The sequence below is a fragment of the Mesorhizobium carmichaelinearum genome (genome assembly GCF_900199455.1).
Taxonomy (GTDB): Bacteria; Pseudomonadota; Alphaproteobacteria; order Rhizobiales; family Rhizobiaceae; genus Mesorhizobium; species Mesorhizobium carmichaelinearum.
The window spans coordinates 1-56,619 of record NZ_FZQR01000006.1 but is presented as its reverse complement, the minus strand read 5'-3'; the positions used below and the strand labels follow the sequence as shown (position 1 = coordinate 56,619).

Below are 56,619 nucleotides of genomic sequence, written 5' to 3'. Positions count from 1 at the left end.
CCAGTTCGACGCGCTTGCCAAAGCCAACAAGGCGCTGTTCGGCATCTCGTCGCTGCGTCCGAATTCGACGATCCACACCAGCGGCTTCTTCGAATCCGTTTCGCTGCAGCAGTATCTTTCCAAGAACGCGGTGGGGGTCGTTGCCGGCCGTTTCATCGACGGCCAGGGCAATCCGGTGGCCGGCCCGCTCGACGACCGCACGATCGGCATATCGCTGGACATGCTGAAGGCCATTGGCCTGCGCATCGCGGTGGCCGGCGGCTTCGACAAGGTGCCGGCGATCCTGGCCAGCCTGCGCGGCGGCTACGTCAACGTGCTGATCACCGACGCCGCCACCGGCCGCGGCATCCTCAATGCCGACGGCGTCACCGAGCTCGACCAGAAGCTGTCGCAGCGCCCGCGGGTCGACAACACGATAGCACTGCCCAGCAATTACCGGACCCATATCAAGAAATTCCTCAACGACCCCGACGATGTCGTCGAGGAAATGCTCGACGGCGTGGTCAAGGCCCATGCCGCCTATACCAAGCCGATCAAGGGCTCCAATCGCGCCCTGGTCGCCCGCACCGGGCCGAGGCCCGGCAAGGTCGGGCTGGTGATCGGCGGCGGCTCGGGACACGAGCCCTGTTTTCTGAGCTATGTCGGCAAGGGCCTCGCCGATGCCGTGGCTGTGGGCAACATCTTTTCCTCGCCGCCTCCCGGGCCGATCCTATTATGCACCCAGGCGGCGTCCGGCGGCGCGGGCGTGCTTTTCGTCTACGGCAATTATGCCGGCGACGTGATGAACTTCGACATGGCGGCCGAGATGGCGGCGGATAAGGGCATCGAGGTCCGCACCGTGGTGACGACGGACGATATCGCCTCGTCTCCGCTGGAGGACAGGGATGGCCGCCGCGGCGTCGCCGGCAATTTCTTCATGTTCAAGATCGCCGGGGCCGCCTGCGATCGCGGCCTGTCGCTCGATGCTTGCGAGGCGGTAACACGCAAGGCCAATGCGCGGACCTTCACCATGGGCGTCGCGCTCGAACCCTGCTCGATGCCGCAGACCCGTCGCCACAATTTCGAGATCGGCCCCGACGACATCGAGATCGGCATGGGCATCCATGGAGAACCCGGTGTCATCCGCGAAAAGATGATGACCGCCGATGCGATCACCGACCGGGTGATGGACCGCATCTTCGCTGAAATGAAGCCGGTGGCGGGTGACCGCGTGGCTGTGCTGATCAATTCGTTCGGCGCGACACCCTTGATGGAACTCTACATCCTGTTTCGACGCGTCGAGCAACGGCTGAGCGCGAAGGGTGTCCAGATCGAGGCGAACTGGGTGGGCCACTATTGCACCTCGCTCGACATGGTCGGCGCATCCATAACGATCCTGCACCTCGACAATGAATTGTCGGAGCTTTTGCGCCATCCTTGCGATACGGCCGTGCTGCGGATCGGTTGAGGACAATAAGAGATGCGTCTTACGGACGAAGGCCGCATCCTGCTTGAACTGGGAGGACCATGATGTCGGACAATGCCGCACGACGCCTGAGCAGGATGTTCTACCGCATATCGATCGCGATCGAGGCGGGAAAGGACCGGCTGTCCGATCTGGACGGCGCCATTGGCGACGCCGACCACGGCATCACCATGTCGCTCGGCTTCATGGCCGTGAACGCCTATCTGGCAAAGCTCAATCTCGACGACACGCCTCCCTCGGAGATCTTCACGGCCGCCGCCTCGGCGTTCCTCGATGCCGTCGGCGCCTCGACCGGACCGCTCTATGCGACCGCATTCCGAAGGGCTGCGCAGGCGCTCAAACAGGATGAATGCCTTTCGCTCGCTGAACAGACGGCGATCATCAAGGCGATGACGGCGGGCATCATGGAGCGAGGCAAGGGGCAGCGCGGCGACAAGACCATGCTGGACGTGTGGATCCCCGCCACCGAAGCAGCGCTCAACGCACAGGCCTGCAATGCCGGTGGCCCGGATATGTGGAACAGCATCCTCGAAGCCGCGGAAGCGGGCGCGAACGCGACGCGGTCCATGGTGGCGGCGCGCGGGCGCGCGGCGCGGCTCGGCGAGCGGTCGCTCGGACACATGGACCCGGGCGCCGCCTCGGCCGTCATCATCCTGCGCGCGATGAAGGACACCTTCACCGAAAGCGAGCCTGGCGGACACTGAAAATCGAGGCGTGATCCCGCTCAGGGCTCGATTGGCGCCAAAATGGCCGGCGTCTTGCCGGCACCGCTTACCTTGCCAACGAAGAACCGAGCGTTTACAGGCGTTGTCAGTGGAAGCGTTCCTGCTGGCCGGCGGGAATTGCGAAGCGGGGCAACAATGACACGTGATTGCGACGCCTATGCGGTTGCGAGCAGGGATATCGTCTTCGAATCCTTCGATGGCGAAGCCGTGGTGCTCAACCTTGCCAACGGCAAATATTTCGGCTTCTCCGATTCCGGCAGCACGGTGTGGCAGGCGCTCTCGTCCGGGGTCGATGCCCGGGCCCTGATCGGGCTGAACGCCGGCGGTTCGACACTCGGCGCGGCTGAACTGGAACACTTCATATCGCAATTGCTCGAACTGGGGTTGCTGGTGCCTTCGGAAACAGCGGCGCAACCGCTGCCGGGCGAGTTGCCTGCCGAGCTTGCCGCCACGAGCGAGCCGCTCCATGTGAGCATTCACGACGACCTCGCCGATTTGATCATCGTGGATCCCATTCACGAGGTCGAGGAACCCCTCGGCTGGCCAGCAGTCAAGCAGGCATCCTGACGAGCTGGGTGCGTCTGGGACAGGGGCGCAGGATGCCGCGCGTCACGCTCGAAACCTTGCCGGATTACGCCCGGTATCTCATCACCGCCGCTGAAGAAGCCGCCACACATTATCCGGCCGCGCGGACGGTCCGCCTGCCCCGACTGGAGCTGATCGCGCATGCCGCTCCCGGAGTGCTTGCCGAGGCGCTCGGCCACGCCTTCGTGGAGGCCGAGGCGGACCTGGCGGAGCCATCGACATGCCGCATCTTCACCGTTCATCCCGGCATTGGCGGCATCCCTGAGCCGGCGCAGTGGGGCGACGCACATTTCACCGAATACGGCTTTGCCGAACGGCTCGCCGGGGCCGGGCTGCGTGGCCACTATTTTCACGATCTGGATTTCTGGCAGGTCTACGATCCGGAGCGCCGCATTGGCGTCCAGCTGATGACCTCGCCCGATGCTTTTCCGCCCTGGGAGCCGACAGCACCGCTGCGTGCCTTCCTGCACTGGGAATATGCGGCGCGCGGTATGCGGCTGACCCATGCCGGCACGCTCGGGGCCAATGGCAAGGGTGTGCTGCTCGCCGGCGCGGGCGGTGCCGGCAAGTCCGGCACCGTCGCCGCCGGCCTGCTCAACGGACTCGACAGCGTCGGCGATGACTATGTGCTGATCGATCTCGCCGGCGGCGTGACCGCGCGGCCGCTGTTTTCAACACTGAAGCAGGACCCGCAAGGTTTCGCACGGCTGGGCTTGAAGCAGCGACTGGGGATCGAGAGCCCATTGAACTGGCAGGGCAAGCACACGTTTCACATTGCCGACATAGCGCCCCGGCCGGTGCCCGCAGCGCTGGACATCGTTGCGCTGGTGGTGCCACATATCGGCGGTGGCGAGATGAGTTCGATTGTGCCAGTGTCGCGTCGAGACGCCATGATCGCACTGGCACCGTCGGGCATCATGCAGATGCCGGGGGAACGCGAAAGCGGCTTCCGCTTCTTCGGCGATCTTACCCGCCAGCTGCCAAGCTACCGTCTGTCCCTGGGAACGCATCCCGAGGAGATCGCCGGCACCCTTGCGGATTTTCTGACACGAGTTGTTTCGTGAAATTGAGCGTGATCATGCCTGTCTACAACCGCGAACGCTATGTCGTTCCGGCCTTGCGCTCATTGGTGCGCCAGCGCGATGCCGCCGATCTCGACATCATCGTCATCGACGACGGCTCGACCGACGGCTCGGCGGAGGCCGTGCGTTCGATGATGGTCGAGAACTCCTGCATCCGCCTGTTCCGGCAAGAGAATATGGGTGTCGCCAGGACACGCAATGCCGGGCTGAGGCAATTGCCTGCGGACGCCGAGTTCGTTTCGTTCCTGGATTCCGACGACATCTCGCTGGCCGGGCGCTTCAAGACCGATCTTGCGCGTTTCGGCGCGAGCTCCGGCTTGGAGTTAACCTATTCGCTGATGACGCTGGCCGACCGGATTGACGACGAGAGGCTGGAGCCTGCGGTCGACAGCCGCACCATGACGATGCGGGGCATTTCGCTGAGCACCGCCCTGTTCCGCAGGAGCCTTGTCGAGCGGACGGGGCAATTCGACGAGGAGTTCGAACAGGCCGAGGACACCGACTATCTGCTGCGGGTCTTCGAAACGGGTCCGAACTACGAATTGCTGGACACCGTCGCGATCTACTATCGGCGCCACGCCGGGAATGTCACCAAGGAACATGACAGCCGGGTCCGCAATCATCTGCGTGCAATCCACAAGTCGATGCGACGACGCAAGGCCGATCCGTCGCTGCGCGAGGTTCAGGGTATTTTCGAGCTGAAGAGCCCATCTGCTGATTGGTGGATGATGTGATGCCGTACGTCATCGGATCGAGGCCAGGCCTGGGGCTGATATGAGGCTGAGCGTGATCATGCCGGTCCATAACCGCGAGACCTTTGTGGGCCCGGCGCTACGTTCGCTGCTCAGGCAGCGTAACGCCGCCGATCTCGACATCATCGTCATCGATGACGGCTCGACCGACGGATCGGCCGAAATGGTGCGCTCGCTGATGGCGGAGAACGCCTGCATCCGCCTGTTTCAACAACCCAATATGGGTGTGACCCGGACGCGCAACACCGGGCTGGGATTGCTCAAGCCGGAGACCGACCTTGTCTCCTTTCTCGATTCGGACGACATTTCGCCGGTCGGACGCTTTTCGGCCGATATCGAACTCTTCCGCAACGATCCGAATCTGGATCTCACCTATTCAAGGATGATGCTGGTCGACAAGATCGACGACGAGAGCCTGGAGCCTGCCGCCGACAGCCGCAGTATCACGGTTCGCGGCATCCATTTGTCGGCGGCGATCTTCACGCGCCGGCTTGTCGAGCGCATCGGTGTGTTCGACGAAGCCTTCCATCAGGCGGAGGACACCGACTACCTGCTGCGCACCTTCGAAAGCGGACCAAGATATGTCACGCCGGAGACCGTGGCCCTCTACTACAGACGCCATCCCGGCAACATGACCCGACAGACCGATGTCCAGTCCCGTGAATTCATGCGTGCAATCTACAAGTCGATGACCCGCCGCAAGGCAGATCCGACCTTGCGGCGGATCGAAGGCATCTTCGAACTCAAGGATCTCGCTGACTGGCAGTTCATGTGATGAGCGGATACGGCGTCGTCATTCCGGCCTTCAACGCCAACGGCACGATTGGCGAGACGCTGCGATCGGTCGCCACCCAGACGGTCCGGCCTGACCTGGTGGTGATCGTCGATGATGGTTCGACCGACGATCTGGCTTCAGCGATCGGCGGAACAGACCTGCCGGTGCACTTGTTGCGCCAAGCAAATGCCGGACCTGGCAGCGCCACGACCAGGGGCATCGCGGCGCTGTCGACGCCGCTCATCGCGACGCTCGACGCGGACGACCTCTGGCTGCCGGACAAGATCGAGAGACAGCTGGCGCATCTCGAGAGAAGTCCCGCAACATCGGGCGTCTTCTGTCACTGGCGGAATTTCCGCAACGACCAGCCCGACGCGCCGGAAGCCGCTTCCATGCCTGGCTGGTCGCGGACCACCATGATGATCCGCCGCGAGGTCGCCGAGATGGTTGGACCGATCGTCGATCCGCCGGGCGGCCGTGGCGAAATGATCGACTGGATCGCCCGGGCGCGCGAGGCCGGACTTGCCCTCGACATGCTGGACGAGGCGCTGGCGCTGCGCCGCATCCGGCCGGGCAGCCTGTCCTATGGACGCGATGCGGCCCGCGACCGCGGCTATCTCGAAGTGGCACGGCTCGCCATGCTGCGGCGAGCTCGCAACAAAGCCGGCCCGGGCTGATGGCTGATATCCGCCGTATCGAGCGTCGCTTCCCGGACTATGGCTGGTCCTGGCCGACGGGCGGGCTCGACCAGCTGCTCAAGGCCGCACTTCTTCCCGACGAGGATGCCGCAGCCGCTTGCGCCGGCCGCTGGCTGGACGAGAACGATATCGATCACGTCTCGTTTCGCGAGCACCGGCTGCTGGCCGCGATCTCCGACAGGTTCGGCAGGAAGCTCGCCCGCCATTCCGCTTATCCGCGCCTTGTCGGCCTGCAGAAGATGCTGTGGACCAAATCGCGCATGGCGATGCGCGAAGCCGAACCGGCACTGAAGGCGATGACCGATGCCGGATGCCAGGTGATGCTGATCAAGGGCGCCAGCCGCATTGCCTTGAACGCCTCGGCACAGCGCGGCCGGGTGGCGCACGACATCGACATATTGGTGCGGCCGCAGGACATGCAGACGGCCTTCGACGTGCTGCGCGACCGTGGCTGGCAGATCGCCACGGGGGTCAGCCCGCAATATCTGCGGACAAGGCTGGCGTCGCTGCGCTCGATGAACTTCTTCAAGGGCAATCTTGGCGATATCGACCTGCACCAGCTCGCCTATGACGGCTCGCAGCGCAGCGAGGAAGACGACCTGGCCATCTGGCGACGGGATGACAGCGCCGAGTTCAGCGGCGTCGGCGTGCTGGTGCCGTCGCCGGCCGACCGCATCGCGCTTGCCATCGCGCATGGGGGGCTCGACGCCCACACACACAGCGACTGGCTGGTCGATTGCGCGGTGGCCATGCGCGGCGGCGATGTCGACTGGGATGTGTTCCTCGATGTTGTCGCCAGGCGCGGCCTTGCCGTGGCCGCGGCGGTGGCGCTCTCCTACCTGGCGCTTGAAACAGGTGTGGCGGTGCCGAACAGGGTGCTGGCGCGCGTGCTTGACATGGCCGACCGCAGCGGCCTTTCGCGCTGGTCGGCGGTGCTGCAGGCCAAGCCCCGGACCGATTTCGGCAGGCTGGTCTGGCTGTCGCGCGGCCTTGCCAAGCAGTTGCGGCTGCGGCGCAAGAGCGGCCGGCTGCGGCAGGAGCCGCCAGCCAAGGCCTGGCGCGGCAGGCCAGCCCGTAACGAGCCGTCGCAAACGCTGCCGCCATCGGTGTTCTCACAGGCCATACCGTGCCCGCGAACGGCAGGCGAGATGATGCTGGACATCACGGTCAGGATCCGTGTTCCACCGGTCCGCCGCCGCATCGAGATGGAGATCAACGCCGATGACGACCATATTGCGCGCCTGCGCGCCATGGCCATCAGCCGGTCCGGCGGGGAACGGGTGCTGCATTTCCGCGGCAAGGTGACGCTTGACGGTGAAAGGCACGCCTTGACGCTGGAGGCGCGACCCTCCCGGCAATTCCGTCAATGGGACGATGATGCGACAGTGGCTGCCTATGGCGCATTGCCCTTCCATCTGATCTCGGCGATTTTTTCGCCGCTGCGCTGAGACGGAAGCACCCACCAAGCATCGCTCGGCCTGTTGCAACAGTCTTGCACGGACAACCAAGTTCTCGACGCGATGCTGACGAATATCGCAGACTGTAACGCCGCGATTAACTGCACTTTAGGCAATCCCGGCTAGCTTGCGACGTCAGGCAGGCGCAGCTGTGCACCCGCCCGTGATTTCGTCGTACTGCGTAAAAATGATCTTTGCTGGGGCGGTCCGATGAGCATGGGAAGTGTCCGAAACATCAGTACCGCGACCGGCTTTGCGTCTTCGATTGGAAGCTTGTCGCCGGTCTGGCTTGTCGCGGCCGTGGTGGTGTTCTCTTTTTTCATGCCGTGGACGGCCGGCGACAATACCGACGTCAGCTGGCTCATCGTCATCTGCGAAAAGGTCCTTGATGGCCAGAAGCTCTATGTCGACATTCTGGAAACCAATCCGCCCTTCTCCGTGGCCCTCTATATTGGGCCGGTATGGCTGTCCCACAGGCTCGGCATCTCGCCGGAATCGGCAATCGAGTGCTTCATCTATCTGGTCTTCTTCGTTTCGATTGCGCTGTCGGCGGTGGTCATCGAACGCGGCCGAATCTTTGTCGATCTGAAGACGCAATGGATCTATCCCGCGCTGGCGGTTTTGCTTCTCATCATGCCTGGGAATGTTTTCGGCCAGCGCGAACATATCGGTACGATGTTGTTCATGCCGATGCTGTTCCTGATGATGTGGCGGATTGAAAACCGTGCCCATGCGCCGGTTCCTCTTGGCCTTGCCGTAGCGGTTGGCCTGGCTGGAAGCGTGCTGCTTCTGGTCAAACCGCACTGGGCAACCGGTATCGTATTGCCGTACCTCTTTATCGCTTGGCGCAGACGCTCGCTGATGGCGTGCCTGACGGCTGAAAACGTCGTCATCTTCACAGTTTGCGCTGCCTATCTCGTCAGTGTGTATCTATGGTTCCCCGAGTTTCTCGGCGCCTTCCTGCAAGTGCTGATGCGCTACTATGTCAGCCTGCGGGCCAACATAAATATCGTCGCCGCATTGCCGACTTTTGCGATTTTTGTCGTCTTCGCGGTTTTCCAGATGCGTAAATCTGTCTGGCGGGACGACGTCGCGCTGGCGATGGTGAGTGCCGGCGGCCTCTTTGTCTCCATGGTGTATCTTGGAAAATACTGGCCCAATCACCAGTATCCCTTCCAGACGACGCTGGTGTTCGCGATGCTGCTGGCAGTGGCATCACGATGGCAAATGGCGTTTGGCCTGACAAACGCGGAGGCCGCCTCCGAGGTCGACAGCGTCAAGCTCCACGCCGCAGCCGCGCTGGCCGTGGTCGCTGCGCTTTCGGTGACGCACCACCAGTTCTATCAATTGCCCGAGAAAAGCCTGGTCGATGCCATTAAGAGCCGTTACGCCTCGCCATCGATCGTCCAGGTCAGCTCCGATCTTTCCGTCGGCAACCCACTGACAAGGATGAGCAATGGTCGCTGGCTGTCGGCCTATGCCCATGATTGGGTCGGCACCTATGCACTTTGGGGCCTGATGCGGGGTACGTATCAAGGCGAAGACGAGCGCATCGCACGGCAGGACCTTGATAATTATACGCGCTACGTCAATTCCCTCATCCGCGACAACAAGCCCGATATCATCCTGATGGATCGGATGAACAAGAAAAAGTCAGCGTGGTCGCTCACCGCGGACTTTCCGCCAATCTGGATCGTGTGGATGCGTCAGAATGCGGATTTCCAAACCCTGATGGAAGGCTATGAGGAAATCGCGAGCGGGGACTACATCGAAGTCTATGCCCGGCGCTCGGATGCCCATTAGAGCAGTTCACCGTTTTACGGAAACGGCGATCTGCTTTAACTCTTTGTTTTGACGCAATTCCTAAGGGAAAGCGCTATGCGCTTTTCCCGGGAAAACCGTTTCACACTTTTCCTGGAATTGCCCTAGCTCGCTCACTCAGCTTTTCGTCACCCGCCGCAGCGTCAGATTGATCCTGCCGCCGTTCTTCAGCAACGCCGAGGTCGAGGGATAGATGCGGTCGACGCCGTGAAAGGCGAGACGGCTCTCGCCGCCGAGCACGACGACGTCGCCGCTCTTCAGCCGGAACGACTTGGTGGCGCCCTCGCGCGTCGTCTGACCGACCCTGAACAGGCAATCGTCGCCCAGTGAGACAGAGACGACGGGCGCCAAGAAATCGGCCTCGTCGCGATCCTGGTGCAGGCCCATCTTGGCGTCGGCCGTGTAGAAATTGATCAGGCAGGCCTGCGGCGGATTCGGATAGGCCGAGACCTGCCGCCAGAGATCGAGCAGGCTCTCCGGGATCGGTGGCCATGGTTCTCCGGTCAGCGGATGCGTCGGCTGGTAGCGATAGCCTCGCTCCTTGTCGGTGACCCAGCCGAGCGGGCCGCAATTGGTCATGCGCACGCTCATCTCCTTGCCGGTGCGCGGCATGGCCGGGACGAACAGCGGAGCCTGCTGGACGATACCCCTCACCGCCTCGACCAAAGCCTCCTGCACGGTGCGGGAGAGATAGGCCGGCATGTGGCGGACGCCCTTGGGCAGAACAAGCATGGAATAGCGCACCTTGAGAGGGTTCGGCCCGCAGGATGCCACCATCGAAGGAAAACGGCGACCCGAAAGCCGTCGGCGGTCTGATGGCGGCTGTCGACAGGGGGATGAGTGGTGAATTCGCTGCCCACCTTCGCGAAAGGCGGTTGACGGACAAATATGAATTCCATAGTCAAGTTTTTGAACTTGAGTATTTTAGACAACAATTTGGATGCCGGCGCGAGGGAGAGGTCTCCGGCAGCGAATGGCAAAGAGCGAGGCATGTCGACGTGACGTTTCATGAGGGGTCTAACATGGTCAGGGGTGGCAGGATCTGGTGCCGGGGATTGCTCGCCACGACGTGCCTGGCGGCGCTGCTTTGTGCTCATCAGTCGCTTGCGCAGCAAGCCGCAGCCCAGTCACAAGATGACACGCTCGAGCCGATCACGGTCAGCGGCAAGGGCGGCCGGGTCAATTCCCGGGATGACGACAAGACGGTGGCCGCCAAGCGCAGCTCCGGCGCGACCAAGACGGATACGCCGCTCATCGAAACGCCGCGCTCCGTCTCGGTGGTGACGCGTAAGGAGATCGAGGAGCGTGGCGCGCAGGACATCATCGAGGCGGTGCGCTATTCGGCGGGCGTCAGCACCGGCGCCTACGGCTTCGATCCGCGCTTCGACCAGATCTATATCCGGGGCTACGACGCCACCACGCTCGGCGACTACAAGGACGGCCTGCGCCAGCCCTACATCAATTACGGCACCTTCCGCACCGACCCCTATTCGCTCGAACGCGTCGAGGTGATCAAGGGACCGGTATCGGTGCTTTACGGCGCGGGAACGCCGGCCGGCATCGTCAACAAGGTGCCCAAGCTGCCGACCGAGGACAGGATCCGCGAAGTCCAATTGCTCTACGGCACCAAGGACAGGGCCCAGGCGGCCTTCGATTTCGGCGGGCCTGTCACAGAAGGCAGCGACGAGTTCCTCTACCGGATTGTCGGCCTCGCGCGAAACGGCGACACCAATTTCGACATCGCCGACGACCGCTATTTCCTGCAGCCGTCGCTGACCTGGAACCCGGATGCCGCGACCTCCTTCACCATCTACAGCCTGGTGCAGGCCGACGAGACGGATACCAATGTCGGCGCGATCACCGATCCGTCGGGAAAGGTCCACGCTTTGCGCGAGAGTGACCCGGACTACGACTACCAGAAGATCCGGCAGCAGCAGATCGGCTATAAATTCGAGCACGATTTCGGCGACGGCATCACCGTGCGCCAGAACGTCCGGTATTCTCATCTCGACCTGAGGTCGCGCTATCTTGCGGTCGCCAGTTGGACGGGCACCGTCGCACATCGGTATGCGAATTCGATCCGCGACGAAATGAACGTATTCCAGGCCGACAACCAGATCGAAGCCAAGTTCGACACGGGCGCGCTCGCCCACACTTTGCTTCTCGGCCTCGACTACACGAACCTGACCTCGTCCTTCGGCTATGGGATAGGTCCAGTCGATCCCGCCTATGATTTCGACATCGCCAATCCGACTTACGGTGTTTCCGGCCCGACGCCGGACTACAATTTCACGACGTCCGATGCGGATCTGCGCCAGACCGGTATCTATGCGTTGGATCAGGTCGAGCTGGACAGATGGCGCTTCACGCTCGGTGGCCGGCAGACCTGGGTCGAGCAGACGCGTGAATACGGTAACGGCAAGTCCGAGGGCTTGAACAAAAATGCCTTCAGCGTCCAGGCCGGCGCCCTCTACCTGTTCGACAATGGCGTCGCGCCTTTCGCGAGCTATGCGACCTCGTTCGAGCCGGTCACGAACCAATCCGCGTCGGGCGAAATCCTTAAGCCGACGGAGGGGGAGCAGTTCGAGCTGGGCGTCAAATATCAACCGCCAGGGACCGACATCCTGCTGTCGGCGGTCGCCTATCATCTTGTCGAGAAGAACAAGCCGGTTGTCGTCAATGCCAACACGGGCACCTACCGGGCGTTGGGCGAAGTCACCAGCAACGGCTTTGAGCTGGAGGCGCGCGCGGCCACCATGGACGGCCTGGATGTCATCGCCGCCTATAACTACAACCACGCGGAGATCACGAGCGGCGCCCCCGGCTCGACGGAGATCGGCAAGGTTCCGGCGGTCACGCCCGCGCATGTCGCGAGCCTCTGGGCCAACTACAAGTTCGACGAGGGCAGTGCCGCCTTGGGCCTTTCGGTCGGTGCCGGCGTGCGGTTGCAGAGCGCCACCTATACCGACACCACCAACACCGCCAAGAATGATGCCGCGGTCTATCTCGATGCCTCGGCGTCCTATGATTTCGGCGCCATCGACAAGAAATATAAAGGTGTCAGCGCCGCCTTCGCCGTCCGCAACATCGCCGATGAACGTCCGATCGTGTGCAACAGCGGCTATTGCTATCTGGGTCAAGGCCGCAACATCACGGCTTCGCTGAAGCGCAGCTGGTAGGGCCTGCTGTGTTTGCGCGTCCCCTGGACGCGCAAATGCCCTTGTCAAACTCGGTCAAGCACGCACCGGGTTCTTAATCGTTCTCCACCCGGCCGCGCAGCTTTTTGATCGTACCGCGTCCCGCCTTGCTCTTCAGCCGCCGCTCCACGGCGCCTTTCGAGGGGCGCGTCTTCTTGCGCGGCGGCGGCGGCGGCTCGGCGGCCTTGGCGACCAGCGCCGTCAGCCTTGCCCGGGCGTCCGCGCGGTTCTGCTCCTGGGTGCGGAAGCGCCCGGCCTCGATGACGATGACGCCGTCCTTGGTGGCGCGCTGGCCGGCAAGCTTGATCGTGCGGGCGCGCACGCGTTCCGACAGGCCGGCCGCATTGGCGGCGTCGAAGCGCAGCTGCACGGCGGTCGCCACCTTGTTGACGTTCTGGCCGCCGGGACCGGACGAGCGGATGAAATCCTCGTGCAGGTCGCCCGGACGGATCACGGCTTCGCCCGATATGATGATGTCGTCGTCGATCGGCATGCCGCAGTCATGGCGCGGCGACGTGAAAAAGAAAAGGCCCGATCGAAACCGGGCCTTCACTGGTGCCGAGCGGCAACGATGCCAAGCGATCTGGGCTGCTACTCCGCCGCTTCCTGCATGCGGGGCGCCGCACCCATGACGGTTGCATCGACATGCGGTTCGAATTTCTCGAAGTTGACCGCGAACATGCCGACCAGTCTGGCCGCTTGCCGGTCATAGGCAGGCTTGTCGGCCCAGGTCGAGCGCGGATCGAGAATGGCGCTGTCGACGCCAGGCACGGCCACCGGCACCTTGAAACCGAAATTGGCGTCGGTGCGGAATTCGCCGTTCTTCAGCGAGCCGTCGAGGGCGGCGGCAAGCAAAGCGCGCGTCGCCTTGATCGGCATGCGCTTGCCGGTGCCGTAGGCGCCGCCGGTCCAGCCGGTGTTGACCAGCCAGCAATCGGCGCCGTGGCTGGCGATGAGTTCGCGCAGCAGATTGCCGTATTCCGAGGGGTGGCGCGGCATGAACGGTGCGCCGAAGCAGGTCGAGAACGTCGCCTCGGGCTCGGTCACACCCTTTTCGGTTCCGGCGACCTTGGCCGTGTAACCGGAGAGGAAATGATACATCGCCTGCGCCGGGGTCAGCCGCGCGATCGGCGGCATCACGCCGAAAGCATCAGCGGTCAGCATGATGATGTTCTTGGGATGACTGGCGCGGCCGGTCTTCGAGGCATTGGGGATGAAGTCGAGCGGGTAGGCGCAGCGTGTGTTTTCGGTGAGGCGGCCGTCGTTGAAGTCCGGCACGCCGTCGGCGTCGAGCACGACATTTTCCAGCACCGTGCCGAAGCGCTGCGTGGTGGCGAAGATCTCCGGCTCGGCTTCGGCCGACAGCTTGATTGTCTTGGCGTAGCAGCCGCCTTCGAAATTGAAGATGCCGTGCGGGCCCCAGCCATGCTCATCGTCGCCGATCAGCGTGCGCGACGGATCGGCCGACAGCGTCGTCTTGCCGGTTCCCGAAAGCCCGAAGAAGACGGCGGCGTCGCCGGCCGGCCCCTCATTGGCCGAGCAGTGCATCGGCATGACGCCCTTTTGCGGTAGGAGATAGTTGAGCATGGTGAACACCGACTTCTTCATCTCGCCGGCATAGGAGGTGCCGCCGATCAGCACGATCTTGCGGGTGAGGTCGACAGCGATCACCGTTTCGGTGCGGCTGCCGTGGCGGGCGGGATCGGCGCGGAAGGACGGCAGGTCGATGATCGTCATCTCCGGCACGAACTGTTCGAGTTCGGCCTTGTCCGGACGGATGAGCAGATTGCGGATGAACAGCGAGTGCCAGGCAAATTCGGTGATGACGCGCGTCGGCAGTCTCAGCTCGGCATCAGCGCCGCCGACCAGATCCTGAACATAGAGATCCTTGTCCGCGGCGTGGGCAAGGAAATCGGCGAGCAGCGTCTCGAACTGAGCTGGCGAGATCGCCTTGTTGTTGTCCCACCAGACCTCAGGCTCGGTGGCAGCGTCGCGGACGACGAACTTGTCCTTGGGCGAACGGCCTGTGTGCTGGCCGGTCTCAGCGACCAGCGCTCCATGCGCGGTCAACCGGGCCTCGCCGCGCCGGATCGCCTCCTCATAGAGGGCGGCCGCACCGAAATTGTAGCGCACCATGCCGGTGGTTTTCAGGCCGATACGATCGATCGGGCAAGCAGGATTGCGTTTGCCGACTTCCGACATTGGTGTCCCTTCTACTATTTTCCGCATCTTTGCCGGCGTCTTTCCGGCACGCCCACTACGCAGGCTGAGATGGTCAAAACCAGAAAAACCAAATGATATCAAATCATTAATCGATTTAAATATTTTGAAAGTTGTTTAAATCGTTTATATATGCGAAAAGTTTCACGGTTGCCCAAAGGATTGGCGCTGTTCGTTCGTCCAATCCATGTCGAGGTAGGATTGTGGCCTGCGGCACCCCGCGCGTGACAGCGGACAAGGCCTATGCCACATTTTGTACCTAATTTGTCCTGCAAAAGCCCCTTCTCTACGAAAGAAGGGACAGCTCATGAGGGAGCCGCTTGAAATGGCAACAATCGCGCTTGTCGATGACGACCGCAACATTCTGACGTCGGTGTCGATCGCCCTCGAATCCGAGGGATATCGCGTCGAGACCTACACGGATGGTGCGTCCGCGCTGGAAGGCCTGGCGGCGCGTCCGCCGAATCTTGCCATCCTCGACATCAAGATGCCGCGCATGGACGGCATGGAGCTTTTGCGCCGGATGCGCCAGAAGTCCGACCTGCCGGTCATCTTCCTGACTTCCAAGGACGACGAGATCGATGAATTGTTCGGCCTCAAGATGGGCGCCGACGATTTCATCCGCAAACCGTTCTCGCAGCGCCTGCTGGTCGAGCGGGTGCGCGCCGTGCTGCGCCGTGCCAGCGCCCGCGAGGCTGCGGCAAAGGCGCCCAGCCAGCAGGCCCGCTCGCTCGAGCGCGGCCAGCTCGTCATGGACCAGGAACGCCACACCTGCACCTGGAAGGGCGAACCGGTGACGCTCACCGTCACCGAATTCCTGATCCTGCATTCGCTGGCGCAGCGTCCCGGCGTCGTAAAAAGCCGTGATGCGCTGATGGATTCAGCCTATGATGAGCAGGTCTATGTCGACGACCGCACGATCGACAGCCACATCAAGCGGCTGCGCAAGAAGTTCAAGGCCGTCGACGACGACTTCGAGATGATCGAAACCCTTTACGGAGTCGGATACCGGTTCCGCGAAGCGTAATTTGATGTATGTCGAGCAAACGCGGCCCCGGCCCAGGGGCTGCGGCATGCATCGAACCGAAGACTAAGCAGGGACTGCTATTCGATGGCAGTGGAAGCACAGCGAAGCAGGCCGACGGGCGCCAGGCGGCCGTCGCGCATCATGCCGTCCTTCGTGTCGAAAATCACGGTACCGATGCGCCGCTTCCTCGGCCATCATATCTTTTCCAGCCTGACGCGGCGCATCCTGTTCCTCAACCTTGCCGGCCTCGCCGTCCTGGTCACCGGCATCCTCTATCTTAACACCTTCCGCGACGGGCTGATCGATGCCCGCGTCGAAAGCCTGATGACACAAGGCGAGATCATCGCCGGGGCGATCGCGGCGTCGGCGACGGTCGAGACCGATTCGATCAGCATCGACCCGGAAAAGCTGCTTGAACTGCAGGCCGGCGAAAGCCTGGGGCCGGGCTCGGACCAGCTCGACAATCTCGATTTCCCGATCAATCCCGAACGTGTCGCGCCGGTGCTGCGACGGCTGATCTCGCCGACCCGAACGCGGGCCCGCATCTATGACCGCGACGCCAATCTGCTGCTCGATTCGCGCCACCTCTATTCGCGCGGCCAGATCCTGCGCTACGACCTGCCGCCGGTCGAGGAGGAAGAGCCCGACCTGGTCGAGCGCGTCCAGAAGTTCATCTTCGACTTCTTCCGCAACACCGACCTGCCGGTCTATCACGAGCAGCCCGGTGGCAATGGTGCTGCCTTCCCGGAAGTGGTCAAGGCACTGACCGGCAGCCCGTCGACCATTGTGCGCGTCTCCGAACAGGGCGAGCAGATCGTCTCGGTGGCGGTGCCGATCCAGCGCTTCCGCGCCGTTCTCGGCGTCTTGATGCTGTCGACTGAAGGCGGCGACATCGACAAGATCGTCGCCGCCGAGCGCAAGGCGATCCTGCGCGTCTTCGGCATCGCGGCACTCGTCACCGCCATCCTGTCGATGCTTTTGGCCTCAACCATCGCCAACCCGCTGCGCCGGCTGTCAGCGGCAGCGGTGCGGGTCAGGCGCGGCGTCAAGAGCCGCGAGGAAATCCCCGATTTTTCCGACCGGCAGGACGAGATCGGCAATCTGTCGGTCGCCGTGCGCGACATGACCAACGCGCTCTACGCCCGCATCGAGGCGATCGAAAGCTTCGCCGCCGACGTGTCGCATGAGTTGAAGAACCCGCTGACCTCGCTGCGCAGCGCGGTGGAAACCCTGCCGCTGGCCAAGAACGACAATTCGCGCAGCCGGCTGATGGACATCATCCAGCATGACGTCCGGCGGCTGGACCGGTTGATCACCGATATTTCCGACGCCTCCCGTCTCGACGCCGAGCTCGCGCGGGAGGATGCAGGCACAGTCGACCTGAAGAAATTCATCACCGACCTCGTCGCCGTGTCGCGCGAGACCACGCGCAACAAGAAAGCGGTCGAGATCGAGCTCAAGGTCGCCAAGCTGCCGCAAGGCGTCAAAGGCTATTTCGTCGCCGGCCACGATCTGCGCATCGGCCAGGTCGTCACCAATCTGATCGAGAATGCGCGCTCCTTCGTTCCCGAGGACCATGGCCATATCAGCCTGTCGCTGGCGCGTGCCGGCAAGTTCAACATCCTCACCGTCGACGACAATGGTCCCGGCATCCGCGCCGACAACATCGACCGCATCTTCGAACGCTTCTACACCGACCGGCCGGCCGGCGAGGCGTTCGGCCAGAATTCGGGCCTTGGCCTGTCGATCTCCAGGCAGATCGTCGAGGCCCATGGCGGCACGCTGACCGCCGAAAACATCCCCGGCACCAAGCCGGGCGAGATCAAGGGCGCGCGTTTCGTCGTGACGCTGCCGGCCGAAGCATGATCCCGCGAAGTGGAAGCCGGTTTTCTCGGACGAACTGTTCCGTTCGTCCAGACATCATGCCTCATCCAAAGACGTGATCGGGCATGATCGTGCCTGATCCTGTTGCTCCGCCTGAAAACATCCATGGAACCGCGATCCTGATCGGCGAGCGCGGCGTCCTTATCACTGGGCCGTCCGGTGCCGGCAAGACGACGCTGGCGCTCACACTCCTGGACCATTGTCGCGCGCGCGGGTTGTTCTCGCGGCTGATCGGCGACGATAGGCTGCTCGCCACGGCCCACGCCGGGCGGCTGGTCTGTCGCGTGCCGGCGACCATCGCCGGTCTCGCCGAAGTGCCTGGGTTCATGCCGCGTCCGCTGCCGTTCGAGCCGGGTGGAGTGATCGACCTGCATGTGAGGCTGGTGCCAAAGCCAGAGATGGCCCGTTTCCAGGAGGAAATCAGCGAGCCGGTCGCAGGCTGCCCGGTGCCGCGTATCGACCTTGCCGAGCGTAACGCCGCCACGGCCCTGCCCGCCGTGATGGCGCGGCTGTCGATCGCGCCTTTTCTATGATCCGGTCAGAGTTTTTTGCTGCAATGCGTCAAAATGGCATGGGCCGGCGCAATTTTGGGCTTGTCAACGGGCCGCGCGTCGACAAGATAGCGCTCCCGCCGCCTGGAATGGCTGGCGAGCATAAAATGCGCCTGTGAAGCGGCGATGACGGGAGCCACCAAAGAATGATCGGACTCGTGCTTGTAACGCACGGTCAACTGGCCACCGAGTTCCGACATGCCGTCGAACATGTCGTCGGGCCACAAGACAATTTCGAAACCGTGGCGATCGGTGCCGACGACGATATGGAACAGCGTCGCCGCGACATCGTCGACGCGGTCGCACGCGTGGATACCGGAGCGGGCGTCATCGTGCTCACCGACATGTTCGGCGGCACGCCGTCGAACCTCGCCATTTCGGTAATGGAGTCCGGCCGCACCGAGGTGATCGCCGGCATGAACCTGCCGATGCTGATCAAACTGTCCTCGATCCGCAAGGGCGACAACATGGCAGCCGCGCTCGACGAGGCGCAAGCTGCCGGCCGCAAATACATCAACGTCGCCAGCCAGCTTCTGAGCAGCAAATGAGCATGGTGTCGTCGGAAAAGGACCAAATCGTCCGGGAGTTTCCGATCGTCAACCAGCGCGGCCTGCATGCACGCGCCTCGGCGAAATTCGTCCAGCTCGCCAGCGGCTTCAACGCTTCAGTGCATGTCGAGAAGGACGGCCTCAAGGTCGGCGGCACGTCGATCATGGGCCTGATGATGCTTGCCGCCAGCCCGGGCTACTCGATCCGCGTCACCGCCAGCGGGCCGGAGGCGCTCGAGGTCATGGACGCGCTGGAGCAGCTTGTCGCCTCCCGCTTCGGCGAGGAATGCTGATCCCGAACGCCGGCCAGACATGTCCGCGAGACATGCAGGGATAAAGATTTCTTTATATCCCATTGTCGTCTCGACAGCGATCTGCTAGTCAGGCCGGCAATTCGCGCCCTTCGACGCGCCGACCAGCGCGGGCGCATCCGCAACCAATTCGCAAGCACATCAAATCGCACGGAGCACTGCCATGACGGGTAGCAAGGATTATGTGGTCGCCGACATCTCGCTTGCCGGCTGGGGCCGCAAGGAACTCGATATCGCCGAAACCGAAATGCCGGGCCTGATGGCCTGCCGCGAGGAATTCGGCGCCAAGAAGCCGCTGAAGGGCGCGCGCATCACCGGCTCGCTGCACATGACCATCCAGACCGCGGTGCTGATCGAGACGCTGAAGGCGCTCGGCGCCGATATCCGCTGGGCCTCCTGCAACATCTTCTCGACCCAGGACCATGCGGCGGCGGCCATCGCCGAAGCCGGCATTCCGGTGTTCGCCGTCAAGGGCGAGAGCCTCGAACAGTATTGGGACTACACCGACCGGATCTTCCAGTGGACCGACGGCGGCCTCTCCAACATGATCCTCGATGATGGCGGCGACGCCACCATGTACATCCTGATCGGCGCCCGCGCCGAAGCCGGCGAGGACGTGCTGTCCAACCCGCAGAGCGAGGAAGAAGAGTATTTCTACGCCCAGGTCAAGAAGCGCCTGAAGGCTTCGCCCGGCTTCTTCACCAAGCAGAAGGCGGCGATCCGCGGCGTCACCGAAGAGACGACCACCGGCGTCAACCGGCTTTACCAGCTGCAGAAGAAGGGCCTGCTGCCCTTCCCCGCCATCAACGTCAACGATTCGGTCACCAAGTCGAAGTTCGACAATAAGTATGGCTGCAAGGAATCGCTGGTCGACGGCATCCGTCGCGGCACCGACACGATGATGGCCGGCAAGGTCGCGGTCGTCTGCGGCTATGGCGACGTCGGCAAGGGCTCGTCGGCCTCGCTTAAGGGCGCCGGCGCCCGCGTCAAAGTCACCGAGGTCGACCCGATCTGCGCGCTGCAGGCGGCGATGGACGGCTTTGAAGTCGTCACGCTGGAAGACGCGGCGCCGACCGCCGATATCGTCATCACCACCACCGGCAACAAGGATGTCGTCACCCTCGACCATATGCGGTCAATGAAGGACATGGTGATCGTCGGCAATATCGGCCACTTCGACAACGAGATCCAGGTCGCCTCGCTGCGCAATCTGAAGTGGACCAACGTCAAGCCGCAGGTCGACATGATCACCTTCCCGGACGGCAAGCGGATGATCCTGCTGTCGGAAGGCCGCCTGCTCAATCTCGGCAACGCCACCGGCCATCCGAGCTTCGTCATGTCGGCATCCTTCACCAACCAGGTGCTGGCCCAGATCGAGCTGTTCAGCAAGGGTGAGCAGTACCAGAACCAGGTCTATGTCCTGCCCAAGCATCTCGACGAGAAGGTCGCGCGGCTGCACCTCGACAAGCTCGGCGCCCGCCTGACCGAACTGTCGGGTGAGCAGGCCGCCTATATCGGCGTCACGCCGCAAGGTCCGTTCAAGCCGGAACACTACCGCTATTAACCAAAGCTAAATTTACTACCAGATATTGAGGCCGGGCGATTGACTTTTCGCCCGGCTTTATTTTTGCGCGCGATCAGCCTTCACGGCGATTCGGCGAGGGTTTATTGTCAGGTGATTCGCGACGCTTCCGGCCCGAGAGGGGATCAGAGAGGCGCGTTTCAGGGCGGTCTTGCATTCAGGCGGCGGAGAGGACCAAGACATGCCGGGGCAAAACCCGCACGGAGCGGGATCGGCCGTTTCCGGCGGCCATGACGATTCGGGGACCATAGGCTCGGCCACTCAGGGTGGGCGCCTTTCATGGCGTGCTCGCGCGGGACTGTTCCTGGCCAGTTCAGCACTTGCCTATCCTTTGGCCAGCGCCGTGGCGCATGCCGAGAACGCCGCTGTGGCGACGGCCGGCCTGTCGATCAGCACGGTCGAGGTCATGCAGCTTGCGGTGTTCGTCGGCGTGACGGGCGCGGCGCTTTTGTCGGCCATCGTTCTCATCCGTGAACGGGCTCGTACCTCGGCGGAGAATGTCGAACTGAGAAGCCGCGTCGCCGACGTCAACGCGGCACTGCGCCGTTCGGAAGCGCTGCTCAATCTGCGCGACCAGCGCGTGGTCGTCTGGGCCTCGGAAAACAAGAAGCCCGAACTCATCGGTACATTGCCGGTCGAAAGCGGCGCGCCGGAGGAGCGGGCGGCATTTCTGGCCTTCGGCCGCTGGCTGATGCCGCGCTCGGCGGCGGCGCTCGAGCATGCCATCGCGGGCTTGCGCGAAAAGGCGAGGCCCTTCGACCTGGTCATCGAATCGCAGGCCGGCGCACCGCTCGAAGTGCATGGCCGCAAGAGCGCGGCGCATATACTGGTGCGGTTTGTCTCGCTTTCCGAGACCCAGCGCAGCCAGGCCCGGCTGAAGATCGACAACCAGCGGCTGGCCGCCGACCATGACACGATGATCGGCCTGCTCGAGGCGCTGAAGATGCCGGCATGGCTGCGCGACGAGCACGGGCGCCTGAAATGGGTCAACCGGGCCTATGCCGACGCGGTCGAAGCCGAAAGCGCGGAAGCCGCCGTTCGCGACGCCAAGGAATTCCTCGGCGGCCAGGCGCGTGAGGCAATCGACACCCAGCACAAATCGCATCCGGTCTTCGAGCAGTCGCTATCCACTGTCATCGAAGGCGACCGCCGTGTCTTCGCGGTGACCGACTTCGCCGGCCCGGACGGTTCGGCCGGGCTTGCCTGCGACACCAGCGCCATCGAGACCATTCGCGGCGAATATGAGCGGACGGTGCGCAGCCATGCCGACACGCTCGACCAGCTCAACACCGCCGTCGCCATCTTCGACACTGACGAGAAGCTGCGCTTCTTCAACCAGGCCTTCCAGAAACTGTGGGGCCTAGACTCTGGCTTCCTGCTCAGCGCGCCCGACAATGCGCTTTTGCTCGACCGGCTGCGCAGCGAAGGCAAGATCGCCGAGCAGCCCGAATGGCGCCGCTGGAAAGAAGGCCTGCTCGGCGCCTACCGCGCGGTGGAATCGCAGGAGCATTGGTGGCATCTGCCTGACGGGAAGACCATCCGCGTCGTCGCCAACCCGCAGCCCAAGGGCGGCGTCACCTGGGTGTTCGAGAACCTGACCGAAAAGATGGACCTGGAAAGCCGCTACCGGACCGCGGTGCGCGTCCAGGGCGAGACGCTCGACAATCTCGCTGAGGGCGTGGCGGTGTTCGGCCCCGACGGCCGGCTACGGCTGTCGAACCCGGCCTTTGCCACGCTGTGGGGCCTGGGCACGGAGGCCGCCAAGCCCAATGTGCACGTTTCGACGATCCGCGATCTTAGTGACCGGCAGGCGGTCGACAGCCCCTGGCCCGGCTTCGTCGCCGCCATTACCGGTTTCGACGACGAACGCCGCGAACGCCACGGCCAGACCGAGCTCAACAACGGCATCGTGCTGCGTTACGCCGTGATTCCGCTGCCCAACGGGCAAGTGATGATGACTTTCGTCGACGTCACCGACAGCGTGAATGTCGAACGCGCGCTGAAGGACAAGAACGAGGCGCTGGAAAAGTCCGACCAGCTCAAGAACGACTTCGTCCAGCACGTGTCCTACGAACTGCGTTCGCCGCTGACCAACATCATCGGCTTCACCGAACTGCTTTCCGTGCCGACGACCGGACCACTGAATCAAAAGCAGCGTGAGTATGTCGAGCATGTCAGCTCATCCTCCTCGGTGCTGCTGACCATCGTCAACGACATACTCGACCTCGCGACCGTCGATGCCGGCATCATGCAGCTCGACATTTCCGAAGTGCATGTCGACCGCACCATCGCAGCGGCAGCGGAACTCGTTGCCGACCGGCTGCAGGAACATTCGATCCGGCTCGAGGTCGATGCCGCTGCGGCGCCGAAGACGTTCCACGGCGACGAGACCCGCATCCGCCAGATCCTCTACAATCTGCTCAGCAACGCCGCCAACTACGCGCCAGAGGCCAGCACCATCCGGCTCGCCTGCCGGCATCTGGCGGACGGGGTGGAATTCTCGGTTCATGACGACGGTCCTGGCATGCCGCCGGATGTGCTTGATTCGGTGTTCCGCCGCTTCGAACCGCGCACCAATGGCGGCCGCCGGCGCGGCGCCGGGCTCGGCCTGTCGATCGTCAAGAGCTTCGTCGAACTGCATGGCGGCCACGTTCGCATCGAAACCGGCAAGGACAAGGGCACGACCGTCATCTGCACCTTCCCCGACATGCCGGGCATCCGCGCCGCGGCCGAGTAGCGCGCTCGATGACGGGACCCGTGCTGGAGCGTTTGCTCGCGGATGAGACGCAGACCTCGCGGCTGGGCGAGGATCTGGCGCTGTCCCTGCGTGCCGGCGACGTGCTGGCGCTCAAGGGCGATCTCGGCGCCGGCAAATCGACATTGGCGCGGGCGCTGATCCGAGCGCTGGCCGATGATGCCGGCCTCGACGTGCCGAGCCCGACCTTCACCCTGGTGCAGAGCTACGACACGCGCATTCCGGTGCACCATTTCGACCTCTACCGCCTGTCCTCGGCAGCCGAGCTCGACGAACTGGGCTTCGACGAAGCGCTGACACAAGGGGCCGCCCTGGTCGAATGGCCCGAGCGGGCGGAAGGTTATCTGCCGAAGACGACGCTCTCGATCGAACTCGTCCAGCATGGCGAGGGCCGGCTGGCACGGCTGTCGGGACAAGGGCCAGCCTTCGACCGCGCGGCGCGGTCGCTGGCGATGCGCGGTTTCCTCGAGACTGCCGGCTGGGGCGAAGCGCGGCGCCGCCATTTCATCGGCGATGCCTCGGCCCGCTCCTACGAGATCGTGACGCTTGCCGGCCAGGAGCCGCGCGTGCTGATGAACTCGCCGCGGCTGGTGCTCGGCCCGTCCGTGCGCGACGGCAAACCCTATGCGGTGATCGCCCACACCGCCCAGTCGGTCTCGGCCTTCGTCGCCATCGACCGCGCCTTGAAGGCCGGCGGCGTCAGCGTTCCCGAAATCCATGCCGAGGACCAGGACCAAGGCTTCCTGCTCATCGAACATCTCGGTTCGGAGGGGTTTCTCGGCAGGGACGGCGAGCCGGTGGCCGAGCGCTACACGGCGGCGGCCGAGCTGCTGGCCATGATGCATGGCAAGACCTGGCCGCGGCGCCTGCAAGCCGGACCGGGCAGCTTTCACGAAGTGCCGCCGTTCGACCGCGATGCGATGATGATCGAAGCCGATTTGCTGGTCGACTGGTATGTGCCGGCGATATCAGGTCAACCGCCAAGCGATGCCTTGCGCGCCGGCTACGCCAGGGAATGGAACGCGCTTTTCGACCGGCTTAACAGCAGCGAATACACGCTGATGCTGCGCGACTTCCATTCGCCCAACATCATCTGGCGCGGCGACCGAACCGGCCATGACCGGCTGGGCATCGTCGATTTCCAGGATGCGCTGATCGGGCCTTCAGCCTATGACGTCGCTTCGCTCGCCATGGACGCCCGCGTCACCATAGCGCCCGAGATTGAGAAGCGGACGCTTGATGCCTATGTCGCGGCGCGTCACGCCGCGGGGGCTTTCAACGAAGCGAGTTTCCTGGAGGCCTATGCAATCATGGCCGCGCAGCGCAATTCCAAGATTCTCGGCATTTTCGTACGGCTCGAAAAACGCGACGGCAAACCCTATTATTTGAAGCACCTGCCGCGCATCCGCGACTATCTGCGCCGGGCGCTGTCCCATCCGGCGCTTGCCAGCCTGCGGGTTTTCTACGAGGCGCACGGGCTGCTTGAGGAACGAACGCTGTGACAAGACCGGATACCGCCATCGTGCTCGCCGCCGGGCTTGGCAAGCGCATGCGGCCGATCACCGATACGATCCCCAAGCCGCTGGTCAGGATCGCTGGCAAGACCTTGCTCGACTGGGGCCTCGACAGCCTCGCCGCCGCCGGCGTCGCCAAGGCCGTGGTCAACGTCCATTATCTTCCCGAACAGATCGTCGCCCATGTCGCGGCGCGCCATGTGCCCCGCATCATCATTTCCGATGAGAGCGACCGGCTGCTCGATTCCGCTGGCGGCATCGTCAAGGCGCTGCCGGAATTGGGTCAAAAGCCGTTCTACATCCTCAATGCCGACACCTTCTGGATCGACCACGGGCCGCTTAATCTCGGGCGGCTCGCCCTTGCATGGGACGCTGCGAAAATGGATATTCTGCTGATGCTGGCGGATCTCCATCAGGCGACCGGACACTGTGGCAGCACCGATTTCCTGGTGGCGCCGGATGGCGCCCTGCGGCGTTCAAAAGGCGATCCGGCGGGCCTGATCTATGCCGGTGCGGCGATCATCCATCCGCGCCTGTTCGCGGACGCATCGGCCGAACCGCATTCGCTCAATGCCTATTTCGACAAAACCATTGCCGCCGGCCGCCTGTTCGGCATGCCCATGCACGGCCACTGGATCACCGTCGGTACGCCCGATGCTATCCCGCAGGCGGAAGCAGCGGTCGCCGGCGCGCTAGCCGAGATGCAATGAGCGGCTCAAGCCGCGTTTTCTCGATCCCCCCCGGAGCGCCGTTTCTGCCGACGCTGGCCGAGGCGCTGCTTGCCGGCCGCCTGGTCCCGGGATTTCGTTTCGATGGCGATCCGCTCGCTCTCGCCGATGTCACCATCTACGTGCCGACGCGCCGCGCCGCGCGCGCCTTGCGCGGTGTCTTCGTCGACAGTCTGAAGGCACGCGGCGGCGGCGGTTCGGCGATCCTGCCGGTCATCCGTCCGCTCGGCGAGTTCGACGAGGATGGGGCCGCGTTCGACGCCGAGCCATCGGCGGCCATCGATCTCGCGCCACCGATCGCGGCGATCGAACGCCTGTTGCTGCTGACGCCGCTGGTGCGGGCCTGGAAACGCCGGCTGCCGGAGCATGTGGCAAAGCTTTTCGCCGAGGAAATCGTCATCCCCGCCTCCACCGCCGACGCGATCTGGCTGGCGCGCGATCTCGCCGGGCTGATGGACGAGATCGAGACCGAAGGCACCGACTGGGCGAAGCTCGCCGACCTGGTGACCGGAAACCTCGCCGGCTGGTGGCAGGTGACGCTCGAATTCCTCGGCATCGTCACCGATGCCTGGCCGAAATTCCTCCGGGAGAGCGACCGCTCCAATCCGGCGGCGCATCGCAGCGCGCTGATCCGTTCCGAGGCGGCGCGGCTGCGGCGCAATCCGCCGGCCGGACCGGTCATCGCAGCGGGATCGACCGGCTCGATACCGGCCACGGCGGAACTGCTTGCCGCGATCGCCCGCCTGCCCGGCGGCGCCATCGTGCTGCCCGGGCTCGACCGGACGCTGGACGAAGCATCCTTCCAGGCACTGGTCGCCCCTGGCGCGCGGCCGGCCGTGCTTGGCCACCCGCAATATGGCCTGGCCAGGCTGATCGGCAAGATCGGCGTGCTGCGCGGCGATGTCGAGGAACTCGGCCCGCCTGAGCCGCAACTTACGCTTCGCGCCGCGCTTGTCGGCGAAGCGCTGCGGCCGGCGGAGACCACCGAATTGTGGGCCGAGACGCGCAGCGGGTTTTCAGCGTCCGACATTGCCGGCGCCTTCGCCGAGGTGACGCTGCTGGAAGCGGCGAGCGAACGCGACGAAGCCGTCGCCATCGCCGTCGCGCTCAAGCAAGCGGTCGAACAGCCCGGCCAGAGGGCGGCTCTCGTCACCGGCGACCGCGCACTGGCGCGACGAGTGTCGGTCGAACTGAGGCGCTTCGGCGTCGTCGCCGACGATTCCGGCGGCACGCCGCTCGCCAACAGCCCGGCGGCCAGCCTGCTCCGGCTGGCGCTCGAAGCGGTGTTCCGGCCGGGCGATCCCGTCGGCCTGCTGTCCCTGCTCAAGCACCCGCTGCTCAGCCTCGGCCTCGAACGCGCCGCTGTACGCCACGCGGCCGGACTGGTCGAACTGGTGGCGCTGCGCGGCGGCACCGGCCGCCCCGACATCGTTTCGCTGCCGGAATTGTTCGAAGCCCGGCTCACCGGCCTCGGCGGCGACAGCCGGCCGCCCTTCTGGTTTTCCCGTCTCACCGTGCGCTCCATCGAAGATGCGCGGAATTTGCTCGAACGTCTCACCCAAGCGTTGGCGCCGCTTTCGGCGTTTCGCGTCCAGACGGATGCCGACCTTGCCGCGCTGGTCAAAGCCAGCGTTGTGGCCGTGGAGAACCTCGGCCGTTCCGCCGATGGCGGCCTGGGCGAACTCTATGCCGGTGACGCCGGTGAAAAACTCGCCGAACTGCTGCGCGGGCTGGTCGCGGCATCGGCGCCGCTGTCTTTTGCTGCCAGCGAATGGCCCGATGTGATGGACGCGCTGATCGCACCCGAGACGGTCAAACCGGCGCAAGGTACGGACAGGAACATCGCCATCTGGGGCGCGCTGGAAGCGCGGTTGCAGGATGTCGACACGCTGGTCATCGGCGGGCTCAACGAAGGTGTCTGGCCGCGCAAGCCGGAGAGTGACCGCTTCATGTCGCGGCTGATGAAAACCGGCATCGATCTCGAACCGCCGGAACGGCGCATCGGTCTCGCCGCGCATGATTTCCAGATGGCGATGGGCGCGAGACATGTCGTGCTGGCCCGCTCGGCGCGTTCCGGCGACGCACCGGCCGTGCCGTCACGCTGGTTGCAGCGGCTGCTCACCTTCATCGGCAATGACCAGGCGGCAGCTTTGCGCCGGCGTGGCGACGAGCTGCTCGCATGGGCACGCACGCTCGATACCGCACCGAAGCAGGATTTCGCGCCGCGACCGCAACCGAAGCCGCCATTGGCGGTGCGCCCAACGCATTTCTCGGTCACCGAGATCGAGACTTTGCGCCGCGATCCCTACGCCGTCTATGCCAGACGGATCCTCGGCCTGATGCCGCTCGATCCGTTGATCCGCGATCCCGGTGCCGCCGAACGCGGCACGCTGTTCCACGCCATCCTGCACCTGTTCTCGTCGCGCGTTGCCGATCCGCGCGCGCCCGATGCACTGGCCGGCCTCATCGCCGCCGGCCGTGCCTGCTTTGCCGACGCCGCCCTTCCGGCCGATGTCGAAGCGGTGTGGTGGCCGCGCTTCGAAAAACTCGCCGCCAACATCGTCGAATGGGAGCGCACGCGCGCCGATGCGGTGGTCCGGCGCCATGCCGAGGAGCGTGCGGGAAAGACCGTTGTCGGCCAGTCCGGCGTGACGCTGTCCGGCTACGCCGACCGCGTCGATTTGCTGGCCGGCGGCATGGCCGACATACTGGACTACAAGACCGGCTCCTCGCCCTCGAAGGCACAGGCGCACACGCTGCTGGCGCCGCAGCTGGCGCTGGAAGGCGCGCTGCTGCGGCGCGGCGCCTTCAAGGATTTGGGCGCGCGCGAGCCGTCGCAACTGGCCTTCATCAGGCTGAAGCCGAATGGCGAGGTGTTCGAGGAGTCCATTCTCGAGCACAACCGCCAGCCGCGAACCGCCGCCGATCTTGCCGAAGAGGCGTGGGCACGGCTGGACAAGCTTTTGATCCACTATGCCGACCCGCAGACCGGCTATCTGTCGCGCGCGCTGCCGTTTCGCGAGGGCGAGGCCGATGGCGACTACGACCATCTCGCCCGTGTGCTCGAGTGGTCGGCCGGCGGCGATGCCGGCGACGAGGGAGGGGAGGCATGAAGAAGGCCTATCCCATCCCGAGCGACACAGCCAACAGCCAGGCCCGCGCCGCCGATCCGCAGAATTCGGCATGGGTGTCGGCCAATGCCGGCTCCGGCAAGACCCATGTGCTGGCGCAGCGCGTCATCCGGCTGCTGCTCAACGGCACCGACCCGTCGAAGATCCTGTGCCTGACCTATACGCGCGCCGCCGCCGCCAACATGTCGAACCGGGTTTTTTCCACGTTGTCGGACTGGACGGTGCTCGGCGACGCAGAGCTGGCCGCAAAGATCGAGGCGCTCGAAGGGCGCCGGCCCGACCGCGACACGATGCGCCGGGCACGGCGCCTGTTCGCCGAGGCGCTGGAAACGCCGGGCGGGCTGAAGATCCAGACCATCCACGCCTTCTGCGAATCCGTGCTCCACCAGTTCCCGCTGGAAGCCAACATCCCGGCCCATTTCGAGATGCTCGACGGCCAGATGGAGGCATCGCTTTTCGCCGCCGCGCGCCGCGAGATGATCTCCGGCACGGCTGCCGGCAACCCGGATCTGGCCGACGCCTTCGCCACCGTACTGGAGCGCGGCGGCGAGGCCGGTCTCGATGCCCTGCTCGGCGAAATCGTGCGCAAGCGCGACGGGTTGCGTCATTTCCTCTACGCGGTCGGGCGCGACGGCTTCCAGCCTTTGTTCGACGAATTCCATTTCCGCCCTGGCCAGACCGCCGAAGGGATTGCAGCATCGGTCTGGCCGTTGCCAGGCTTCCTGCCCGACTATTTCGCCGGCTTCGCCCAGGCCGCCGAATCCACCGACGCCCGATCGGTGCTGAACAACATCCTGCCCTATGCGCGCCAGGCTTTCGCCGAGAGCGATCCTGTTCGCCGCCTGCAATTGCTCGCGAGAGCCTTCCTCAAGACCGACGGCGATCCCTACGATCCGACAAAGGCCTTCAAGAAAGCCCTGACCGACCGGCTGCCGGACCTCGCCGAGCGCTATGTCTCGGCGGCAAGCGCCATCATCGAAACCGTCGACCGGCTGGCGCTGTTCCGCATGCTGGAAGGCACACGTGCGGCACTGACCATCGCCGACTGGCTGATCGCCCGCTACGAGGTGCTGAAGCGCAGCCGCGGCTTTCTCGACTTCAACGATCTGATCACCCGCACGGTCAACCTTTTGGCGCGACCCGATGCTGGACCCTGGGTGCAATACAAACTCGACCAGGGCATCGACCACATCCTGCTCGACGAGGCGCAGGACACCAGCCCGGATCAATGGGAGGTGGTGAAGCGGCTGGCGGAAGAATTTTTCGCCGGCCTCGGCGCGCGCGACCGGGTCCACCGCACGGTGTTTGCCGTCGGCGACGAGAAGCAGTCGATCTATTCCTTCCAGGGCGCTGCGCCGGACTCCTTCGCCGACAGCCGGCTGCTGTTTGCCGGACGGGTGCGCGATGCCGAGGCGTCCTTCGCCGACCTCAAGCTCACCTGGTCGTTCCGCTCGACCGACGACGTGCTGGCCGCCGTCGACCGCGTCTTTGCCGATCCGATCGTGCGGCGCGGCATCAGCCATGATCCCGATCCGCTGAGCCACAAGGCAATCCGCACCGATGCGCCGGGCTATGTCGAGGTCTGGCCGTCGATCGGCGCCGATATCGTCGACGAGCCCGACGACTGGACGCAAGCCATCGACCACGCCCATGCGCCGGCGGTGCGCGTTGCCGAGAACGTCGCGGCGACCATTGCCGGCTGGATCGGCAAAAGCGAGATCATCGAAGGCCGCGGCAAGCGGCTGCGGCCGGGCGATGTGCTGGTGCTGGTGCGCAAGCGCGACAGTTTTGTCCACGCGCTGACGCGGGCGCTCAAGCGCCGCGACATTCCGGTCGCCGGCGCCGACCGGCTGAGCCTGCCCGGCCACATCGCCGTCAAGGATTTGATCGCGCTCGGCCATCTCCTCATCCAGCCGCAGGACGACCTGTCGCTGGCCGCCGTGCTGCGCAGCCCGATCTTCGACCTGCCGGAGGAGGCGCTGTTCACGCTCGCCGCGCAGAGGCCGCCCGGCCTGTCGCTGGCCGCGTCACTACGCCAGCATGCCGAAGGAGACGAACGCTTGGCGAAGATCGTCGCGCAACTCGACATCTGGACCGACGAGGCCGCTTTCAAGCCGGTGTTCGAATTCTATGCCGGCCTGCTGGCGCGTGATGGCGTGCGCAGAAAAATGATCGCGCGGCTCGGGCCGGAGGCCGGCGATATTCTCGATGAGTTCCTGAGCTTCTGCCTTGCCGAAGAACGGACCGGCCTGCCCGGTCTGGAAGCCTTCCTGTCGACGCTGGAGAATGCCGGCCCCGAGATCAAGCGCGAGATGGACCAGACGCGTGACGAGGTCCGTGTCATGACGGTGCACGCCGCCAAGGGTCTGGAGGCGCCGGTGGTGTTCCTGGTCGATGGCGGCTCCGCCCCGTTCAGCGACCAGCATCTGCCGCGCCTGATGCCCTTCGACGGCTCGCGCACGTACTGGGAGGGCAAGGGCTATCTCTGGCGTTCGGCCAGCGACGTCGCCAACGGCTTTTCGAAGGCGGCGGCGGCGCGAGCACGGGAACTTGCCGACGATGAATACCGAAGGCTGCTCTATGTCGGCATGACCCGCGCCGAGGACCGGCTGATCGTCTGCGGCTATCACGGCAAGCGGGCGCCGAACGTCGGCACCTGGCATTCGATCGTCAGCCGCGCGCTGATCGGCGCGCCGGAAAGCGAACAGCGTGCGCATCCCGTCGGCGGCGAGCCGGTGCACCGTTTCCATGTCACCAAACTGCCGCCCGTCGCGCCGAGCGCCGACGAGCAGGCGCGGCAGGCCGATGCTTTCGAGCCGTTGCCGGCGACCCTGTCCCGGCCCTTGCCGCCTTTCGAGGATCTGCCCCGGCCGCTGTCGCCATCCGGCGCCTCGGCGCTGATCGACGAAGGCAAGGAAGCGGTCGTCGACAAGGCTTCGCCAGTGCTGGACGCCGATGCCGAGCCCGGCTTTGCCGTCCTGCGCGGGCTCGCTTTGCACAAGCTGCTGCAGATGTTGCCCGGCATTGCCGAAGACGAACGCCAAGGCGCAGCCGAGCGCTATCTCGCGCGAACAGGTGTCGCGTGGCCGCCGTCAGAGCGGGACAAGGCCTTGGCATCGGTCATCGCCATCCTTGCCGACCCTCGCCTCGGCCAATTGTTCGCACCATCTTCTCGCGCCGAGGTGGCGATCATGGGCAGCCTGGAGGTCCGGGGTAAAACGCGGTCGATTTCCGGCAAAATCGACCGGCTGGCGGTGACGGCGGACACGGTTTCGATCATCGACTACAAGACCAACCGGCCGGCGCCCACCTCGCTAGCCGAGGTTCCGCCGGCCTATCTGCTGCAGCTGGCGCTCTATCGCGCCCTGCTCAAGCCGCTTTATCCCGGGCGGGATGTCAAGGCGGCCCTCTTGTTCACCGAAGCGCCACGGCTGATCGAACTGCCGGCCGGGGCCATGGATGACGCCCTTGCCCGACTCACAGGAGCGTGACACAAGACCTGCTTGAAGAAGGGCGCGACAGCCACCACATTTGGTGCGACAAAGAACTCTCGAAAGGAATTTTCCGCATGGGTGCCACCGTCAAGGTCGACAAGAACAATTTCCAGGCCGACGTGCTCAACGCCAAAGAGCCGGTCGTGGTGGATTTCTGGGCTGAATGGTGCGGCCCGTGCAAGATGATCGGCCCGTCGCTGGAAGAGATCGCCAACGAGCTCGGCGGCAAGGTTAAGATCGCCAAGCTCAACATCGACGAGAACCCTGAGCTTGCTGCACAGTTCGGCGTGCGCTCAATCCCGACGCTGATGATCTTCAAGGGCGGCGAAGTGGCCGACATGAAGGTCGGTGCCGCGCCCAAGACCGCGCTGTCGCACTGGATCAATGGCAGCCTCGCCTGATCCAACTGAAATTCCCGATAGCAAGAGCCCGGCCATCGCGCCGGGCTTTTTGTTGGCGCCATCGGCCAACCCGCTCTGGCCCTCACATCGGGGCACACGATGTCTTCTGTTGGCAGCAGAAACAGGAGAGCGACATGACCGGATCCGCCAAGGCCACCGTCTTCATCGACAATGAGCGCGTCATCGTCACCGAGTACCGCTTCCAGCCGGGCGACAACACCGGCTGGCATCGCCACGGCCACGACTATGTCGTGGTGCCGCTGATGGACGGCAAGCTGAAGCTGGTGACCAAGGACGGCGAAACCTTTGCCGAGATGAAGAAAGGCGCGCCCTATTTCCGCAAGGAAGGCGTCGAACACGACGTCATCAGCGCCAATGACGGCGAATATGCTTTCATCGAGATCGAGCTGAAGTGATCCGCTGTTGAACGCTGATTGGGGTGCTGGAAACCCATCACGGTGATGGCGTGCCATCATCTGCCATCTTGATGGCAGACACGCATCGGTCTATATCTCTCCAAAAGGGAGTTTGAAATGGCCGAACCACAGCTCTCAGTCCGCAGCGCTAAAGCACGTGACCTGGCTCATAGGCTTGCTCGTCGCGAGAACCGCTCGATAGCCGACGTGGTCGAACGCGCGCTTGAATCCTACGAGATCCGGGAAGCTGGCCGCGAACCCGCCTCAACCTTCTATGCCAGCCTGACCGCAAGCAGTGGCGTCGACATTGATCTGGAGAAAGTTATTCGCGGAGGTCGCGAGGTTCATTCAGGAATTGAGCTTTGATTTTCGTCGATACCAACGTGATTTCGGAGTCTCTGAAGAAGACGCCGGACCCAGCCGTGCTGGCGTGGCTTGTGCGCAATGACGCCGAACTGGCCCTTCCCACAGTGACGATTGCTGAAATCGCCTTCGGTATTCAAAAGATACGACCTGACGAGCGTGCGGATCGGCTGGAACAGGGACTTTCCCGATGGCGGCATCGATTTGCCGACCGGATTTTTGGACTGACGGAAGAGGCTGCCTTGGCTTACGGCGAGATCATGGGGGCCGCGACGCACCAAGGTCGCGGCATGTCGGCTCCCGATGGCATGATCGCGGCGATAGCGCGCGTGAATGGAGGCCGGCTGGCGACGCGCAATCTCAACGACTTCGCTCCGGCCAAGCTTGAGCTGATCTCGCCTTGGGATTTCTAGAGCATGTCTATAGCGTTTCACCGTTTCATGGAAACGGCGAACCGCTCTAACTCTTTGTTTTGACGCAATTCCCAAAGGGAAAGCGCTACGCGCTTTTCCCGGGAAAACCGCTCACACTTTTCCTGGAATTGCTCTAGTCACCAGTCGGCGATCCGGTCCCCGCCGGTGAACTGCGCGCTTTTTGCGGTGTATTCGAACAGCTCGATCTTCACGCCGTTGGGATCGCGGATCCAGGCCTGAAAGGTGTCGTCGCAGGCGTGCTTCTTGGCGGTCACGTCGATGCCCTTCGACTTGATGTGGGCGATCGCGGCGTCGATGTCTTCGACTTCCAGGCAGAAATGGTTGATCTGGTTGAGTTCGTTGTAAGTGGTGGCATTCTTCTGGAACACCTCGACATGGCTGCGGCCGCCGCAATCGAGGTAGAAGCCGAAAATCTCGCCGTCGCGCAGGAAATTGAACCGCGTGTCCAGCCCGAGCACGTCGCGGTAGAAGCTTCGCGTCGCTTCCAGGTCATGCGCGAAAATGCAGACATGGGCGAGCTGCTTTACCTTGATCATCACAGGCTCCCTGCGTCGGTCATCAAATGCTTACGTCGGCGGCGTGCCGTTCTCGGCCAATACTGCCCCGGCCAGATAGAGCGACCCGCCGATCAGGATGCGCGGCGGCGGGCCGTCCCAGGTGTCGCGCAGCAGCATCAGTGCGTTGGCGACGGAACTCACCGGCTCGGCGGTCAGCCCGGCTTCAGTGGCGCGGATCGCAAGCTCGTCGTTCGGCACGCCGGCGTCGCTCAGGCTCACCGGCACGGTGTAGACATGCCGGACAAGGCCTTTGAAGGCGCGGAAATAGCCGCTCTGGTCCTTGGTGTTGATCATGCCCGAGATAAGGAAGAGCGGGCGCGGGTTCTTTTCCTCCTGCTCGGCCAGCGCCTCGGCGACGACGACGCCGGCGCCCGGATTGTGACCGCCGTCGAGCCAGATGTCGGCGCCCTTCGGCGCCAGCTCCGCCAGCCGCCCCTGTACCAGTTTCTGCATGCGGCCGGGCCAGGCAACATGGGTCATCGCCTTCTCGGCGGCGCGGTGGCTGATCTCGAAGCCGGCCGCCTTGACCGCGGCGATCGCGGCGGCGGCATTGGCGAACTGGTGGCGCCCGGGCAGACGCGGCGGCGGCAGGTCCATCAGGCCGTCTTCGTCCTGATAGACCATGCGGCCGTTTTCCTCGAAGGCGAGGAAATCCTGGCCGTAGACGAAGGTCGGGCACTCCAGCCGCTCTGCGGTCTCGATCAGCACCTGCAGCGCCGTCTCGCTTTCCTGCGCGCCAATCACCACCGGGCAGCCGCGCTTCATGATGCCGGCCTTTTCAGCCGCGATCAGTTCGACCCGGTCGCCAAGATAGGCTTCGTGGTCCATCGACACCGGCATGATCACCGAGACGGCGGGCCTGGCGACAACATTGGTGGCATCGAAGCGGCCGCCGAGACCGACCTCGATGATGGCGGCTTCGGCCGGATGTTCGGAAAACAAGATGAAGGTGACGGCGGTGAGGATCTCGAAGACGGTGATCTTCTGGCCGTCATTGGCCTTGGCGACGCGGGCAATGGCCTCGGCGAAGGTCTCATCGTCGACGAGTTTGCCGCCGCCTTCGGCGGCCAGCCGGTAGCGCTCGGCCCAGTTCACCAGATGCGGCGAGGTGTGGACATGGACAAGGTGGCCGGCGGCTTCAAGCAGCGCGCGGGAAAAGGCGGCGCAGGAGCCCTTGCCGTTGGTGCCGGCAATATGAATGACCGGCGGCAGCAAGTCCTGCGGATTGCCCAGCCGCTCCAAGAGCCGCGTGATGCGGTCGAGCGAAAGGTCAAAACCTTTCGGATGAAGCGCCATCAGGGCTTCGATTTCGCGGTCGGCGGCGAGCGTTGTCATGACAGAATCCTGGCGCACGGCCCGGGGACCAGAATCAATTCCGGAATGGCCATGGCAATCAAAAGGCTACAGCGCGCCATGGACATGACGCAATCACTGTTCGCGGCGGTCAAAGTCGTGTTTTGTGCATGTCGTTTTCCCAAAACCGAGGTCACTTTTGGGCGACATGCACAGTGTCGCGTCAGGCCTGCGGCCTGGCTTCGGCAGGGATCACCGCCGGCGGCAGGATTTCCGGCTCCAGCGGTTTTTCCGCCTCCGGCATCTTGAGCAGCATCTTCAGCAGCCGTGCGATCGTGGCCCGCATCTCCAGCCTGGACACCACCATGTCGACCATGCCGTGCTCCATCAGATATTCGGAGCGCTGGAAACCATCGGGCAGCTTTTCACGGATGGTCTGTTCGATGACGCGCGGGCCGGCAAAGCCGATCAGCGCGCCAGGTTCGGCGATATGCACGTCGCCCAGCATGGCGTAGGAAGCCGTGACGCCGCCGGTGGTCGGGTTGGTCAGCACGACGATGTAGGGAAGGCCGGCTTCCTTCAGCCGGTCGACACCAACCGTGGTGCGCGGCAATTGCATCAGGGACAAAATGCCTTCCTGCATGCGGGCGCCGCCGGAAGCGGCGAACAGGATCAGCGGCCGCTTGCGCTGCAAGGCGACTTCGAAGCCGTGCACGATAGCGTCACCGGCGGCCATGCCGAGCGAGCCGCCCATGAAGGCGAAGTCCTGCACTGTTACCACCACCGGCAGGCCCTCGACGGTGCCCAGTGCGTTGATGATCGCGTCTTCGAGGCCGGTCTTGGCCTTGGCATCCTTCAGCCGGTCGACATAGCGCTTCTCGTCACGGAATTTCAGCGGATCCTGCATGACCTTGGGATTGTCCAGGGTCTCGTACTTGCCGTCATCGAAAAAGAATTTCAGCCGCTCCTTGGCCGAGATCTTCATGTGGTGGCCGGATGACGGAATGACGAACTGGTTGGATTCCAAATCCTTGTGGAACACCATTTCGCCGGTCTCCGGATCCTTGATCCAGAGGTTCTCGGGCATGTCGGTGCGCCGGCCGAGCATCGAATTGATCTTCGGGCGAACGTAATTGGTGATCCAGTTCATCGCTTCGGCTCCTGTCCTGACGAAGAGTTGGCTAAAAACGTAGGAAAACTATTCGGCAGCAGCAAGGCGGGCCGAGCGCACGCCTTGCGCCAGGCCGCTGACCAGCGTGGCAACCGCCTCGGCCGGGTCGGCGGTCTTTTCGCCCGTCGGCCCCAGCACATTGGCGACCGCATTGACGATTGCCGTGCCGACGACGACGCCATCGGCATTGGCGCCGATGACACGCGCCTGCTCGGCGGTCTTGACGCCGAAGCCGACGCAGACCGGCAGGTCGGTGTGGCCCTTGATGCGGTTGACTGCGGCGGCCACCTTGCCGGTGTCGGCCAGCGCCGAACCGGTGATGCCGGTCATCGAGACGTAGTAGACGAAACCGGATGTGTTCTGCAGCACTTTGGGCAGGCGCTTGTCGTCGGTGGTCGGCGTCGCCAGGCGGATGAAGTTGATGCCGGCTTTGAGCGCCGGAATGCAGAGTTCCTCGTCCATTTCCGGCGGCAGGTCGACGACGATCAGCCCGTCGATGCCGCTGGCCAGCGCATCTTTCAGGAAGCGGTCGACGCCGTAGATGTAGATCGGGTTGTAGTAGCCCATCAGCACGATCGGCGTTTCATTGTCACCGGCGCGGAACTCGGACGCCATCTTCAGCGTCTTGACCAGCGTCTGGCCGCCTTTCAGCGCGCGCAGGCCAGCCGCCTGGATCGCCGGGCCATCGGCCATCGGGTCGGAAAACGGCATGCCGAGCTCGATGATGTCGGAGCCGGCCCCGGGCAGCGCCTTCATGATCGACAGCGAGGTGTCGTAGTCCGGATCGCCGCCCATGAAATAGGTGACGAGCGCCGGGCGGCCTTCGGTCTTCAGCTTCGCCATGCGGCGGTCGATGCGGGTTGTCATGTCTGGCCCTTTGGACAAATTTTGCTCATAATCAACTCCCAAGTCGAAACTGTCCAAAGGGCCTAGATCTCCATGCCCAGCATCGAGGCCACTGTGTGCACGTCCTTGTCGCCACGGCCGGACAAGTTGACGATGACGATCTGGTCCTTGTCCATGGCAGGCACGATCTTCACCGCGTGCGCGATGGCGTGCGCGGATTCCAGCGCCGGAATGATGCCTTCGACGCGCGTCGTCAGCTTGAAAGCCTCCAGCGCCTCGTCGTCGAGGATCGGCACATATTCGACGCGGCCGGAGTCGCGCAGCCAGGAATGTTCCGGACCGACGCCGGGATAATCGAGACCGGCCGAGATCGAATGGCCGTCCATGATCTGGCCGTCGGCATTCTGCAGCAGATAGGTGCGGTTGCCGTGCAGCACGCCGGGCGAGCCGGCATTCATCGAGGCGCAATGCTCGATGCCGTCAAGGCCACGCCCGCCCGCCTCGATGCCGATGATGCGCACGTCCTTGTCGTCGAGGAAGGGGTGGAACAGGCCGATGGCGTTCGAGCCGCCGCCGACGGCGGCGATGATGGTGTCGGGCAGTCGGCCTTCCTGTTCGAGGATCTGCGCGCGCGCCTCGGTGCCGATGACCGACTGGAAGTCGCGCACCAGCTCCGGATAGGGATGCGGGCCGGCGGCGGTGCCGATCAGATAATAGGTGTCCTCGACATTGGTGACCCAATCGCGAAGGGCTTCGTTCATGGCATCCTTCAGCGTGCCGTGGCCGGCGGTGACCGGCCGCACTTCGGCACCGAGCAGCTTCATGCGGAACACGTTGGGGCTTTGGCGGGCAACGTCGGTGGCACCCATATAGACAACGCAGGGATAGCCGAAGCGGGCGGCGACGGTGGCGGACGCCACGCCATGCTGGCCGGCACCGGTCTCGGCGATGATGCGCTTCTTGCCCATGCGCTTGGCCAGCAGGATTTGGCCGAGGCAGTTGTTGATCTTGTGCGAACCGGTGTGGTTCAGGTCCTCGCGCTTGAAATAGACTTTTGCGCCGCCCCCAAGGCCCTTCGCCGAGGAAACCTCACGAAGGTGCCTGGTCAGGCCTTCGGCGAAATAGAGCTTTGACGGGCGCCCGGCATAGTGGGTCGAAAGGTTGGTCAGCTCAGCCCTGAAATCCGGATCGTTCTTGACCTCGTTCCAGTGCCGCTCCAGGTCGAGGATCAGCGGCATCAGCGTTTCGGCGACGAAACGACCGCCGAAAATGCCGAACATGCCCTGTTCGTCGGGTCCGGTGCGGAAGGAATTGGGCGTCGCCGGCTGGTCCATCGCCGATCTCCTAAATCTTATGTTCTGAGCATGTCCTGTCGAAAAACCGGTTCCACTTTTCCGGGACATGCTCTGGTTGGAAGCAGGCTCAGGCGGCGCGGTCGTCGCGTGCTGCCCGGACGGCCCGGAAAAACTGTTCGATCAACGCCGGATCCTTGACGCCCGGCGCGCTTTCCACGCCCGACGAAATGTCTATTCCGGGCGGGTTCGCAAGCCGAAGGGCATCGCCGATATTGGCGGCGTTGAGCCCACCGGAAAGCATGTAATCGACGCCGGCGTCAAGGCCGGCAAGGATGCGCCAGTCGAAGGCGACGCCATTGCCACCCGGTAATACGGAGCCCTTTGGCGGTTTGGCGTCAAACAGGAAGCGATCAGCTACGCCGATGAACGGCTTGATCCGGTCGAGATCGGCGGCCTCGCTGAGCGGCAGCGCCTTCATCACTGGCAGGCGATAGCGAGCTTTGAGTTCGGCCACGCGCTCGGGCGTTTCCGAACCGTGCAGCTGCAGCATGTCGGGTTGCATGGCCGTGACGATCTCGTCCAGGAAAGCGTCGCTGGCGTCGACCGTGACAGCAACCGCCAAGGCCTTGCCGCGCGCGGCTTCGCGCAGGCGCCCGGCTTCCGCCGGCTCGACATAGCGCGGGCTCTTCGCGAAGAAAATAAAGCCGACATGGCTGGCACCGCCGGCGAGGGCCGCGGCCATTGCCTGGTCGGTCTTCAAGCCGCAGATTTTGATGTCGAGCGCCATGGCGCGGGAATTGGCACGAAATCGAGGCAGAGTCGAGAAAAAGCATGCTGTTTGCCGGCAAGGCCAAAGGCGCTACCTATTGATGGACGGGATTCGATTGACAGCATGCCGGGCGGGAGAACGATCATGGCCGACAGAACGGTTGCGGAACTGAAGCAGAAGGTCGCGCAAGCGCGCGAGGTCATCGCCCATCTGATGGACAAGGCCGCCTTCAACGGCGCCGAAGCACACCGGGCGCTGGATTATTTCGGCGGCGATGACTTCGACCGGAATTTCCTGCCCTGGCCGCATCATGGCGATGAGGGGCTGCGGCCGGAGGAGCTCAACGCGGCGAATGACGACTGACTACTCGAACACGATCGCCTGCAGCGCGCCGCCATTGCGCTTCAGCCAGTCCTTGCAGCGGTCGGTGTCGGGGCAGAGTCTTTCGCACAGTTTCCAGAATTTCGGGCCGTGGTTCATCTCCTTGAGATGCGCCACCTCATGCGCGACCAGGTAATTTATAATAGGCTGCGGCGCCATCATGATGCGCCAGGAGAAGGAGAGGTTGCCTTCCGAGGTGCAGGAGCCCCAGCGGCTGGACGTGTCCTTGTAGCGGATCGCCTTGGCACGCTTGCCGAGCGCCTCGGTGTGTTTGATCACCAGCTTCTCGATCTCCTTCTTGGCTTCGCGCTTGAGGAAATCGGCGATGCGGCGTGGCAGATGTATCCGGTCGCCGTGCACGATCAGCAGCAGCCCGCGCTCGTCACGCGATATGGTGACAGTGCCGCGCTTTGACGGTTCGTGGACAATGCGGTGCGGCACGCCGCGCACCGGGATCTTAATGCCCGGCCGCACTTGCGGGCGCGTCGGCACCTTGGCCAGGCGCTGTTCCAGCCAGTCCTGATGGCGGTCGAGGAACCTGTCCACCTCGCCGCGGCGGAGGCCGGGTGGCACGGTGATGCGCAGGCCCTGGCCGCCGGAATCGATGCGCAGCGTCAGGCGTCGTGCCCTGGCGCTCTCGACGATCTTGAGCGGCAGCGTGCGGCCTGCCACGCAATATTCGCGCTCCACGACAGGCGTGGCCTTGGGCTTCGTCAGAGTGCGGAAGAATCCGATGGTCATGGCGGGACGATACGCGATTCGAGAAAAACGACTAGAACAAAAAAGAAACGGCGCCGCTCGCGCGACGCCGTTTTTTCACGATCAGGCCTGTCGCGCGGCCTCAGTCGTCAAGCAGGTTCGAGCCTTTGCCACGCTTCGTGGGGGTCGTGCCGGTGCTCGGATCGGTCTTTGCCGGAGCGGTCGACTTGTTGCGCTTGGCCATGAAGCGGTCGAACTCGTCCTGATCCTTGGCGCGACGCAGTTCGCGGGCATAGTCGTCGAACTCGGTCAGCATGTCGTCGAGCTTGCGGCGTTCCTCGGCGAGGCGCTCAAGCTCTTTTTCGCGCCAGTCGTCGAAAGCGACGTTGCCGGTGCGGGCGGAGCCATTGCCCCAGCGCGCGGCCTTGTCGGAACCGCGGCGGCAGCCGGCGAAGATGCCGTCGGTCGCGCGGTTGACGTCACGCTTGAAGCCGTCGAGCCGGTCGCCCCAGATGATGTAGGCGAGCATGGCGAAGCCGAGCGGCCAGAACACCATGAAGCCGATCACCATCAACGCGATGGTTGCCGGCGTCCAGGCCGGGCGGATCAATGCAGATGTGTTCATTTTCTCCCATTCCTTCGGTTGGAGACAGCCAGAACCGGCTGCGTGGAATCGAAATGGGAAGGCAAAAACGGCGATTCAAGACAAGGTCCGCCAAAACCGGACAAGGGTCTGAAATGATTATCGCTTTTTGAGCCTGTCGAGGGAAGGCACGACCAGGCATGAAGAACAGTGGCAAAGCCACCGGCGGCGGCAATGGTTTTGATGCATCGGCCGGGAACCCATCTCTTTCAAAAATCCAGCGGCGCGTTGTCAACGACCTCCTTCATGACGAAGAACGTCCTCGTCTGGCGAACGCCGGGCAATGCGATCAACTGATCCCCGTGGATCCGGTTGAAATCCGCCATGTCACCGACCCTGATCTTCAGAAAATAGTCGAAGTCACCTGCCACCAGATGGCAATCAAGAATGAATTTCAGCTTCGCGACTGCCTTCTCGAATTCCGCGAAACTTTCCGGGGTCGAGCGGTCGAGGACGACGCCAACCATCACCAGCGCGCCTCTGTCGACCTTCCGCGGCGTCACGACTGCCCTGACATGGCTGATGTAGCCTTCATCGAACAAGCGTTGCGTGCGGCGGTGGCACGTCGCCGGGCTGACAACAACCGACTGCGCCAGCTCCGCATTGGTCAGCCGCCCATTATCCTGGAGCAGGCGCAACATTTTGAGGTCGATCCGGTCGAGCGGCACTCTCATGGAAGATTCTTCCATTGTTAAGGCGCCTTGTCGAAGAAATATAACATTTTGGCGTCAGAGGTTTAGATTTAGGGCATTTTCTGCTCGATCTTAGAGAGCACCTTTCAAGAGAAAAATGATAGTGTTTCCAGCATCAAAATCACAATCAGAGGAGGATTTCTCATGTTGGAGAAGTTCGAACGCTATCCGCTCACATTTGGACCGACCCATATCGAGAAACTGGACCGGCTCAGCGATCATCTCGGCGGGAAGGTCGATCTCTACGCCAAGCGGGAAGATTGCAATTCCGGCCTCGCCTTCGGCGGCAACAAGCTGCGCAAGCTCGAATACATTATCCCGGACGCGATCGCCTCAAACGCCGACACGCTGGTTTCGATCGGCGGTGTTCAATCCAACCATACGCGCATGGTGGCGGCCGTCGCGGCGAAAATCGGCATGAAATGCCGCCTGGTGCAGGAAAGCTGGGTGCCCCACGAGGACGCCGTTTATGATCGCGTCGGCAACATCCTTCTGAGCCGGATCATGGGCGCCGATGTCCAGATGGTTGATGAGGGCTTCGACATCGGAATCAGGGAAAGTTGGGAACAGGCGATCGCGGATGTGAAAGCCAAAGGCGGCAAACCTTATCCTATCCCGGCCGGGGCTTCGGTGCATAAATATGGCGGTCTGGGCTACGTCGGCTTCGCCGAAGAGGTGCGCGCGCAGGAGAAGGAACTCGGCCTTGCCTTCGACTACATCGTCGTCTGTACCGTCACCGGCTCTACCCATGCCGGCATGGTGGTCGGCTTCGCCAAGGACGGTCGCGAGCGCAAGGTGATCGGCATCGACGCATCCTGCACCCCGACGCAGACCAAGGCGCAAGTGCTGGATATCGTGCGGGCCACGGCGACGCTGGTCGAACTCGGCAAGGAGCTCAATGAAGACGATGTGATCCTCATCGAGGATTATGCGTACCCGGTCTACGGCGTGCCTTCGCAGGAGACGAAGGAAGCAATCCGCCTGTGTGCGCGCCTTGAAGGCATGATTACCGATCCTGTCTACGAGGGAAAATCCATGCAGGGCATGATCGACCTCGTGAGGAAGGGCTATTTCCCCGAAGGGTCGAAGGTGCTCTACGCCCACCTTGGCGGCGCTCCGGCCATCAACGGCTATGCTTACACGTTTCGTAATGGCTGAATGCCTGCAGAGCGTCGCAGGCGACTCGTTGAGCTTGGGGCGCTCGTTGACATCAACGCGACAGTCGCCCGCGGCGATTCAGGACAACGTCCGCAAAATCCGGACAAGCGGCTGAAATGATTGTCGCTTTTTGAGCCTGTCGAGGAAAAGCACGACCAGCCCGGCTATCAGCCCCCAGAATGCGGCGCCGACGCCGAACAGGGTCAACCCCGAAGCGGTGACGACAAAGGTGACGGTGGCGGCCATGCGGTCGGCCTCGTCCTTCAGCGCGATCGCCAGCGCGTTGGCGAGCGAGGCCATCAGCGCCAGGCCCGCCACGAGCACGATCAGGCTCTGCGGCAGGACGGCGAAGATCGCCACCAGCGAGGCGCCGAAAATCGCGAAGATGAGATAGGCGAGCGCATAGAACGGCCCGGTCTTCCAGCGCTCGGCGGGGTCGGGATGGACGTCCGGCCCGGTGCAGATCGCCGCCGAGATCGCCGCCAGGTTGGTGGTCGAGCCGCCAAACGGCGCCGACAGCAGGGAAAACAGGCCGGTGACGCCGATCAGCGGGCCGGGCTCCGGGTGGTAGCCGGCGGCGCGCAGCACGGCCAGCCCCGACAGGTTCTGCGAGGCCATGGTGACGAGATAGAGCGGCAGCGCCAGGCCAATCATCGCCTTGGCGGTGAAATCAGGCGCGATCAGCGTCAGCGTCGACAGTTCGGGTGTCGGCAGGCCACCGACACGGCCGGTGAGAAACGCGGCCAGACCGCCGCCGATCAGCACCGCCAGCACCGACAGTGCCGGGTGGAACAGGCGGATCAAGAAGAAGGCCGCGATCAGCGGCAGGATCAGCCAGGGGTCGGCGGGAACGGTCTTGACCGCGTTGAGGGCGAAGGTGACGACAATGCCGGCCAGCATGCCTGAGGCGACGGAGGGCGGGATCCTGGAGATCAATTGCGTCAACGGCCGGAACAGGCCGGTGGCGATCAACAGGATGGCGGTGACGATGAAGGCGGCGACAGCCTCGCCGATCGAAAAGCCGGTGGAGGCCGCCATCAGCGCCAGGCCTGGCGTCGACCACGCCGTGATGACAGGCATTTTCGTGCGCCAGGACAGCCACAGGCTTTCGATCGCCATGGCCAGGCAAATGGTCGTCACCCAACTCGCCGTCTGAATTTGCGTCGCGCCGACCGCGTGGGCGGCGGCAATGACGATGGCCAGCGTACCGCCGAAGCCGACGATGGCCGCGACGAAGGCCGAGATCGGGATGGAAAGGCGCATCGTCACTTGCCCCGCCCAGCCATGTCGCCGACTGCCCGCACCAGCATGTCGAGATCCTGCGGCCGCGACAGGCGGTGGTCGCCGTCGGGAATGAGCGACAGTGTGACATCGTCGGCCGGCAGCAGGCTGACCAGCTTCAGCGCGTGGCTCGACGGCACGTCCGGATCGGCCAAGCCCTGCAGGATGTGAACCGGGCAATGCGTGTCGATCGGACCGGTCATCACCCGGTTGGCGCGCCCATCCTCGATCAGCGCGCGTGTATAGATGTAGGGCTCGGCAGAATAATCGGAGGGCTCGGCGAAGAAACCCTTCTCGGCGAGGTCACGCTTTTGCGCCTCGGTCAGCACCGGTTCGACCAGCTCGGAGGTAAAATCCGGCGCCGGCGCCAGCAGCACCAGGCCGACGACGTTTGCGTCGCCCGCCTTGCGCAATTCCTGCACCATGCGCAGCGCGATCCAGGCGCCCATTGACGAGCCGACCAGGATCTGATCGCCCCTGGCAAACTTCCGGAACACGGCAAGGCTTTGCGAAAGCCATGTCGAAATCGTGCCGTCGGCAAACGCGCCGCCGGATTCGCCGTGGCCGGAATAGTCATGGCGCAGGAAGGCGCGACCCTCTTTTGCCGTCCAGTCCGACAGCGTCTCGGCCTTCGTGCCCAGCATGTCCGACTTGTAGCCGCCCAGCCAAACGATGCCGGGCGTCGAACCCGCGCTATGGCGCACAGCGATGCGCGATCCATCGACATTGAGAAAGGTTGGGGGGAGAAAGGTTGGGGGCGTGGCGGTCATGGCTTTTCCTCGGGCCCCTCTTCTGGCTCGGGTTCTTGTGGCACAGCCACAGGCGTGGCGAAAAGTGCTCGCGCTGCTTCTTTGTTTGGTGCAGGCGGTGATCAGGGTGATTTTCTGTCAATGCTGTGCTATTGACTCCGCCCGCGCGCTCACCACATTGGCGCGTCCACGCATCAAGACTGACAAATCCTGAACGAAACGGCCAAGGAGACCACGACCATTCGCAGACCTTTCAAAGCAGCGGCGCCGACCAAGGATGGGCCGCGCTCCAACCGTGACATCCGGGTTCCCCGGGTCCAGCTTATCGACGCCGAAGGCCAGAACCGCGGCGATGTTTCCATCAACGACGCATTGCTGCTCGCCGAAGAGGCCGGGCTCGATCTCGTCGAAATATCGCCCAATGCGGTGCCGCCCGTCGTAAAGATCCTCGATCTCGGCAAGTTGAAATACGCCAACCAGAAGAAGGCGGCCGAGGCGCGCAAGAATCAGAAGGTCATCGAGATCAAGGAGATCAAGATGCGCCCGAACATCGACAGCCATGACTACGAGACCAAGATGAAGGCGGTGCGCCGCTTCTTCGAGGAAGGCGACAAGGTCAAGCTGACGCTGCGCTTCCGTGGCCGCGAGATGGCGCATATGGAACTCGGCATGCAGCTTCTGAACAAGGTCCGTGAAGAAGTGGCGACCATCGCCAAGGTCGAAGCGGAGCCGAAGCTCGAAGGCCGCCAGATGATGATGGTGCTGGCGCCGCGCTAAGCGGACTCCGCTCGCCTCGCCGGACGTGTCTGCTCAGCTTCCCGATTGTCGCAGGTTCCCACGGCAGAACCGTGGGACACTTTTTCGGAAACTGATCACGTTAAGGTTAGGCGCCGCCGTCGCGCTCCAATTTCGCCTGAATTGTGCTACACGGCGTCCCGACGATCGGCGGGACGCCTGTTTCTCGGCCACAGCTGCGATCGCCGGCTTTGTTTTTATGCATGTCGTCCTCCCAAAACCGGGGCCACTTTTGGGCGACATGCAATAGGCTCCTCGACGATCGGATTCCCCTTGGACAACGAACTCAAATACGGGCTGGGTAATTACCAGCAGATGCGTCGGCTGGTGCTTGCCGTGCTCGTGGTGGTGCTGTTTCTGGCGCTGCTGTTCGGCCAATCGACCTTCCCACCCGAAACGCCGGTGCATGAGACGATCGAGATGTTCGGCGTGCTGCTGATCTTCCTCGGCATCGTCGGACGCCTCTGGGCGACGCTCTATATCGGTGGCCGCAAATCGTCCGAAGTGGTGACCGGCGGGCCCTATTCGATCACCCGTAACCCGCTCTATGTGTTCTCGACCGTGGCCGCGGCCGGCGTCGGCGCGCAAATCGGTTCGTTCTCGGGCATCATCCTGTTCGCGCTGCTGTGCGCGGGGGCCTTCCACATAGTCATCCTGCGCGAGGAGAAATTCCTCAAGGAAGCGCTCGGCGCGCCCTATCAGGCCTATTTGGACAAGGTGCCGCGCTTCTTCCCGAATCTTTCCCTCTACCAGGAGGGCGACACAGGCAGCTTCAAGCCGCGCCTGCTGTTGACCACGCTGCTCGACGGGCTGGTGTTCCTGGTTGCGCTGCCGGCCTTCGAACTGATCGACGGCGCCCAGCAGTCGGGCATGCTGCCGGTGTGGTTCACGCTGCCCTGAGCGCGGACAGAGCGTCGCACGGTCTCAGGTGTTGCGTGCAAGGCATCTTTGACGTATAGGACCGCCGTTCAAGAAAACCGCCCGGCAGGGCATGCCGTGGCGGTTTCATTTGCTTTTCGGGCTTTGGTCGGCCCGGAGCGAACAAGAAGCGCGATAGTGCGCCAACAATACGGAGTAGCAAAATGCCCAAGATGAAGACCAAGTCGGCCGCCAAAAAGCGGTTCAAGATCACAGGTACGGGTAAAGTCCTGTCGGCTGCGGCCGGCAAGCGTCACGGCATGATCAAGCGTTCCAACAAGTTCATTCGAAATGCCCGCGGCACGATGGTTCTGGCTGAACCGGATGGCAAGAAGGTCATCAAGAATTTTCTGCCGAACGGCCTCTAAGGCATTCGGTCTGGACACGCATTAGTTTTACGCAATTCCGAACGGAAAACCGCAAGACACTTTTCCTGGAATTGCTTTTAAGGAGATCATGACATGGCACGCGTAAAGAGAGGCGTCACCTCGCACGCCAAGCACAAGAAGGTCCTGAAAGCCGCCAAGGGCTTCTACGGCCGTCGCAAGAACACCATCCGCATCGCCAAGCAGGCGGTGGAAAAGTCACTGCAGTACGCTTATCGCGACCGCAAGAACCGCAAGCGCTCGTTCCGCGCGCTGTGGATCCAGCGCATCAACGCCGCGACCCACGAGCATGGCCTGACCTATGGCCGCTTCATCGACGGCCTCAACAAGGCCGGCATCGAGATCGATCGCAAGATCCTGTCCGATATGGCCATCCATGAGCCGCAGGCTTTCGCCGCCCTTGTCGCCAAGGCAAAGGTCGCGCTCGAATATCTGAAGAACACCACGCCGAACGCTTTTGAAAGCGCTGTCGCCTAAGACCAGCGCTTCCCAAGCATTCGCAATTCTGATTATGGGGAACCCGCGCTGGCACGGCTGGCGCGGGTTTTTCTTATGCCTGACATCAACTTGAACGTGACTTTCACGTTAGCGCAGATTTCCAACGTAGCGAGTTTGACCGTGAACGACGCAACCACTGGCCTGGATACGCTTGAAAGCTCCCTTCTGGCCGACATCGCATCGGCCGCCGACGAGCCGGCCATCGAGGCCGTGCGCATCGCCGCTTTCGGCAAGAAGGGCACCGTGTCCGAGATGCTGAAGACGCTTGGCGCCATGACCGCCGAGGAGCGCCAGCTCAAGGGCCCTGTCATCAACGGCCTCAAGAACCGCGTCACCGAGGCGCTGACGGCCCGCAAGGCCGAATTGAAGGATGTGGCGATCGCCGCGCGGCTGGCTGCCGAAAAGGTCGACGTGACCTTGCCGGTGCGGCAGTCGCCGGCCGAGCGTGGCCGCATCCATCCGATCAGCCAGGTCATCGACGAGATCGCCGCGATCTTCGGCGATCTCGGCTTCGCCATCGCTGAAGGTCCCGATATCGAGACCGACTACTACAATTTCACGGCGCTGAATTTCCCGGAAGGCCATCCGGCGCGCGAGATGCACGACACCTTCTTCTTCCAGCCGGACGAGAAGGGCGAGCGCAAGCTGTTGCGCACCCACACCTCGCCCGTGCAGATCCGCACCATGGAGAAGCAGAAGCCGCCGATCCGCATCGTCATTCCCGGCAAGACCTACCGCCAGGATTCCGACGCCACCCACTCGCCGATGTTCCATCAGGTCGAGGGTCTGGTGATCGACAAGACGGCCAACGTCGCCAACATGAAGTGGGTGCTGGAAGAGTTCTGCAAGGCGTTCTTCGAGGTGCCCTCGGTCAAGATGCGCTTCCGGCCGTCCTTCTTCCCGTTCACCGAGCCAAGCCTTGAGGTCGATATCCAGTGCGACCGCTCGCGGCCCGGTGAAGTGCGCTTTGGCGAAGGCTCCGACTGGATGGAGATCCTCGGCTGCGGCATGGTGCATCCAAACGTGTTGCGTGCCGGCGGGCTCGATCCCGACGAGTATCAAGGCTTTGCCTGGGGCATGGGCATCGACCGCATCGCCATGCTGAAATATGGCATGCCGGATTTGCGCGCCTTCTTCGACGCGGATGTGCGCTGGCTGTCGCATTACGGTTTCCGGCCGCTGGACATGCCTACGCTGTTCGGCGGGTTGAGCGCATGACAGCGCCCCACATCGGCGGCTGCCGCTGCGGCGCCGTGCGGTTCGAGGCTTCGGCTGAACCGCATCACGTCAGCTATTGCCATTGCAGCGATTGCCGACGGGCGAGCGGCGCGCCGGTATCGGCCTTTGTCGGCTTCCTGGCCGGTCAGGTCGCGTTCACCGGCAAGGCGCTGAAGATGTATGAGAACGGCCCGGTGACGCGCTCCTTCTGCGGCGTCTGCGGCTCGCCCATCGCCTATGTCGACGAGCGGCTTGAGGACAACATCTACTTCATGCTCGGCGCCATGGACGCGCCGGCCGATTTCAAACCGACGCTGCATGCCTATGTCAGCGAGCAGCTTCCCTTCCTGCATATGTCCGACGACTTGCCGAGACACCTGAAATCAAGCGTCAAAAGACCAGACGGAACAGCCCAATGAAATTCACCCTCTCCTGGCTCAAGGATCATCTCGAGACCGACGCCTCGCTCAACGAGATCGTCGAGCGGCTGACGTCGATCGGCCTCGAAGTCGAGCATGTCGACGACAAGTCGAGCCTGAAACCGTTCGTCATCGCCAAGGTGCTGACGGCTGTGCAGCATCCGGATGCCGACCGGCTGCGCGTGCTGACCGTCGATACAGGCGACGGCAAGCCACCAGTTCAGGTGGTCTGTGGCGCTCCCAATGCCCGCGCCGGGCTGATCGGCGCCTTTGCCGCGCCCGGCACCTATGTGCCCGGCATCGACGTGACGCTGACGGTCGGCAAGATCAGGGGCGTCGAGAGCCATGGCATGATGTGTTCCGAGCGCGAGCTGGAACTGTCCGATGAGCACAATGGCATCATCGACCTGCCGGCCGACGCGCCGGTCGGCACCAGCTTTGCGTCCTATGCGCATCTCGACGATCCGGTCATCGAGATCAATCTGACGCCGAACCGGCCCGATGCCACCAGCGTTTACGGCATTGCCAGGGATCTCGCGGCGAGCGGGCTCGGACGGCTTGTGGGTGGTGCGATCATGCCGCATGTCGGCGAGGGGCTGTGCCCCGTGAAGGTCACGATCGAGGCGCCGGAACTCTGCCCCGGCTTCGCGCTGACGATGGTGAGGGGCGTCAAGAACGGCCCGTCGCCGAAATGGTTCCAGCAGCGCCTGATCGCCATTGGTTTGCGCCCGATCAGCGCCCTGGTCGACATCACCAACTATGTCACTTTCGACCGCGGCCGGCCGCTGCATGTGTTCGACGCCGCGAAGGTGGCCGGCAACCTCGTGGTGCGCCCCGCCAGGGACGGAGAAAAAGTGCTGGCGCTGGACGGCCGCGAATACACGCTGACGCCGGAGATGTGCGTGATTGCTGACGACAATGGCGTCGAATCGATCGCCGGCATCATGGGCGGCGAACATTCGGGCTGCGATGAGAGTACCACCGACGTGCTGATCGAATCGGCGCTCTGGGACCCGATCGCAACCGCCCGCACCGGCCGTGCGCTCGGCATCATCACCGACGCCCGCTACCGCTTCGAGCGCGGCGTCGACCCCGAATTCATGGTGCCGGGCGTCGAACTCGCGGCCAAATTGGTGCTCGATTTCTGCGGCGGAACGCCGACGGAAATGGAAGTGACCGGCTATGCCGGGCACAAGCCGAAGATCGTGTCCTTCCCGCTGTCGGAAGTGAAGCGGCTGACGGGCATCGAGGTGCCGAAGGCGGAAAGCCTCGACATCCTCACCCGCCTCGGTTTCGAGCCACAGGGCTCGGGCGACATCGTCAAGGTGAAGGTGCCGTCCTGGCGGCCGGATGTCGACGGCAAGGCCGATCTGGTCGAAGAGGTGATGCGCATCCATGGCGTCGACAACATCGCGCCGCAGCCGCTCGGCGCTCATGACGCGGTCAATTCGAAGATCCTGACCACGCTGCAGATCCGCACCCGCACTGCCAAGCGCGCGCTTGCCGTGCGCGGCATGATGGAGGCCGTCACCTGGTCTTTCATCCCGGCCAAGCATGCGGAGTTGTTCGGCGGCGGCCAGACGGCGCTGAAGCTTGCCAACCCGATCGCCGCCGACATGTCCGACATGCGGCCGTCGCTGCTGCCGGGGCTGATCGCCGCCGCGCAGCGCAATGCCGACAAGGGCATTGGCGACGTGGCGCTGTTCGAGGTCTCGGGCACCTATGAAGGCGACGGCGCCGACCAGCAGCGGCGCGTGGCCGCCGGCGTGCGCCGTGGCACCGCCAAACTCGACGGCTCCGGCCGCAGCTGGGCCGGCAATTCCGGTCCGGTCGGCGTGTTCGATGCCAAGGCCGATGCGATCGCGGCGCTCGAAGCCTGCGGCGCGCCGGTCGAGCGGCTGCAGATCGAGGCCGGCGGCCCGGCCTGGTACCATCCCGGCCGTTCCGGCACGATCAAGCTTGGGCCTAAAACCGTGCTCGGCACGTTCGGCGAGTTCCATCCGAAGACGATGGAAGGGCTCGATGTTTCCGGTCCGCTGTGCGGCTTCGAAGTGTTCGTCGATGCGGTGCCGGAGCCGAAGGCCAAGCCGACGAAGACCAAGCCGAAGCTGGAGCTTTCCGCCTTCCAGGCGGTGAAGCGCGACTTCGCCTTCGTCGTCGACAAAGCGATCGAGGCCGGAACGCTGGTGCGCGCGGCATTGGCCGCCGACAAGAAGCTGATTACAGCCGTCTCGGTCTTCGACATCTTCGAAGGCGCGTCGCTCGGCGCTGACAAAAAATCGATCGCCATCGAGGTGTCGATCCAGCCGGTCGAGAAGACGCTGACCGACGAGGATTTCGAGGCGCTGGCCAAGCGTATTGTCGAGAATGTCGGCAAGCAGACAGGTGGCGTGCTCAGGACTTGAGGGATTGCGGACAGGTGGCGAATCGCCCTCCAAAGGGTGATGGACCATCTGCGCTATTCCGGGCTGCCGTTCGAAGCACAACGCGAGGTGTTTCTCGACATCGTGTCGGCGGACCCACTGGTCCGCGACGCGGTGGTGCGTGCCCGCACGCTGGCGCTGCCGGACTGGCTGGTCGTTTCCGGCGCGCTTTACAACAGCGTCTGGAACCATCTGACCGGCAAGCCGTCAGGTTACGGCATCAAGGATGTCGACCTGTTCTATTTCGATGACAGCGACCTATCCTATGAGGCCGAGGACGCCGTCATTCGCCGAGCGGCGCGGCATTTCGAGGGGTTGGCGCTGCCGGTCGAGGTGCGCAACCAGGCGCGGGTGCATCTCTGGTATCCGCAGAAATTCGGGCAGCCCTGCCCGCGCTATACGAGTGCGAGCGAATCCATCGGCTATTTTGCCTCAAAGACGCATGCGGTCGGGGTTCGATACGATGCTGACGGGCAGCTGGAGCTGGTGGCGCCGTTCGGGCTTGACGATGTCTTTTCGTTTCGCATCACGCCGAACCGGGTGACGGACAACCAGCGCACGCATGAGGCGAAGGGGAAGCGGGCGAAGGAGAACTGGCCGGAGATTGCTGTGGTGCCTTGGTAGGTGCGCAGACATAGAATGTCGGCGCGAGGCGCCCCCCTCTGCCCTGCCGGGCATCTCCCCCACGTGGGGGGAGATCAGCAGCTTCGGCGCCCCCATTTCTCCAACGTCGGCGATTGGCGAAAGCCGAGGCGGCATCCAATCTCCCCCCTCGTGGGGGAGATGTCCGGCAGGGCAGAGGGGGGCGCCTCCCACCGACGTCTCAAACCTTCTACCCGTGCGTATGCAGAGAGGGGGCGCCGAAGCGCCCCTTTCTGTATCCTGAATGCTGCTCACCCATTCACCAGCGCCAACAACTCCTCCGTATAGCGTTTGCCCATCACCTTATCCGGCGAAAGCGCGTCACCAATCGCCGCCACTTCGGCCGCACTCAGCTCGATCCCGGCCGCCGCCGTGTTCTGCTCGAGGTGGCGTATCTTTCGCGCACCGGGGATCGGCACGATGAAATCACCCTGGTGCAGCACCCAGGCCAGCGCCAGCTGCGCTGAGGTCACGCCCTTTTCCGCCGCCATCCTTTCCAGCGTCGCGACAACCTTGGCATTGGCTTCCATGGCCTCGGCCTGGAAGCGCGGCAAGGTGCGGCGCCAGTCGCCGTCGTCAAGCGTTTCGGGCCTGGCAATCGCCCCCGTCAAAAGGCCTCGGCCGAGCGGGCTGTAAGGCACGAAGCCGATGCCGAGTTCGCGGCAGACGGCGAGCACGTCGTCTTCCGGGTCGCGGCTCCACAGCGAGTATTCGCTCTGCACGGCCGCGATGGGGTGCACGGCATGCGCCCGGCGGATGGTCGCGGCACTTGCCTCCGACAGGCCGAGCGCGCGGACCTTGCCCTCGCGCACCAGCTCGGCCATGGCGCCGACCGTGTCCTCGATCGGCACGTTGGGGTCGACACGGTGCTGGTAGTAGAGGTCGATGACATCGGTGCCCAGCCGCTTCAGCGAGGCTTCGGCCACCGCCTTGACGTGCTCGGGGCGGCTGTCGACGCCGGCCATGCGGTCGAGGCCGGTGCCTTCCTCCAAAATCTTGAAGCCGAATTTGGTGGCGATCGTCACTTTGTTCCGCACCGACTTCAGCGCCTTGCCGAGCAGGATCTCGTTCTCGTAAGGGCCATAGACTTCCGCTGTGTCGAAGAAGTTGACGCCGATCTCAACGGCGCGGTGCAACGTGGAGATCGCCTCTGCCTCCGGCTGGCCGCCATAGGCGAAACTCATGCCCATGCAGCCGAGGCCGACGGGATAGACGTTCAGTTCAGTTCCTAGCTTGCGGGTTTGCATCACGCGTCTCCTTGTTGTGATGCCGCTGATGTAGTGCCTTGCACTATGCTCGATAATCGGCTCATCTGTGCACGGGTCGTTCTAAGAAATAGATCAATGAACCGAGCGCATCTCTCCCAACTGGCCGTGCTGGCGAGCGTTGCCCAATGTGGCAGCTTTCGCGGCGCGGCCAGGGAATTGGCCATCGCGCCATCGGCGGTCAGCCACGCGGTGTCCAGCCTGGAAGCGCGGCTTGGCGTGCGGCTCTTGGCGCGCAGCACCCGCAGCGTGGCGCCGACCGAAGAGGGGGCGCAACTGCTCGAACGGCTATGGCCGGCGCTATCGGAGATCGATCTGGCGCTGGAGACGGCGGTCGAAGCGCGCGACCGGCCGGCCGGGAATCTGCGGCTCAGCGTGCCGCGCACGGCAGCGCATCTGGTGCTGACGCCGCGGCTTGGCGCCTTTGCATCGGCCTATCCCGACATCGTGCTGGAGATCCTCATCGAGGACCGCTTCACCGATGTGGTGGCAGGCGGCTTCGATGCAGGCGTGCGGCTCGGCGAGAGCCTGCAGCGCGACATGATCGCGGTGCGCATCGGGCCGGACATGCGCGGCGCGGTGGTCGGCGCGCCATCCTATTTCGCGGCCATGCCGAGACCGCATCATCCGCGCGACCTTGCCGATCATCGCTGCATCCGCTTCCGCTTCTCCAGCGGCATCCTCTACCGTTGGGAATTCGAAAAGGACGGCGAGGAAATCGAAATCGCCGCGCAAGGACCGCTGATCCTCGACGAGGACCATCTGATCGCGCAGACGGCGGTCGACGGCGCCGGTCTTGCCTTCGTCTTCGAGCCTTATGTGCGCGCGCCGCTGGCCGATGGCAGGCTGATCCGCGTGCTGGAGGACTGGTGCCCGCCCTTTGACGGGTTCTTCGTCTACTATCCCAGCCGCCGGCAGATGCGCCCGGCGCTCAGGGCGTTTGTGGATTTCTTCAAGGTGAGTGGGTAGAGAGCGCCCCTCACCCTCCCCCTTGTGGGGAGGGTCGGCTCGCAGTCGCAGCGAAGCGGAGATTGCGAGACGGGGTGGGAGCAGCGCCCTACGAGGCCCCCCACCCCGATCCGCTTCGCGGATCGACCCTCCCCACAAGGGGGAGGGTGAAGAGCGCTGGAAGAAAGCTGTCCCGGCATTCGTTCGCCTTCCATGCAAACCTCAATCACCAACACGCCAACCCGCTACGGCTGGGCAACCATCCTCCTGCACTGGCTGATCGGCGTCCTCTTCATCGGCCAGTTCGCCCTTGGCTTCATCATGGTGAGGATCCAGAGCCAGCGCACCGCCTTCGAGCTGATCCAGCTGCACAAATCCCTGGGCTTTCTGCTGCTTGGCCTCATCATCCTGCGCATTGCCTGGCGGCTCGGCAATGCGGCGCCGCCTCTGCCGCCTTCGGTCGGCACCCTGGAGCGGCGTACGGCGCCGCTCGCGCATCTGGCGCTCTATGCCTTCCAGGTCGCCTTGCCCCTGTCGGGCTGGGCGCTGGTCTCGGTTTCGACGCTGGAAATCCCGAGCATGCCATTCAACCTGTTCGTGATGCCCAACCTGCCGCTCGCCGAATCCGATGCCGCCGAAAGCTTCTGGGCAGCAGCGCACTGGTATCTCGCCTATGCCGGCATCGCGCTCGTCGCGCTGCATGTCGGTGCCGCCCTGCGCCACCACTTCCTGCTGCGCGACAGCGTGCTCAGGCGTATGATCACACCTTCGTCAGGTGGGGAATAGAGCGGGCGGCCCGCGCGTTTGTGAGGAGAGGACGCGAACAAGCGTTGCCTCCAGGAAAGGAACAATCCCATGCATGCGCGCATCCTTGGATTCGCGGCTTTTGCCGCATGCCTTGCCGTGCCCGCAGCCGCGGCGGTGGCGTTGAGCGACGCCGCCGGCAGCTACACGGTCAGCCCGACAGGCTCCAGCATCCGTTTCACCATCGGCAAGGCCGGCGGTGGCGGCTTCGACGGCGCCTTTGCCCGCTTCAAGGGCACGATCCGCATCGACAATGGTGATGTCGGGCGCTCGAAGGTCGATCTCACCATCTATCCCGAAAGCGTCGGCACCGGCCAGAGCCGCATCGACGCCTTCCTGCGCTCCGACGCGGTGTTCGATGCGGCCAACAGCCCGGAGATCCAGTTCCGCTCGACCAGCGTGACCCGCACCGGCGACACATCAGCTCTCGTCACCGGCAGGCTGACGGCGCGCGGCAAGACGTTTGCGGAAAAATTCACCGCCGAGCTCGACGGGCTGAAGGGCGGCACGATCAAATTCCATGTCACCGGCAAGGTGCTGCGGTCACGCTACGGCATGGATGTCGGCACGCCGCTCTATTCCAACATCGTCGACTTCGACATGACGCTGACGGGCAAGCGGGGCTGAGCGGTTGCAGGACCTGGGTTCCTCGCCCCCGCAAAGCGGGGGAGAGGTGGCCCGGCTGTCCGAACCGGATAGATAGGTAACAGAATGGACCGATAGCATGGGTGACAGTTTTCTTGTCCGCCGGAGGACCGGCGATGGTTTGGCGAGAGACTGGCATCATGGACGAGCGGCTACGGTTTGTTGTGGACTGCCTTGCGGGTGAGGAGACGATGAGTGCGCTTTGTGC

At 63.7% G+C, this 56,619-nt stretch carries 53 protein-coding genes (1 of these 53 only partly in view); 38 read left to right on the top strand and 15 right to left on the bottom strand.

Features of this window, described 5'->3' with window-relative positions:
- The 9 genes from CKW40_RS15425 to CKW40_RS15385 form a co-directional block, all read left to right on the top strand.
- Positions 1-1,447, top strand: partial view of a bifunctional sugar-binding transcriptional regulator/dihydroxyacetone kinase subunit DhaK gene (locus tag CKW40_RS15425; RefSeq protein ID WP_095200762.1) — the 3' portion only. 635 nt of this gene lie to the left of the window's left edge; the window shows 1,447 of its 2,082 coding nt (coding positions 636-2,082); its start codon lies off the left edge, out of view; it ends in the stop codon at positions 1,445-1,447.
- 62 nt (positions 1,448-1,509) lie between these two features.
- Positions 1,510-2,169 carry a dihydroxyacetone kinase subunit DhaL gene (gene dhaL, locus CKW40_RS15420; RefSeq protein WP_095201018.1) on the top strand — a complete coding sequence of 220 codons (660 nt, stop codon included), beginning with the start codon at positions 1,510-1,512 and terminating at the stop codon, positions 2,167-2,169.
- Positions 2,170-2,211: 42 nt separating this feature from the next.
- Positions 2,212-2,757 carry a PqqD family protein gene (locus CKW40_RS15415; RefSeq protein WP_244571193.1) on the top strand — a complete coding sequence of 182 codons (546 nt, stop codon included), beginning with the start codon at positions 2,212-2,214 and terminating at the stop codon, positions 2,755-2,757.
- A gap of 32 nt (positions 2,758-2,789) precedes the next feature.
- The gene (locus CKW40_RS15410; protein WP_095200760.1) at positions 2,790-3,839 is read left to right on the top strand and encodes a serine kinase; all 1,050 of its coding nucleotides are present in this window, start codon (positions 2,790-2,792) and stop codon (positions 3,837-3,839) included.
- Positions 3,836-4,591, top strand: coding sequence for a glycosyltransferase family 2 protein (locus CKW40_RS15405; protein WP_179297979.1), 756 nt, complete (start codon positions 3,836-3,838; stop codon positions 4,589-4,591). The genes CKW40_RS15410 and CKW40_RS15405 overlap by 4 nt, the downstream gene beginning before the upstream one ends.
- A gap of 40 nt (positions 4,592-4,631) precedes the next feature.
- Entirely contained in the window at positions 4,632-5,384 is a 753-nt protein-coding gene (locus CKW40_RS15400) for a glycosyltransferase family 2 protein (protein WP_095200759.1), read from the top strand.
- Positions 5,384-6,061: a glycosyltransferase family 2 protein gene (locus CKW40_RS15395; protein ID WP_095200758.1), complete on the top strand. Its 678-nt coding sequence runs from the start codon at positions 5,384-5,386 to the stop codon at positions 6,059-6,061. The genes CKW40_RS15400 and CKW40_RS15395 overlap by 1 nt, the downstream gene beginning before the upstream one ends.
- On the top strand, positions 6,061-7,530 hold the full coding sequence (locus tag CKW40_RS15390) for a nucleotidyltransferase family protein (protein ID WP_095200757.1): 1,470 nt from the start codon (positions 6,061-6,063) through the stop codon (positions 7,528-7,530). The genes CKW40_RS15395 and CKW40_RS15390 overlap by 1 nt, the downstream gene beginning before the upstream one ends.
- Before the next feature lie 219 nt (positions 7,531-7,749).
- Positions 7,750-9,342 carry a hypothetical protein gene (locus tag CKW40_RS15385; protein WP_143748306.1) on the top strand — a complete coding sequence of 531 codons (1,593 nt, stop codon included), beginning with the start codon at positions 7,750-7,752 and terminating at the stop codon, positions 9,340-9,342.
- 135 nt (positions 9,343-9,477) lie between these two features.
- Here the strand turns inward: CKW40_RS15385 and CKW40_RS15380 are convergent, their stop codons facing one another.
- On the bottom strand, positions 9,478-10,092 hold the full coding sequence (locus CKW40_RS15380; RefSeq protein ID WP_095201016.1) for an alpha-ketoglutarate-dependent dioxygenase AlkB family protein: 615 nt from the start codon (positions 10,090-10,092) through the stop codon (positions 9,478-9,480).
- Positions 10,093-10,382: 290 nt separating this feature from the next.
- Here CKW40_RS15380 and CKW40_RS15375 point away from each other — a divergent pair, with 290 nt between their 5' ends.
- Positions 10,383-12,539, top strand: a complete 2,157-nt coding sequence (locus CKW40_RS15375) for a TonB-dependent siderophore receptor (protein WP_095200755.1) — start codon at positions 10,383-10,385, stop codon at positions 12,537-12,539.
- 73 nt (positions 12,540-12,612) lie between these two features.
- Here CKW40_RS15375 and arfB read toward each other — a convergent pair whose 3' ends face one another.
- Together arfB and CKW40_RS15365 are read right to left on the bottom strand one after the other, a co-directional pair.
- Positions 12,613-13,050 (bottom strand): alternative ribosome rescue aminoacyl-tRNA hydrolase ArfB, encoded by a 438-nt coding sequence (arfB, locus tag CKW40_RS15370; RefSeq protein WP_095201015.1) that lies wholly within the window; start codon positions 13,048-13,050, stop codon positions 12,613-12,615.
- A gap of 98 nt (positions 13,051-13,148) precedes the next feature.
- A complete protein-coding gene (locus tag CKW40_RS15365) occupies positions 13,149-14,759 on the bottom strand; it encodes a phosphoenolpyruvate carboxykinase (RefSeq protein ID WP_095200754.1) in 1,611 nt (536 codons plus the stop codon).
- 343 nt (positions 14,760-15,102) lie between these two features.
- Here CKW40_RS15365 and CKW40_RS15360 point away from each other — a divergent pair, with 343 nt between their 5' ends.
- The 15 genes from CKW40_RS15360 to CKW40_RS15290 all read left to right on the top strand — a co-directional run bounded on the left by CKW40_RS15360 (position 15,103) and on the right by CKW40_RS15290 (position 33,895).
- Positions 15,103-15,804 carry a response regulator transcription factor gene (locus CKW40_RS15360; RefSeq protein ID WP_010912942.1) on the top strand — a complete coding sequence of 234 codons (702 nt, stop codon included), beginning with the start codon at positions 15,103-15,105 and terminating at the stop codon, positions 15,802-15,804.
- Positions 15,805-15,888: 84 nt separating this feature from the next.
- Positions 15,889-17,670 (top strand): sensor histidine kinase, encoded by a 1,782-nt coding sequence (locus CKW40_RS15355; protein ID WP_095200753.1) that lies wholly within the window; start codon positions 15,889-15,891, stop codon positions 17,668-17,670.
- An 89-nt stretch (positions 17,671-17,759) separates the two neighbouring features.
- A complete protein-coding gene (locus tag CKW40_RS15350; protein WP_095201014.1) occupies positions 17,760-18,221 on the top strand; it encodes an HPr kinase/phosphorylase in 462 nt (153 codons plus the stop codon).
- A gap of 164 nt (positions 18,222-18,385) precedes the next feature.
- Complete coding sequence (locus CKW40_RS15345) at positions 18,386-18,787, top strand: PTS sugar transporter subunit IIA (RefSeq protein WP_010912939.1); 402 nt, start codon at positions 18,386-18,388, stop codon at positions 18,785-18,787.
- Positions 18,784-19,080 (top strand): HPr family phosphocarrier protein, encoded by a 297-nt coding sequence (locus tag CKW40_RS15340; RefSeq protein ID WP_095200752.1) that lies wholly within the window; start codon positions 18,784-18,786, stop codon positions 19,078-19,080. The genes CKW40_RS15345 and CKW40_RS15340 overlap by 4 nt, the downstream gene beginning before the upstream one ends.
- 181 nt (positions 19,081-19,261) lie before the next feature.
- Positions 19,262-20,662 carry an adenosylhomocysteinase gene (gene ahcY, locus CKW40_RS15335; RefSeq protein WP_027040652.1) on the top strand — a complete coding sequence of 467 codons (1,401 nt, stop codon included), beginning with the start codon at positions 19,262-19,264 and terminating at the stop codon, positions 20,660-20,662.
- Positions 20,663-20,861: 199 nt separating this feature from the next.
- Positions 20,862-23,417 (top strand): sensor histidine kinase, encoded by a 2,556-nt coding sequence (locus CKW40_RS15330; RefSeq protein ID WP_095200751.1) that lies wholly within the window; start codon positions 20,862-20,864, stop codon positions 23,415-23,417.
- An 8-nt stretch (positions 23,418-23,425) separates the two neighbouring features.
- The gene (gene tsaE / locus CKW40_RS15325; RefSeq protein ID WP_095200750.1) at positions 23,426-24,937 is read left to right on the top strand and encodes a tRNA (adenosine(37)-N6)-threonylcarbamoyltransferase complex ATPase subunit type 1 TsaE; all 1,512 of its coding nucleotides are present in this window, start codon (positions 23,426-23,428) and stop codon (positions 24,935-24,937) included.
- Positions 24,934-25,659 carry a nucleotidyltransferase family protein gene (locus CKW40_RS15320; protein WP_280175389.1) on the top strand — a complete coding sequence of 242 codons (726 nt, stop codon included), beginning with the start codon at positions 24,934-24,936 and terminating at the stop codon, positions 25,657-25,659. The genes tsaE and CKW40_RS15320 overlap by 4 nt, the downstream gene beginning before the upstream one ends.
- Positions 25,656-28,790, top strand: a complete 3,135-nt coding sequence (addB, locus tag CKW40_RS15315) for a double-strand break repair protein AddB (RefSeq protein ID WP_095200749.1) — start codon at positions 25,656-25,658, stop codon at positions 28,788-28,790. The genes CKW40_RS15320 and addB overlap by 4 nt, the downstream gene beginning before the upstream one ends.
- The gene (addA, locus tag CKW40_RS15310) at positions 28,787-32,299 is read left to right on the top strand and encodes a double-strand break repair helicase AddA (RefSeq protein ID WP_095200748.1); all 3,513 of its coding nucleotides are present in this window, start codon (positions 28,787-28,789) and stop codon (positions 32,297-32,299) included. Before addB ends, addA begins: the two co-directional genes overlap by 4 nt.
- A gap of 77 nt (positions 32,300-32,376) precedes the next feature.
- On the top strand, positions 32,377-32,703 hold the full coding sequence (trxA, locus tag CKW40_RS15305; RefSeq protein WP_095200747.1) for a thioredoxin: 327 nt from the start codon (positions 32,377-32,379) through the stop codon (positions 32,701-32,703).
- Between the two features lie 134 nt (positions 32,704-32,837).
- Positions 32,838-33,119 carry a cupin domain-containing protein gene (locus CKW40_RS15300; protein ID WP_019862676.1) on the top strand — a complete coding sequence of 94 codons (282 nt, stop codon included), beginning with the start codon at positions 32,838-32,840 and terminating at the stop codon, positions 33,117-33,119.
- Positions 33,120-33,236: 117 nt separating this feature from the next.
- Entirely contained in the window at positions 33,237-33,485 is a 249-nt protein-coding gene (locus tag CKW40_RS15295; RefSeq protein ID WP_095200746.1) for a type II toxin-antitoxin system VapB family antitoxin, read from the top strand.
- Entirely contained in the window at positions 33,482-33,895 is a 414-nt protein-coding gene (locus CKW40_RS15290) for a type II toxin-antitoxin system VapC family toxin (RefSeq protein ID WP_095200745.1), read from the top strand. The genes CKW40_RS15295 and CKW40_RS15290 overlap by 4 nt, the downstream gene beginning before the upstream one ends.
- A 137-nt stretch (positions 33,896-34,032) precedes the next feature.
- Here the strand turns inward: CKW40_RS15290 and CKW40_RS15285 are convergent, their stop codons facing one another.
- The 6 genes from CKW40_RS15285 to CKW40_RS15260 form a co-directional block, all read right to left on the bottom strand.
- A complete protein-coding gene (locus CKW40_RS15285) occupies positions 34,033-34,452 on the bottom strand; it encodes a VOC family protein (RefSeq protein ID WP_095200744.1) in 420 nt (139 codons plus the stop codon).
- Positions 34,453-34,482: 30 nt separating this feature from the next.
- Complete coding sequence (locus tag CKW40_RS15280) at positions 34,483-35,808, bottom strand: bifunctional folylpolyglutamate synthase/dihydrofolate synthase (RefSeq protein ID WP_095200743.1); 1,326 nt, start codon at positions 35,806-35,808, stop codon at positions 34,483-34,485.
- A gap of 181 nt (positions 35,809-35,989) precedes the next feature.
- Positions 35,990-36,916, bottom strand: coding sequence for an acetyl-CoA carboxylase, carboxyltransferase subunit beta (accD, locus tag CKW40_RS15275; RefSeq protein WP_095200742.1), 927 nt, complete (start codon positions 36,914-36,916; stop codon positions 35,990-35,992).
- A gap of 48 nt (positions 36,917-36,964) precedes the next feature.
- On the bottom strand, positions 36,965-37,804 hold the full coding sequence (gene trpA / locus CKW40_RS15270) for a tryptophan synthase subunit alpha (RefSeq protein WP_095200741.1): 840 nt from the start codon (positions 37,802-37,804) through the stop codon (positions 36,965-36,967).
- 62 nt (positions 37,805-37,866) lie between these two features.
- Positions 37,867-39,117, bottom strand: a complete 1,251-nt coding sequence (gene trpB, locus CKW40_RS15265; RefSeq protein ID WP_095200740.1) for a tryptophan synthase subunit beta — start codon at positions 39,115-39,117, stop codon at positions 37,867-37,869.
- A gap of 88 nt (positions 39,118-39,205) precedes the next feature.
- Entirely contained in the window at positions 39,206-39,865 is a 660-nt protein-coding gene (locus CKW40_RS15260) for a phosphoribosylanthranilate isomerase (RefSeq protein ID WP_095200739.1), read from the bottom strand.
- A 126-nt stretch (positions 39,866-39,991) separates the two neighbouring features.
- Here CKW40_RS15260 and CKW40_RS15255 point away from each other — a divergent pair, with 126 nt between their 5' ends.
- Positions 39,992-40,210: a hypothetical protein gene (locus tag CKW40_RS15255; protein WP_095200738.1), complete on the top strand. Its 219-nt coding sequence runs from the start codon at positions 39,992-39,994 to the stop codon at positions 40,208-40,210.
- Here the strand turns inward: CKW40_RS15255 and CKW40_RS15250 are convergent, their stop codons facing one another.
- The 3 genes from CKW40_RS15250 to CKW40_RS15240 all read right to left on the bottom strand — a co-directional run bounded on the left by CKW40_RS15250 (position 40,211) and on the right by CKW40_RS15240 (position 42,244).
- Complete coding sequence (locus CKW40_RS15250; protein ID WP_095200737.1) at positions 40,211-40,969, bottom strand: M48 family metallopeptidase; 759 nt, start codon at positions 40,967-40,969, stop codon at positions 40,211-40,213. It lies immediately after the preceding gene.
- 100 nt (positions 40,970-41,069) lie between these two features.
- Positions 41,070-41,552, bottom strand: coding sequence for a DUF2852 domain-containing protein (locus CKW40_RS15245; protein ID WP_027047647.1), 483 nt, complete (start codon positions 41,550-41,552; stop codon positions 41,070-41,072).
- A gap of 227 nt (positions 41,553-41,779) precedes the next feature.
- A complete protein-coding gene (locus CKW40_RS15240) occupies positions 41,780-42,244 on the bottom strand; it encodes an Lrp/AsnC family transcriptional regulator (RefSeq protein ID WP_095201012.1) in 465 nt (154 codons plus the stop codon).
- A 162-nt stretch (positions 42,245-42,406) separates the two neighbouring features.
- Here CKW40_RS15240 and CKW40_RS15235 point away from each other — a divergent pair, with 162 nt between their 5' ends.
- Positions 42,407-43,420 (top strand): 1-aminocyclopropane-1-carboxylate deaminase, encoded by a 1,014-nt coding sequence (locus CKW40_RS15235; protein ID WP_095200736.1) that lies wholly within the window; start codon positions 42,407-42,409, stop codon positions 43,418-43,420.
- A gap of 78 nt (positions 43,421-43,498) precedes the next feature.
- Here the strand turns inward: CKW40_RS15235 and CKW40_RS15230 are convergent, their stop codons facing one another.
- Positions 43,499-44,683 carry a benzoate/H(+) symporter BenE family transporter gene (locus CKW40_RS15230; protein ID WP_095200735.1) on the bottom strand — a complete coding sequence of 395 codons (1,185 nt, stop codon included), beginning with the start codon at positions 44,681-44,683 and terminating at the stop codon, positions 43,499-43,501.
- A gap of 2 nt (positions 44,684-44,685) precedes the next feature.
- On the bottom strand, positions 44,686-45,471 hold the full coding sequence (locus tag CKW40_RS15225; RefSeq protein ID WP_095200734.1) for an alpha/beta hydrolase: 786 nt from the start codon (positions 45,469-45,471) through the stop codon (positions 44,686-44,688).
- 219 nt (positions 45,472-45,690) lie between these two features.
- Here CKW40_RS15225 and infC point away from each other — a divergent pair, with 219 nt between their 5' ends.
- From infC to CKW40_RS15185, 8 genes are all read left to right on the top strand, one after another.
- Complete coding sequence (gene infC / locus CKW40_RS15220; RefSeq protein WP_010912915.1) at positions 45,691-46,227, top strand: translation initiation factor IF-3; 537 nt, start codon at positions 45,691-45,693, stop codon at positions 46,225-46,227.
- Between the two features lie 291 nt (positions 46,228-46,518).
- Positions 46,519-47,145: a methyltransferase family protein gene (locus CKW40_RS15215; RefSeq protein ID WP_095200733.1), complete on the top strand. Its 627-nt coding sequence runs from the start codon at positions 46,519-46,521 to the stop codon at positions 47,143-47,145.
- Between the two features lie 182 nt (positions 47,146-47,327).
- Positions 47,328-47,531, top strand: coding sequence for a 50S ribosomal protein L35 (gene rpmI / locus CKW40_RS15210; RefSeq protein ID WP_006201248.1), 204 nt, complete (start codon positions 47,328-47,330; stop codon positions 47,529-47,531).
- A gap of 93 nt (positions 47,532-47,624) precedes the next feature.
- Positions 47,625-48,026 (top strand): 50S ribosomal protein L20, encoded by a 402-nt coding sequence (gene rplT, locus CKW40_RS15205; RefSeq protein ID WP_006201247.1) that lies wholly within the window; start codon positions 47,625-47,627, stop codon positions 48,024-48,026.
- 141 nt (positions 48,027-48,167) lie between these two features.
- Positions 48,168-49,265, top strand: coding sequence for a phenylalanine--tRNA ligase subunit alpha (gene pheS / locus CKW40_RS15200; protein WP_095201011.1), 1,098 nt, complete (start codon positions 48,168-48,170; stop codon positions 49,263-49,265).
- The gene (locus CKW40_RS15195) at positions 49,262-49,684 is read left to right on the top strand and encodes a GFA family protein (protein WP_095200732.1); all 423 of its coding nucleotides are present in this window, start codon (positions 49,262-49,264) and stop codon (positions 49,682-49,684) included. Before pheS ends, CKW40_RS15195 begins: the two co-directional genes overlap by 4 nt.
- Positions 49,681-52,089 (top strand): phenylalanine--tRNA ligase subunit beta, encoded by a 2,409-nt coding sequence (pheT, locus tag CKW40_RS15190; RefSeq protein ID WP_095200731.1) that lies wholly within the window; start codon positions 49,681-49,683, stop codon positions 52,087-52,089. Before CKW40_RS15195 ends, pheT begins: the two co-directional genes overlap by 4 nt.
- Before the next feature lie 39 nt (positions 52,090-52,128).
- Entirely contained in the window at positions 52,129-52,731 is a 603-nt protein-coding gene (locus CKW40_RS15185; RefSeq protein WP_095200730.1) for a nucleotidyltransferase family protein, read from the top strand.
- 269 nt (positions 52,732-53,000) lie between these two features.
- On the opposite strand, the gene CKW40_RS15175 is transcribed toward CKW40_RS15185, so the two are convergent.
- The gene (locus tag CKW40_RS15175) at positions 53,001-53,996 is read right to left on the bottom strand and encodes an aldo/keto reductase (RefSeq protein WP_095200729.1); all 996 of its coding nucleotides are present in this window, start codon (positions 53,994-53,996) and stop codon (positions 53,001-53,003) included.
- 96 nt (positions 53,997-54,092) lie between these two features.
- Here CKW40_RS15175 and CKW40_RS15170 point away from each other — a divergent pair, with 96 nt between their 5' ends.
- The 3 genes from CKW40_RS15170 (at position 54,093) to CKW40_RS15160 (ending at position 56,393) form a co-directional block, all read left to right on the top strand.
- A complete protein-coding gene (locus CKW40_RS15170) occupies positions 54,093-54,983 on the top strand; it encodes a LysR family transcriptional regulator (protein ID WP_095200728.1) in 891 nt (296 codons plus the stop codon).
- Between the two features lie 192 nt (positions 54,984-55,175).
- Positions 55,176-55,748, top strand: coding sequence for a cytochrome b (locus CKW40_RS15165; protein WP_095200727.1), 573 nt, complete (start codon positions 55,176-55,178; stop codon positions 55,746-55,748).
- A gap of 69 nt (positions 55,749-55,817) precedes the next feature.
- Entirely contained in the window at positions 55,818-56,393 is a 576-nt protein-coding gene (locus CKW40_RS15160) for a YceI family protein (protein ID WP_095200726.1), read from the top strand.
- Positions 56,394-56,619 lie beyond the last annotated feature (226 nt).

What these genes read in the sequence shown, in the direction of transcription:
- dhaL (WP_095201018.1), top strand. Translation starts at nt 1,510, where the DNA reads ATGTCGGACAATGCCGCACGACGCCTGAGCAGGATGTTCTACCGCATA.
- CKW40_RS15415 (WP_244571193.1), top strand. Translation starts at nt 2,212, where the DNA reads ATGGCCGGCGTCTTGCCGGCACCGCTTACCTTGCCAACGAAGAACCGA.
- CKW40_RS15410 (WP_095200760.1), top strand. Translation starts at nt 2,790, where the DNA reads ATGCCGCGCGTCACGCTCGAAACCTTGCCGGATTACGCCCGGTATCTC.
- CKW40_RS15400 (WP_095200759.1), top strand. Translation starts at nt 4,632, where the DNA reads ATGAGGCTGAGCGTGATCATGCCGGTCCATAACCGCGAGACCTTTGTG.
- CKW40_RS15395 (WP_095200758.1), top strand. Translation starts at nt 5,384, where the DNA reads ATGAGCGGATACGGCGTCGTCATTCCGGCCTTCAACGCCAACGGCACG.
- CKW40_RS15390 (WP_095200757.1), top strand. Translation starts at nt 6,061, where the DNA reads ATGGCTGATATCCGCCGTATCGAGCGTCGCTTCCCGGACTATGGCTGG.
- CKW40_RS15385 (WP_143748306.1), top strand. Translation starts at nt 7,750, where the DNA reads ATGAGCATGGGAAGTGTCCGAAACATCAGTACCGCGACCGGCTTTGCG.
- CKW40_RS15380 (WP_095201016.1), bottom strand. Translation starts at nt 10,092, where the DNA reads ATGCTTGTTCTGCCCAAGGGCGTCCGCCACATGCCGGCCTATCTCTCC.
- CKW40_RS15375 (WP_095200755.1), top strand. Translation starts at nt 10,383, where the DNA reads ATGGTCAGGGGTGGCAGGATCTGGTGCCGGGGATTGCTCGCCACGACG.
- arfB (WP_095201015.1), bottom strand. Translation starts at nt 13,050, where the DNA reads ATGCCGATCGACGACGACATCATCATATCGGGCGAAGCCGTGATCCGT.
- CKW40_RS15365 (WP_095200754.1), bottom strand. Translation starts at nt 14,759, where the DNA reads ATGTCGGAAGTCGGCAAACGCAATCCTGCTTGCCCGATCGATCGTATC.
- CKW40_RS15360 (WP_010912942.1), top strand. Translation starts at nt 15,103, where the DNA reads ATGGCAACAATCGCGCTTGTCGATGACGACCGCAACATTCTGACGTCG.
- CKW40_RS15355 (WP_095200753.1), top strand. Translation starts at nt 15,889, where the DNA reads ATGGCAGTGGAAGCACAGCGAAGCAGGCCGACGGGCGCCAGGCGGCCG.
- CKW40_RS15345 (WP_010912939.1), top strand. Translation starts at nt 18,386, where the DNA reads ATGATCGGACTCGTGCTTGTAACGCACGGTCAACTGGCCACCGAGTTC.
- CKW40_RS15340 (WP_095200752.1), top strand. Translation starts at nt 18,784, where the DNA reads ATGAGCATGGTGTCGTCGGAAAAGGACCAAATCGTCCGGGAGTTTCCG.
- ahcY (WP_027040652.1), top strand. Translation starts at nt 19,262, where the DNA reads ATGACGGGTAGCAAGGATTATGTGGTCGCCGACATCTCGCTTGCCGGC.
- CKW40_RS15330 (WP_095200751.1), top strand. Translation starts at nt 20,862, where the DNA reads ATGCCGGGGCAAAACCCGCACGGAGCGGGATCGGCCGTTTCCGGCGGC.
- tsaE (WP_095200750.1), top strand. Translation starts at nt 23,426, where the DNA reads ATGACGGGACCCGTGCTGGAGCGTTTGCTCGCGGATGAGACGCAGACC.
- addB (WP_095200749.1), top strand. Translation starts at nt 25,656, where the DNA reads ATGAGCGGCTCAAGCCGCGTTTTCTCGATCCCCCCCGGAGCGCCGTTT.
- addA (WP_095200748.1), top strand. Translation starts at nt 28,787, where the DNA reads ATGAAGAAGGCCTATCCCATCCCGAGCGACACAGCCAACAGCCAGGCC.
- trxA (WP_095200747.1), top strand. Translation starts at nt 32,377, where the DNA reads ATGGGTGCCACCGTCAAGGTCGACAAGAACAATTTCCAGGCCGACGTG.
- CKW40_RS15300 (WP_019862676.1), top strand. Translation starts at nt 32,838, where the DNA reads ATGACCGGATCCGCCAAGGCCACCGTCTTCATCGACAATGAGCGCGTC.
- CKW40_RS15295 (WP_095200746.1), top strand. Translation starts at nt 33,237, where the DNA reads ATGGCCGAACCACAGCTCTCAGTCCGCAGCGCTAAAGCACGTGACCTG.
- CKW40_RS15285 (WP_095200744.1), bottom strand. Translation starts at nt 34,452, where the DNA reads ATGATCAAGGTAAAGCAGCTCGCCCATGTCTGCATTTTCGCGCATGAC.
- CKW40_RS15280 (WP_095200743.1), bottom strand. Translation starts at nt 35,808, where the DNA reads ATGACAACGCTCGCCGCCGACCGCGAAATCGAAGCCCTGATGGCGCTT.
- accD (WP_095200742.1), bottom strand. Translation starts at nt 36,916, where the DNA reads ATGAACTGGATCACCAATTACGTTCGCCCGAAGATCAATTCGATGCTC.
- trpA (WP_095200741.1), bottom strand. Translation starts at nt 37,804, where the DNA reads ATGACAACCCGCATCGACCGCCGCATGGCGAAGCTGAAGACCGAAGGC.
- trpB (WP_095200740.1), bottom strand. Translation starts at nt 39,117, where the DNA reads ATGGACCAGCCGGCGACGCCCAATTCCTTCCGCACCGGACCCGACGAA.
- CKW40_RS15260 (WP_095200739.1), bottom strand. Translation starts at nt 39,865, where the DNA reads ATGGCGCTCGACATCAAAATCTGCGGCTTGAAGACCGACCAGGCAATG.
- CKW40_RS15255 (WP_095200738.1), top strand. Translation starts at nt 39,992, where the DNA reads ATGGCCGACAGAACGGTTGCGGAACTGAAGCAGAAGGTCGCGCAAGCG.
- CKW40_RS15250 (WP_095200737.1), bottom strand. Translation starts at nt 40,969, where the DNA reads ATGACCATCGGATTCTTCCGCACTCTGACGAAGCCCAAGGCCACGCCT.
- CKW40_RS15245 (WP_027047647.1), bottom strand. Translation starts at nt 41,552, where the DNA reads ATGAACACATCTGCATTGATCCGCCCGGCCTGGACGCCGGCAACCATC.
- CKW40_RS15240 (WP_095201012.1), bottom strand. Translation starts at nt 42,244, where the DNA reads ATGAGAGTGCCGCTCGACCGGATCGACCTCAAAATGTTGCGCCTGCTC.
- CKW40_RS15235 (WP_095200736.1), top strand. Translation starts at nt 42,407, where the DNA reads ATGTTGGAGAAGTTCGAACGCTATCCGCTCACATTTGGACCGACCCAT.
- CKW40_RS15230 (WP_095200735.1), bottom strand. Translation starts at nt 44,683, where the DNA reads ATGCGCCTTTCCATCCCGATCTCGGCCTTCGTCGCGGCCATCGTCGGC.
- CKW40_RS15225 (WP_095200734.1), bottom strand. Translation starts at nt 45,471, where the DNA reads ATGACCGCCACGCCCCCAACCTTTCTCCCCCCAACCTTTCTCAATGTC.
- rpmI (WP_006201248.1), top strand. Translation starts at nt 47,328, where the DNA reads ATGCCCAAGATGAAGACCAAGTCGGCCGCCAAAAAGCGGTTCAAGATC.
- rplT (WP_006201247.1), top strand. Translation starts at nt 47,625, where the DNA reads ATGGCACGCGTAAAGAGAGGCGTCACCTCGCACGCCAAGCACAAGAAG.
- CKW40_RS15195 (WP_095200732.1), top strand. Translation starts at nt 49,262, where the DNA reads ATGACAGCGCCCCACATCGGCGGCTGCCGCTGCGGCGCCGTGCGGTTC.
- pheT (WP_095200731.1), top strand. Translation starts at nt 49,681, where the DNA reads ATGAAATTCACCCTCTCCTGGCTCAAGGATCATCTCGAGACCGACGCC.
- CKW40_RS15185 (WP_095200730.1), top strand. Translation starts at nt 52,129, where the DNA reads ATGGACCATCTGCGCTATTCCGGGCTGCCGTTCGAAGCACAACGCGAG.
- CKW40_RS15175 (WP_095200729.1), bottom strand. Translation starts at nt 53,996, where the DNA reads ATGCAAACCCGCAAGCTAGGAACTGAACTGAACGTCTATCCCGTCGGC.
- CKW40_RS15170 (WP_095200728.1), top strand. Translation starts at nt 54,093, where the DNA reads ATGAACCGAGCGCATCTCTCCCAACTGGCCGTGCTGGCGAGCGTTGCC.
- CKW40_RS15165 (WP_095200727.1), top strand. Translation starts at nt 55,176, where the DNA reads ATGCAAACCTCAATCACCAACACGCCAACCCGCTACGGCTGGGCAACC.
- CKW40_RS15160 (WP_095200726.1), top strand. Translation starts at nt 55,818, where the DNA reads ATGCATGCGCGCATCCTTGGATTCGCGGCTTTTGCCGCATGCCTTGCC.